The sequence below is a fragment of the Spirillospora sp. CA-108201 genome, from assembly GCF_050936235.1.
GTDB lineage: Bacteria > Actinomycetota > Actinomycetes > Streptosporangiales > Streptosporangiaceae > Spirillospora.
In genome coordinates, this window is sequence record NZ_JBNJNE010000001.1 from 1,788,989 (window position 1) to 1,843,724 (window position 54,736).

Sequence of the window (54,736 nt, forward strand, 5' to 3'; positions counted from 1 at the left end):
GCCAGGTTCAGGTCCGGCAGCGGCACCGTCGGGTTGGCCTCCAGCCAGTCCAGGAGGAGGCGGGCGTCGCGGATCTGCTGGGTGCGAGGCGTGGGCTCCATCAGATGCCTTCCAGGATGGTGAGGGTCGGGGTGGAGGCGGCCCGCAGCGAGTCGGCGTCGCGGCGGACGGTGTCGGCCCACCACGCGGCGCCGGTGTAGGTACCGGCGAGCGCGGCGGTGAAGTCGCGGTGCAGGCCGGTGAGGGTCTGGATGTTCTCGGGAGTGAGGTCGCGGACCTCCGAGCCGCAGCCGGCGGAGTTCCAGCCGGTGAACACCACCGGCCCGGCCAGCGGCCGGAACACCCCTCCGAGCCGGATCGCAACGAGCGCGCCGAGGGTGTTGCGGGGGCACCGGTCCGGCAGCGAGAACCCGCAGTCGTTGACGAACGCGGCCATGCGGACCCCTGGATGGAGCCTCACCAGGTCGGCGCCCTCGGGGCCGAGGGCGGGCATGTAGTCGCCGTCGCGGATGTGCAGCTGCTGCTCGTTGTCGATCAGCGCGTAGAGGGGCATACCAGTCCTGTCTTGTCGCGGGTCAGGGGTGCGCCCGGCCGGGGTCCCGCCCCTGCGCCGGAAGGCGCTGGGGCGGGTGGTGCCGGGCATCGGGGGGCGCTTCACGGCGCTTCCCTGGGCTCGTCACGCGGCGAGGTCTGGGCCTTCTTGGCGGCCCGGAAGGCGGCGTGGTGGGCATCGGCGGCCAGGTCGTCGGCGGTGGTGGCGGCCCATGCCTCCCGGGGGAGGTTCACGACGCTGGACGGCACACGGTTGCCGTGCTCGGCTTGGTCTTCGTGGTCCATGAGCTGCCGCATCTCCGGCGAGGTGGGCAGGCCCCTGGCGGCCTGGCGAACTGCCGTCTTCAGCCACATGTCCGCGAACCGGGTGTGCCACAGCGAGTCGAAGGTCCCGGCCTCCTCTGCGCGCCGGTAGTGCCGGGACCAGTCATCCCGGATCGCCTCCGCGCGCTCCCGCGTGCAGAAGTGGATCTGTGAGCGGGCCCCGTTGCCCAGCCAGGCGAAGCAGTACGCGACCAGCGGCGGGCCAGGGTTCACGACGTTCTTCACGTGGGTGAAGTCGTCAGGCGCGGGCTTGCCCTGGTCGATCCGCCAGGTGTCGCCGTGCCGGATGTGGTCGAACGTGACGGACTTGACCAGGCCAGAGCGGTACATCAACTCCAGATAGCCCTGGTACATCGGAACGAAGTCGGCGTGGCGGCCGTCCGCGATGATCACCGCGTGCTTGCCGTCCGGGAGGAGCCCGAAGTACGCGCTCTGGACGAGCGCCATCAGCACGGACTGGGGGTCGCAGCGCTGGAGCCGGGTGTCGTTGTAGAGAGCGGTGAGGGCGGCGGCGGCGAACGCGCCGGGCCGCACGCAGTCCGGGAGGGCCTCGGCCCAGAACGGGGCGTGCGCGTCGAGCCAACTCCGGAGAACGTCACGGGTGGCCAGGTTGACCAGGCCACCGCCGGCGTGCTGGTCGGAGTGCCCGAGCAGCCCTTCCGGCCGCCCGCTCCCCCGGCCGGAGGGTCCGGTGGGGTTGAACGGGTTCACGGTCGGGGCGGGGCCCGCCCCCTCGCGGGGGCGGTCGCCGTGCGCGTCGTGGCCCTGGCCGGGGATGACCAGGCGGCGGACCCTGTCCTTGAGCGCGCTCACTGCGCCTCCCCCGCACCAGCAGAGGCCTTCGCCGAAGTCCTGGCCTTCGCCTTCGCGGTCTTGGCGGCCTTCGTCTTGGGCGGCTTGTGGGTGCGGAGCACCCGGGCGCGGTACTGGCCGTACAGGTCGGGCTGCTCGGCCTTGAACCGGTCAAGGTCGAACACCTCGGCGAGGGTGACGTACTCGGCGACCAACTCGGGGTGGTCCTCGGCGAACTTCGACCTGCTGAAGGTTCCGTTGGCGCACCAGGACACGGCCTTGTGCCCGTCGACCATCCCGAACTCGGCGTCCCCCAGGGCGCGCCGCAGGCGGTTCTCGACCTCGCGGAGGTTCTCCTCCTCGGCCTTGATCCGGGCCTTGATCGCCTCCCGGTCACCCTTGAGCCGCTTGGTCTCCTCCGGGTCGAGGATCGTCACCGTGCCGGGCTTGACCCGCCACAGGTGATTGAGGAGCTCGGTGGTCGCGGCGGAGCCGTCCACGTTGGGCTCGACGCCACCCACGATGTGGGTGGCGTACCAGCCCTTGGCCCACTCCACGAGCTGGGCGAGGAACTCCTCGTCCCGCTCGATCCGGTACCAGCGCATCTGGTTGCCGCCGAGCAGGACGGCGACGTACCCGGCGTCGAATCCGGACACGGCCAGGCCCCAGTGGACCTGGATCGCGACCGAGTCCGGGATGTCGTCCTCGTCGTCACCCCATTCGTGGTCCTGGTAGGCGGACCTCTGTTTGCATTCCAAGAACGCGGTGGCCTGCGGCGGGGTGGCCTGATGGCGGCGGAGCTTAGAGCGTCGGCGGCGGCCGCGGGCCAGGCTGGGGCAGGTTGGGCAGTGCTCGCAGCACGCCTCGCAGGTCTCGGGGTCGCAGCACGGTGCGGTGTCGCCGGGCCCGGCGGGCATCCCCGGCTGGTGGGTGCCGCATTCGCAGCTCTCCACCACCAAGAAGTCCAGGTTCGCGCCCATCCAGTCCGCTTGAGCGTGCACGAGCATCCCGGGATTGGGACGGATGCCGTGCGGGGACTCCTCGGCGAACGCCTCGGCGATCACCGGTTCCATCCGCAGCCCCCAGCGGGCGGCTTCACGGACTCGGGCCGCCTTGGTGTTGGGCCTGGTGCCGCGCATCTCGTGCCAGACGGCCAGGGGGGAGGAGTACTCCCCTTTCTCCAGACCCATGCACGCGGCGAGCCGGGAGGCGGTCATGCGCTGTGCGCGGGCGGCGTCCCAGTCGGCTTTCCTGGCTCGGGGCGGCAGAAGCAGCATCCCGGTCGGAGTGGCCATCACCGTCTGCCGGGGCCGGTGGGCGCGGCCGGCCAGGTGGCGGCGGGCCAGTTCCTGGACGGCGGTCCCCCGGTTGCTGGAGTTCAGCACGGGCGGGTGGGACAAGGTTGCTACCTCAGTTCCAAAGGGCGGAGACATGCCTTGAAATGCATATCTGTGGGTGTGGCCACAACCATAGTGGGAGCACCCACAGACCACAAGAGGAAATTGTGGCTACGCCCACAATCGGGCCCGAGGAGCCCGCCGACCTGCCTGTGGGTGTGGCCATACACTGAGCGCCATGGACGACAGGACGTGGTGGAAATACGTGGTCGAACACGCCGGCACCGAGAACCAATCGGAGATCGCCGCCCGGATCGGCCGCCACCCCTCGTCCCTCAACAAGTGGCCCCAGGGCGCAACACCCCGCGTCGAATCGGTCCGCGCCTTCGCCGAGGCATATGACCGCCCTGTCCTGGAGGCATTCGTCGCGGCCGGCCTGCTCAGCGAAGCGGAGGCGCGACGGGGTCTGTGAGCCCCGCCGCGCGTTCACTCGCCACCGACCAGCGCCTGAACATCGACCCAACGCCGCGACACAGCGTCGAGGATGGCCTTCTCCTGCTCCATACGGCTGGTAGCCGCGTCCCACAGCAGGTCGTCGCGCCACGCGCTGATCTCGTCCTCGATCAGCGCCGAGAGCGTCGCCGGGTCGAGCGCGTCCAGCTCCCAACTCGACGAGCCGTGCTTGCGGATGTAGCCGCGGGCTCGCGAGTCGGTCAACTTCGCTGGATTCGGCGGCGGCCGGTACTGGTCGACCTGGTCGCGGTTCAGCGCGATCCGGCGGACCCGGGATGCGTGGGCGCCGAAGAGTGCCAGGCGGTCACCGATGTCGCGTGACATGTCGATCCCGCTCGGGTCGTGGTCGCCGAGGTGGATCACCGCGGTTCCCTGTCCGACCTCGGCATAACGGGCCAGCCGTTGAGCCGCGGCCCACAGTTCCGATTGGCTGGTGTAGCCGCGGCAGGAGAAGTACGGGACGTCGTTGCGGTTGCAGACTCGTTGGATCACACCGACAAGGGCGTCTTTCTCGATCCAGACCTCGACCCTGAAGGGCTGGTCGGCCCATCGGTCTGTGAGGTACTGCGCGGCGACTGCGTCGATGATCTGGCGGGGGTTGTCCCAGTGGGACAGGCCACGCAGGTTGCGGGTGCGGTCGACGATGTAGCGCCAGTCGATCAACCCGGCCAACCGCGCGTCGGAGACGATCTGCCCGAGCCTCTTGTACTCGGACTGCTGGTTGGGGATCCAGTCGCGGGAGACGAATTGGTAGTAGAGCTGCCGCAGGGTCAAGTCGTAGCCCTGGGCGGCGTAGTCCGCGCAGATCTCGTTCGCTCGACGGATGATCGCCATCCGCTCCGCAGAGAATTGGCGAGGCACGTACTCGATGCGCGGCATCACTGCGTCCGGAAGCCGTGCGAGGAGTCGGTGTCGGCGCATCGTGCGACGACGTCCTCGGGCAGCGGCAGGCGATGGTCGGCCAGGCGCTTGTAGGCGGGGTCATTCACGGCCGCGCGGGCCCCCTTCGGGGTGGCGGCTGACTGCTGCATACTTTTCTTCACGACCCGTATCTCCTGTCTGCGGGTCACGGCTTGAGCACGGCCCTCGGATTCACGGTCCGGGGGCCGTTCGCCGTTACGCCGCGGTGGTGTGCTGCCGCCCGGCTACATGCCGGGCAAGGATGTGGTCGACTTCGCCCGCGAACAGCGGTGCGAGCCGAGCGATGTGCTGCGGGGTCGGCGCGGGCGCACGGTCGGCGACTTCGCGTCGGGCGGCCTGCTGGATCGCGGCGCGGGTTACGGCGGGGACCGACGCACGCAGCTCGGCGAGGGTGTTCACCCGGCCGCCTGCGCGGCCTGGCGGCGGGCGCGGCGAGCCTTGGCGGACTGCCGGCCGAGCTCCGCGTAGTACTCGCTCTTGGCTTCCTCAGCCCGCTGCATGCGCTCGCTGGCCGGAAGGGTCCCGTCGGGGTCGACCTCGGTCTCGAAGCGCCGGAGCGCCGCCATGCGGGCGGGCCGGGTGCGGGCAGCCGGGTCTTCGGTCTTCTCCCACGAGACCCGCACGGCCCGTTTCGCGCGCTCCTGCCTCTGCTCGGGCGTCATCGCCACCAGCCCCCATCTCTCTGCGTGTGCCCAGAGGCTAGAACAGCGCTCCGCTTCTGCGCAAGCACCGAGATATGGAGCGGTCCTTTCTCTGCGCCGAAGCGGAACGAAGGTGTGGCAGGTAGGCAACACGTGCCGTATCGACCTGCCGAAAGGTGTCGCGAAGGGGCGTCGTGCTAGCGTCCTGCGGCATCGCAACGCTGTACTAAGCGATACCGTCTGCATCGGCGCGGACTCAGACCTCAGAGGTGGAGCGATGTCCGATCAAGAGCGCATGCACGAGGCCCGAAGACGCCGGGAGGACGCGAAGTCCGAGGCCGCCCGGCAGTTCGGCCAGTGGCTCGAAGCCGAGATGACCGAGCGGGGCATGTCCAACGTCGAGCTCCAGGACCGCATCGGCATCAACAACAGCACGATCGGGTTCTGGCGCCGAGGGGTGCGGATGCCCGACGACTGGGCCACGCTGCGGATGATCGCCGACGTCATGGAAACACCGGCCCCCAGGCTCGCTGTCCTCATTGGCCTGTTCCGCTCCGAAGAGCTGGACGGCGTGGAGGCTCCTGTCCGCACCGAGGAGATTGCGCGCGCCTGGGTCCGCAGCCATCCCGAGCGGGCCCTGGAGGAGCTGTACGACTGGATTCAGCGCGAGCCCCAGAAGGCCATGGCGGCGGTGATGGCTCCGATCGCCGCGTCCGATGCGGCTCGACGGAAGCTTGGCATCCCCGACAGCCCGTCTTAACGCAGAGCGACCGAACTTCTCACTTACGCTCCCGTAACGTCACGATCAAATTACGGCACGTCCACAGGTAGCCAAGCGAACACACCTAAACGTCTAATGGGTGAACGGCCGGGGGTATGGCGATTGTCGGAGGCGTTATTGCAGGGAGTCGGGGTTGCGAAAACTGATCCTCCTCAGCACTGGGACTGCCACAGCGATCCTTTGGATCGCTCTACCAGAGCTGAGTGAGCGGGTGCGGGTCCCACTGCTCTTGTGGTCAGCGATTACCGTCACGGTGGCGCTGCTCGACGAGCGCCGTCCCACCCGCACTTATGCAGAAGCGGCCTACCAGGGCGCAGAGCCCGCCTACCAGGCCGGCTTCATCGCCGGGTTCGACGCGGCGAACGCGAACAGGGAGCCCGTCCGGGCTCACGCAGGACAGCAGGGGCGCAAGACCTAGCGTCGGCAAGAGCAGCAAGGCCCCGGCAGCCACGAGCGAGCCGGGGCCTTCAGCATTCGGTCAGCTGGCCAGCGCGAACTCTCGCCACGTCACATCGATCGTCTCGTCGATCGGCACGCCCTTGCGGCCACGGCCGACCTTCTTCATCTCCAACCGAACGAACAGCGTCTTGATGACCTCGCGTTGCCTGAAGAGAGTGAGGCGGTCCCACGCCGCCTCCACGTCAGTGCGGTCGGGCTTTACCAGTCCACGCAACACGGGGTACCGCTGGGTGGCGTCGATGTCAGCGTCCACCTCAGCGATCAGCTCCACCAGGTTCTTCTCGGTCGCGGCAGCCAACCGGTCGGACATGCCGTTCCGGCCGGCGGTTTCGTACAGGCCATCCAGTCTCTGCTGTAGCTCGCCGCGCTGGTCCATCAAGGCACGCAGATTCGACGCTGATCGCTCGTCCGCGAGGAGCGCCTCAGCAGCCTCCGGCGAGCTCAACCATTCGAGGACGAGCTCGACGATGTACAGCTCGGTCGGCCGCCGCGGGCGTGCCGTGCAGGCTCGGCGGCCGGGGAGCCGCCCCCGCCCCACGCATATGTAGTGCTGATGAGGGCGGGTCGTCTTCGCTCCCTCAGCTCCGTCGCCGTCGTCGCCGTCCTCACCCTGCACGCTCGTGGTCCCTCCGCATATCGCGCAGGACAAGAGCCCGCTGAGCAGGTACTTCAGCGAGTGGTCGCGGTTGGGTCGCCCCTGTGAACGCCGCGCGAACTTCGCTACGAGGGCCAGGTGGTCCTCAACGCTTATGTACGCGGGCCATACGGCCACGTGCAGACTCTCATGGTGCCTGCGCAGTCCGGCGTAGGAGGGGTTGGTGACTATGGTCCTGATCGAAGATGTCGTGAACTGGCTATTGGTGCCCGTCAGGATTCCCGCGACCCCGAGTTCGCGGGCCATGACGAACTCCTTGTCGCCTTCAATGCTGCGTTGCAACAACATGTGGACCACACGTTCGCGGGTGAACCACAGCAGGCCCTTGTCGGTCCGGATCGCTGGATCGAGCGCCCACCACGGCGGCTGCCTGCGCGAATCCTCGTCCAGCAGATCCTGAAGGCGCGGGTCCAGGGGACGCCATCCCATGGCGAAGCGCCCCAGCGGAGTCGGCCACAGCTCCGGCAGCGCGGCGACCGCGATGAACAAGGCCGCGTTGACGGCCCAGAGATTGATCCGCCGCCGTTCGTCCTTCACCTGTCGCAGGAGGGCGCCGTTCGTCGAGCTATGCAGGCGGTAGTAGCCGAACAGCAGGCGGCCGTGCGGCTTGCCCGCCCTGGCCTCGTGGGACTTGTCGCGCATCACCCGCTTCCGCGTGACGCCGACCTCGCGGATGCCGAGCGCGAAGTACAGGTCGAGCTGGAAAGCGTCTTCCGGGTCGGCCAGGTCGTAGACACGGCCGCTCGCAGCGATCTTGACGTCACGTTCTTCGCAGTGGTGCGCCAAGCTGGCCCACACCAGCCGGTCCCGGGTCAGCCGCGAGGGTTCCCACACCACGAGGACATCGATCTTGCCGGCGGCGATCAACTCCAGGAGCGCCTGCCACTCCTCTCGCACGCCACGCGAGTACTTCGAGGCCCCCTTGGAGTTATCCACCCACACGCCGACCAGGTCCCACTGCTCCTTGGCGACGTGGGCCCGGCCCTCGGTCTCCTGCTGCGCTACCGAGCGCCCCGTGTCCTTCAGGTCATGGGAGACACGCGCATAGATCGCCGCACGCAGTGGCCGGACTCCAGCAGGGGCAGCTGCGATAGCGCCTGCGCTGCTGCTCGATGACGCAGGCAACTCGCGCGGAGGTCTGGGGGGCATGAACGAACCGTACCGGCATAATTATTGACAGACGAGGTTCTACCCGTCCATCGCGACCTTGCGGTGGCCGTGCACGAACACGTTGTTGTGCGGCGCCACCTGCCGGTAGTCCAGGATCGACATGTAGTAGAAGCCGTTGGAGTCGGTCCGGACGTCGGCCCACGCGCACTCGGGCCGCGCGTAGTCGCCGCCCGACGCCCAGGGGAAGTTGGTCTTGCAGCCCTCCGGCGAGTAGCCGTTGACCCGGCCGTCCGGATAGTCCCAGGACCCGTCCCGCCGGCCGCCGAAGTCCAGGCCCCGCAGGGTCATCTCCACCCGGTACTCGGCGGGCAGGTCGCGGGTCGAGCGGATGACGACGCCCGCCTGGTGGCCCGGCTCGTCCAGCCGGGCCACGCCGCCGCGGGAGGTGAGCGTGGGCGGCGCGTCCGGCCGGCCGTCCCCGTCGGCGTCGCGGGAGGCCAGTTCGGCGGTGAGCCAGCCGCGCTTCCCGAACGCGAACGACTTGCGGTAGGTCTTCATCTTCGCGAGCTGCTGCCGGAACGCCGGGCCGCCCATGGTGTCGAAGTAGGCGCCGTCGTTGTCGTAGACGTCGACGTTGTACGGACTGGACGGACCGTCGCCGTCGGGCTTCCAGGGTGCCTTCGCGTCGTCGATGCGCCGGTCGAAGGGTTCGGCGGCGACCAGCCTCCAGCCGTCCCGGGCTCCGGGCCGGCCGGTGTCCGCCTGGGCCGGCGCGGCGAGCGCCGCCGGCATGAGCATCGGGAGGGCGAGCGCCACGGCGCCGCGCACGAGCTTCCTCATCTGGCCGCCTTCCTGGCCGCGGTGGACGCGGCGTCGACACGGTCGGATCGGCGTCGTCCGGCCGATCTTCCGCGACGGTAGTTCCGGCCTTCCGGTCATGACCACGGCAAACATCGACAAAGTGGTATTGACCAGTCACCATAATGGGACATACCGTGTGCGACGACAGGAACCGTCGCAAAGGAGGTGACAGGCGTGCCATCCGCCGGTGAGCCCCGATCCGCGAGCACGAAACGGCAGGCGGTGCGCCGCGAACTGCTCGCCATGCTGGACGGCCTGGACGTCGGCGACGCCCTGCCCTCCGAGCGCCGGCTGGCCGAGGATCTCGGCGTCTCGCGGCCGACGCTGCGCCAGGCGATCGACGGGCTCGTGGCCGAGGGCCTGCTCGACCGGCGGCACGGCAGCGGGACCTACGTGGCGGAACCCCGGATCGCCGTGTCGCTGACCATGACCTCGTTCACCGAGGACATGATCAGGCGCGGGATGAAGCCGGGCGGCAGGGTCCTGTCGTTCCGCACCGAGACCGCGGGGGCGCGGATCGGCCGCCGGCTGGCCCTGTCGCCCGTCGAAGAGGTATTTACCATTCGTCGGCTCCGGATGGCCGACGAGGCGCCCATGGCCATCGAGACCCTCTACCTTCCGCGGGCGCTGCTTCCGGACCTGCGGCGCGGCGACCTGGAAGGGCGGTCGTTCTACGACCTGCTCCGGGGCAACGGCGTCGAGATCGCCTCGGGCACCGAGACCATCGAGCCGACCGTCACCACCGCCGAGGAGGCCGCAGAACTCGGCGTCCCGGTGCACATGCCGGCGTTCCTGTTCGAGCGGATCACCAGGGACGCGGGCGGCCGGCCGCTGGAGTACGTCCGGTCCCTCTACCGCGGCGACCGGTACCGGCTGGAACTGGACCTGCGACCACCGAACCACTGACCGCCCGCCCGGGCGCCGAGTCCCGGGCGCATGATCGTCCGTCCGCGCTGACGGGGGCGACAGCGCACCACCCATCCCCCGAGATGTGAGGCGAGTTCACCATGGACGTCATCAAGGACATCCTCACCTTCCTGGCCGACAACGTGTTCGGCCAGGTGCCCATCCTCATCGGGCTCATCACGCTGGCGGGCCTGCTGCTGCAGCGCAAGCGGTTCGAGGACGTCTTCGCCGGGGCGCTGCGCGCCACGATCGGCGTGGTCATCCTGTTCATCGGCGTGGAGGTCTTCACCGGCGGGCTGACGAGCTTCCAGACGGTGCTCGCCAGCGCGATGGGGACCACGCCGCCGAAGGCCGACAACACCCTCGCCGACTTCCTCGGTGACCAGGGCGGGACGATCGCGCTGGTGATCACGGTCGCGTTCCTCGCGCACGTGCTGATCGTGCGGCTCTTCCCCGCGGCCCGGTACCTGTACCTGACCGGGCACCTGATGTTCTGGGTCAGCACGGTCACCGTCGCGTCCCTGGTGACGATCGCGCCCGGCGCCGACCAGCTCACGCTCGTGCTCTGCGGGGCCGGGTTCGTCGCCGCGTACTGGACGCTCCAGCCGCTGTGGATGCGGCCGCTGATGCGCCGCGTCATGCCGGACGACCGGTTCGGGTTCGCGCACACCAGCTCGCTCGCCTGCCTGATCACCGGATACGCGGCCCGCCCGCTCGGCAGCCGCGAGAAGCACGACACCGAGAAGCTGAAGCTCCCGCGCCAGCTGTCGTTCTTCAAGGACGTCAACGTCAGCACCGCGCTGATCGTCACCGTGATCATGCTGGCCGGGGTCGCGTTCGCCGACCACGGCGTGGTGACCAAGGCCGCGGCCGAGATGGACGACAAGCTGTCGCCGTGGGTGTGGGCGGTCCTGGTGGGCCTGCGCTTCGCGGGCGGGATCGCGATCCTGCTGTTCGGCGTGCGGATGTTCCTCGGCGAGATCGTCCCGGCGTTCAAGGGGTTCAGCGACCGCGTCATCCCGGGCACCCGCCCCGCGCTGGACGCGCCCACCGTGTTCCCGGTCGCCCCGACCGCCGTCATGGTCGGGTTCGTCGCCTCCACGGCGGTGTTCCTGGTCTGCCTCGCGGTGTTCGCCGCCGCCGGCTGGTTCACCCTCGCCCCGCCCATGATCATGCTGTTCTTCGTGGGCGGCGCGGCGGCGCTGTTCGGCAACGTGGTGGCGGGCTGGCGCGGCGCGGTCCTCGGCGGCGTCATCACCGGGCTGATCCTGGCCGTCGGGCAGGCCGTCACCTGGGGCCTGTACGAGCGGACCGCGCCCGAGCTGGCGACGCTCGCCGACCCCGACTGGTACGCGATCGGCTGGTTGCTGAAGGCGGCGGACCCGGTCGTCGGCGGCGGGTCGATCTGGCTCGTCCCCGCGGTCGCGGTCGGCGCGATGATCATCACCCTGGTGCTCCTCGGCCGCGCCGAGAAGCACCGGGCGGTGCGGGACGAGGAGGCGGCGCCCGAGACCCCGGCCCCCGCGGAGGCCTGACGGACCGCGGAGGCCCGACGGACGTCGGAGGCCCGGCGGGCACCCGCCGGGCCGACCGACCCTACGAGGAGAGAAGGACGACATGGCACTGGACCGGCAACTGGAGATCCTCGCGGTCTGCGGCGTCGGCATGGGCTCCAGCCTGATGCTCAAGATGACCGCCGAGGACGCGCTGCGCTCGCTCGGCGTGGAGGCCCGGGTGGAGAACACCGACGTGTCCACGGCGCGCGGGATGTCGCCCGACGTGGTGATCGGCCAGGGCATGCACACCGGCGAGATCGCCGACCTGGCGCCCGTGGTGATCACCATCAGCGACTTCCTGGACAAGGAGGGCCTGGAGGCCCAGCTCAGGGAGCGCTTCACCGAGCAGGGCTGGCTCTCGTGACGGCCCGTGCCGAGGGCGCGGCCGGCGGGCCCGCCGCACCGGGCCCGGTCGTCGCCGCGGACGACGAGGCGACCGCGGGCGACTGGCGGGAGGCCGTCCGCGCGGCGGCCGGCGCGCTGGTCGCCGCGGGCGCGGCGGGCGAGGGCTACCCGGAGGCGTGCGTCCGGGTCGTGGAGGAGAACGGCCCGTACATCGTGCTGACCAAGGGCCTCGCCCTCGTCCACGCCCGCCCCGAGGAGGGCGGCCTGGCCGTCGGCGTCGGCGTGACCCGGCTGGCCGCGCCGGTCGGGTTCGGCCATCCCGACAACGACCCGGTCGACCTGCTGCTGGCGTTCTGCACGCCCGACCCCGACGCGCACGTCGGCACCCTGTCCGGGCTGGCGCGCGCGTTGTCGGGCGGCCTCGCCGACCGGCTGCGCGCCGCGTCCGGCGAGGACGACCTGGCCCGCATCCTGAAGGAGGCTCTGCCGAATGCCTGACGCGGCGTCCTCCGGGTTCCCCGCCAGAGTGCGGACCCTGCTCGACGACCTCGACGCGGCCTCGGGCGGGGCGGCCGGCGACGCGGCCGCCCTGCTCCTCGACGCGATCGAGGCCGGCGGGATCGTGCACGTCGCCGGCGCCGGGCATTCCCTGGCGATGGTCTGCGAGACGTTCTACCGGGCCGGCGGCCTCGCCGCCGTCCGCCCGATCTGGGACCCCGCCGTGTTCCCCCTCGACCACGCGCTGCGCAGCACCCGCGCCGAGCGGCGGGACGGGGTGGGGCGCGCGGTGGTCGAGAGGGCCGCGCCCGCGCCGCCCGACGTCGCGGTCGTGTTCTCCACCAGCGGCCGCAACCCCTATCCGGTGGAGGTCGCGCGGGAGTGCGCGGCGCGGGGCGTGCCGGTCGTCGCGGTGACGTCGGCGCGGGCGGCGCGGGCGCGGCGGCGCGGGCCGACACGACCCTCGCCGACCACGCGGCCATCGTGCTCGACACGTGCGTCCCACCCGGGGACGTGCTGCATCCGGCGGGCGCGCCGCGCACCGCGGCGGTCTCCACCGTCCTCGCCGCCTACGCGTGGGCGCGGGTGCTCGCCGACCTCGACGACCTCGCGGCGGCGCGCGGGGTGGAGCCGCCGCGCTGGACGAGCGCGAACGTCGCCGGCGGCGACGAGGTGAACGCCGCGCTGCTGGAGCGCTACCGCCACCGCGTCCCCGAGCTGACGGGCGGGGGCTGAAGGGGAACCCGGCGTCGTCCCCCGGCGTTTCTCATATGGCCGAACCGGCCCCTGTGACAGGATGCGGGGCTAAATTCGGACCGGAACGAGGAGCGAGATGACGACGAGACCGACCGGGGACGACCTTCCTGCCGTGTTCACACGCGCGGACCTCGGCGGCGACGAGAAGCTCGACCTGATGGAGTTCACGCTCGCGCTGGAGGAGCTCGGACTGTCCTGGACGAGGGCCGAGACGCAGGACAGGTTCGAGAGGGCGGACAGCAACCTCGACGGGTTCATCTCCTATGGAGAGTTCCGCGCCGTCCTGGAGACCCAGGGCTGGGTCGAGGGGCCCCTGCCCGGCGCGCGCGCCTGACGGCGGAGCGAGCAGGAACAGGAAAGGGCCCGCCGGACGACCGGCGGGCCCTTGCGCGCCTCTGGGGCCGCGACGACGTCAGACGCTGCGTCCGCGCAGCCCGCGGTACCTGCGCACGAGCGCGCCGGTGGACGGGTCGGGCACCTCGGACGGCGGCTCCTGCGAGGTGAGGGCGGGGGCGAGGTCCATCGCCATGACCTTGCCGAGCTCGACGCCCCACTGGTCGAAGGAGTCGATGCCCCAGATCGTCCCCTCGACGAACACGATGTGCTCGTAGAGCGCGACGAGCGAGCCGAGGGTCTTCGGGGTGAGCTTCGGCGCGAGGAGCGTGCTGGTCGGCCGGTTGCCCGGCATGACCTTGTGCGGGACGACCGCCGCGGGCGCGCCCTCGGCGGCGATCTCCTCGGCGGTCTTGCCGAACGCCAGCGCCGAGGTCTGCGCGAGCATGTTCGCGGTGAGCAGGTCGTGCATCCCCTCGCGGTCCTCGAACGGCTCGGCGAAGCCGATGAAGTCCGCGGGCACGAGCCGGGTGCCCTGGTGCAGCAGCTGGTAGAAGGCGTGCTGGCCGTTGGTGCCCGGCTCGCCCCAGAAGATCGCGCCGGTCTGCGCGATGACGGGCGCGCCGTCGGCCCGCACCGACTTGCCGTTGGACTCCATCGTCAGCTGCTGGAGGTAGGCGGGGAACCGCGACAGCCGCTGGCTGTAGGGCAGGACCGCCCGGGTCTGCGCGCCGAAGAAGTCGGTGTACCAGACGCCGAGCAGCCCCATCAGCACCGGCATGTTCGCCTCGAACGGCGCGGTCCGGAAGTGCTCGTCGACCTCCCGGAACCCGGCGAGCATCTCGCGGAACGCCTCGCCGCCGATCGCGATCATCAGTGACAGGCCGATGGCGCCGTCGAAGGAGTAGCGCCCGCCCACCCAGTCCCAGAAGCCGAACATGTTGGCGGTGTCGATGCCGAACTCGGCGACGCGCTCGGCGTTGGTCGACACGGCGACGAAGTGGCGGGAGACGGCGTCGTCGCCGAGCCGCTCGGTCAGCCACCGCCGCGCGACCTTGGCGTTGGTGAGGGTCTCCAGCGTCCCGAACGTCTTGGAGCTGATGACGAACAGCGTCTGCTCCGGGTCGAGGCCGGCGAGCCTGCCGAGGATGTCGGCCGGATCGATGTTGGAGACGAACCGGCAGGAGACGCCAGCGTCGGCGAAGTCGTGCAGCGCCTCGTAGGCCATGGCGGGGCCGAGGTCGGAGCCGCCGATGCCGATGTTGACCACGGTCGTGATGCGCTTGCCGGTGGAGCCCGTCCACTCCCCCGACCGGACGCGGCCGGCGAAGTCGGCCATCCGGTCCAGCACGGCGTGCACGTCGGCCGCGACGTCCTGCCCGTCCACGGTCAGGGCCTCGCCGGGAGGCAGTCGCAGCGCGGTGTGGAGGACGGCGCGGTCCTCGCTGACGTTGATGTGCTCCCCGCCGAACATCGCCTCGATCCTGGCGCGCAGCCCGGCCCGCTCGGCGAGCGCCGCGAGCAGCGTCAGGGTCTCGCCGGTGACGCGGTGCTTGGAGTAGTCCAGGTACAGGTCCCCCGCGGTCACGGTCATCCGGTCGGCGCGGCCCGGGTCCTGCGCGAAGAGCTCGCGCAGGTGCCGCCCGGCGATCGCCGCGTGGTGCTCAGCGAGCGCGGTCCATTCGGGCGACTCGGTGATATCAGCCATTGCCTCTCTCATCTCCTCGTGGGGGCGGGGGCGTACCCCCGCGGGCGGGCGCCGAACGTCCCCCGGGCGCCGCGCCGCTCCCCACCGGTGATCATAGGTTCGACCGCGCGTGACCGTATCAGGGTCGCCCCCGCACGCGCAGCGATCCGCCCCGCCCGCCGCCCCCGAGCATGATCGGGACTAGGCTCGCCCCGGCCGCCGAGGGCGGGCGGGCCGCGACTGGAGGGGAGTGCCGGGTGGGCGAGCGGGCGTTCTGGGTGGGCACGTACACCGGCGCGGCCGGCGGCGGCGCCGGGATCTACCGGGTCGTGCGCGGGGCCGACGGGACGCTGCGGGCCGGCGGGCTCGCGGCGGAGGCGGTCTGCCCGTCGTACCTGGCCGTCCACCCCTCGAAGGACGTCCTGTACGCGGTCCGGGAGGAGGACCGCGGCGCGGTCGCGGCCTACGCGGTGGACGGAGCGCGGCTGGAGGAGATCGGGGCGCGGGAGGCCGGCGCGCTGCCCTGCCACCTGTCCGTCTCGCCGGACGGCGGGCGCCTCCTCGTCGCCGACTACGGGTCCGGGACGGTGCGGGCCTACCCGCTGGGCCCGGACGGCGCCCTCGCCGGGGATCCGGACGTGGCGGAGGGCCACGGCGAAGGGCCGAGGGCCGACCGCCAGGAGGGCCCGCACGCCCACATGGCCGTCCACGCCCCCGACGGGACGGTCCTGACGACCGACCTCGGGGCGGACCTCGTGCGGTCCTTCCGGATCGAGGGCGGCGCCCTGCGGCTCGCCGGGGAGACGGCCCTCCCGGCCGGGTGCGGGCCGCGGCACCTGGTCGTCCATCCGAGCGGGCACGTGCACGTGCTGGCGGAACTGGCCGCGTCCGTCCTCGTCCTGAGGCCGTCCGGCGGGTACGCCGGCCTGGAGGTCGTGGCGGACTCCCCCGCGACCGCCGGGGCGGCGGGCGGCGAGGCCCAGGGCGCGGCGATCAAGCTCGGCGACGGCGGCCGGTTCGTCTACACCTCCATGCGCGGCACGGACGTGGTGACGGCGCACCGGGTGCTGGACGGCGGGGCGGCGCTGGCGCCGGTGGCGGACGTCCCCTCCGGCGGGCACTGGCCGCGCGACCTGCACGTGGACGGCGAGTGGATGCACGTGGCGAACGAGCGCGCCGGCGCGGTCGCGACCTTCCGGATCGGGCCGGACGGCGTACCGGCGCCTTCGGGCCCGCCCCTGGACATCCCTTCGCCGGTGTGCGTGATCCCCGGCTGACCGCCGGTCCGGGCGGGCGTTTCCTGCGGACCGCCTCGGGCACGTCCCGGGTGGACGAGCCCGACACCCAGGGAGCATCCCGACATGACGACGATCGCCACGACCAACCCCGCGACGGGCGAGGTCGAGAAGACCTTCGACGCGCTGACCGACGAGGAGGTCGACCGGCGCGTCGCGCGGGCGGCGGACGCGTTCGCCTCCTACCGCACGGTCCCCCTGGAGCGGCGGGCGGAGTGGATGAACGCCGCGGCGGACGTCCTCGACCGGGAGGCCGACCAGATCGGCGCCGTGCTCACCACCGAGATGGGCAAGACGCTCAAGGCGGCCGTGGCCGAGGCGGGCAAGTGCGCGAAGGCGTGCCGGTACTACGCCGAGCACGCGGCGGAGTTCCTCGCCGACCGGCGCCCCGCCGACCCGGCGGCCGTGAACGCGCGGGACGCCTACGTCCGCTACCAGCCGCTCGGCCCCGTGCTGGCGGTCATGCCGTGGAACTTCCCGCTCTGGCAGGTGATCCGCTTCGCGGCGCCCGGCCTGATGGCGGGGAACGTGGGGCTGCTGAAGCACTCCTCGAACGTCCCGCAGACGGCGCTGTTCCTGGAGGACCTGTTCCGCCGCGCCGGGTTCCCCGAGGGCGCGTTCCAGACCCTGCTGATCGGCTCGGCGAAGGTCGAGCGGGTGCTGCGCGACCCGCGGGTGATGGCCGCGACCCTCACCGGCAGCGAGCCCGCGGGCCGGTCCGTCGCCGCCATCGCCGGGGACGAGGTCAAGCCGGCCGTGCTGGAGCTCGGCGGCAGCGACCCGTTCGTGGTGATGCCGTCCGCCGACCTCGAGGCCGCGGCCCGCACGGCCGCGGAGTCCCGGTGCCTCAACAACGGGCAGAGCTGCATCTCGGCGAAGCGGTTCATCGTCGACACCGGCTGCGCCGAGGAGTTCGAGCGGCTGTTCGTCGAGCGGATGCGCGCGAAGAGGGTCGGGGACCCGATGGACGAGGCGACCGACGTCGGCCCCCTCGTCAACGAGCAGGGCCGCGCCGAGGCCGAGGAGCTCGTGGCCGACGCGGTCGGCAAGGGCGCGAGCGTGCTGTGCGGCGGCGAGCGCCCGGACGGCCCCGGCTGGTACTACCCGCCGACGGTGGTCTCCGGGGTGACGCCCGAGATGCGGATGTACCACGAGGAGGTCTTCGCGCCGGTCGCGACGCTGCTGCGCGTGCGCGGGGCGTCGGAGGCCGTCGAGGTCGCGAACGCGACGGGCTTCGGGCTCGGCTCGAACGCCTGGACGCGCGACGACGGCGAGCGGGAGCGGTTCGTGCGGGAGCTCGACGCCGGGCAGGTCTTCGTCAACGGGATGACGACGTCGTTCCCCGAGCTGCCGTTCGGCGGGGTGAAGCGCTCCGGGTACGGGCGGGAGCTGTCGGCGGACGGCATGCGCGCGTTCTGCAACGCCAAGACCGTGTGGGTGGGCTGAGCCCGCCGCGGGTCCTCGGTCCGCCGCGCGCGGCGGACCGAGGACGGTCTCAGCGGACGGCCTGCGGGACCTTCCACGGGTTGTCGTCGCGGAGCGGCGGCGGGAGCAGGGCCTGCGGCCAGCCCTGGTAGGCGACGGGCCGCAGGAACCTCTCCATCGCGGCCGTGCCGACCGAGGTGGTGGACGGCGCCGTCGTGGCCGGGTACGGCCCGCCGTGCTGCATCGCGTGCGTCACGGACACGCCGGTGGGCCACTGGTTCCACAGGACGCGGCCGCTGCGGCCGGCGAGCACCGCGGCGAGCGCCGCGAGGTCGCCGGTCTCCTCCGGCTCGGCGTGCAGCGACGCGGTGAGCTGGCCGGGGAGGGCCGCCAGGACGCCGGCGAGGTCGGCGACCCGCTCGTAGGTGACGACGAGGCCGAGGGGTCCGAAGCACTCCTCCGACGCGGCGCCGAGGTCGGCCTGGAACGCCGCCAGGTCCATGGTGAGCAGGCGCGGGGTCAGCGCGTCCGCCGCGGCCGGCCAGACGAGGCGCCGCACGCCGGGCCGGGCGCCCAGCGCGCCCGCGGCGGCCAGGTACCCGGAGCTGATCCGCTCGTTGAGCATCGGCGCGCCGGCGATCTCGCGGAGGCGCCCCGCGATGGCGTCCGCCAGCCCGGCGGGCGCGAACAGCAGGCCCGGGTTCGTGCAGAACTGGCCGGCCCCCTGCGTGAGGGACGCCGCGTACCCCTCGGCGATCTCCTCGGCGCGGTTCCCCGCCGCGCGGGGCGTCACCACGGCCGGGTTCACGCTGCCCATCTCGGCGTAGAACGGGATCGGCTCCGGCCGCTCCCCCGCGATCCTCGCCAGGGCGAGCCCGCCCCGCTGGGAGCCGGTGAACGCGGCGGCGGCGACGCCGGGATGCCGCAGCGCCTCGACTCCGGCGTCCTCGCCCTCGATCAGGGCGAACACGCCGTCCGGGAGCCCCGCGCCGCCGACGACCTCGGCCGTCCGGCGCGACAGCCGGGGGTGGCCGGGGTGCGCCTTCACCACGACGGGGCAGCCGGCCGCCCACGCCGACGCGGTGTCGCCGCCGGCGACGCTGAAGGCGAACGGGAAGTTGCTCGCCGCGAACACCAGCACCGGACCGGCGGCCGTCCGGCAGCGGCGCAGGTCCGGGCGCGGACCGGTGGGCCAGTCCGGGTCGGGCCGGTCGATGCGGGCGTCGTGGAAGGCGCCCTCCAGGACCTCCTCGGCGAACAGCTTCAGCTGGAAGGCGGTCCGGGTCAGCTCGCCGTTCAGGCGCGCCTCGCCGAGGCGGCTCTCCTCGTCGGCGAGGGCGACGAGTTCGCCGCGGGCGGCCTCCAGCGCGTCCGCGACGGCGGTGAGGCGGGCGGCGCGTTCGGCCGGCGGCGACGCGGCCCAGCCTGGCGCGGCGGCGGCCGCCGCGGACACGGCCTGGTCCGGTGTCATGGGGTGCTCCCTTCGTCCTCGGTGTTCGGGTCGGTGCGGGCGGTCCGCGTCGTCCGGTTCTCCACCGAGTTGCGGTACCCGTACAGCGCGTAGACGACCAGGCCGATCACCATCCACACCGCGAAGCGGACCCAGGTGATCCAGTCGAGGTTGGCGATCAGCCAGATCGAGAAGGCGATGCCGACGAGCGGCACCACCGGCACCCAGGGGGTGCGGAACGAGCGTGGCAGGTCGGGGCGGGTGCGGCGCATCACCATGACCGCGACCGCGACGACGATGAAGGCCATCAGGATGCCGATGTTGGTGAGGTCGGCCGCCTCCTTGATGGGCAGCAGGCCCGCGATGACCGCCGAGCCGATCCCGACGAGCCAGATGACGCGGGTCGGCACCTGCCGCCGCGGGTGGTTGCGGGCGAAGTAGGCGGGCAGCAGGCCGTCCCGGCTCATCGAGAACCAGACGCGGGTGACCGCCAGCATGTTCGCGAGCGCGGAGGTCGTGATGCCGATGACGGCGCCGACCGCGACGACGGTGCCGAGGCCGGTCAGGCCGACCGCGGCGAGCGCGCTGGAGAACGGGCTCTTGACGTCGATCTGCCGGTAGTCCTGCATGCCGAGCAGCACGACGCAGACCAGCAGGTAGATGACCGCGGCGATGGCCAGCGAGATGACGATCGCCTTGGGGAGCACCTTCTTGGCCTCGGCGCTCTCCTCCGCCGCCGCGCTCATGGCGTCGTAGCCGTACACGGCGAAGAAGGTGGTGGCGGCCCCGGCGACGGCCCCGCCGATGCCGAACGGCAGGAAGGGGCTGAAGTTGCCGGCCGAGATGTGGAACGCTCCCGCGACGATGACCAGCGCGACGATGGCGAGCTTGACCACGACGAGGATCGTCTCGAACCGCGCGGACTCCTTCGTCCCGCGCGACAGCACGAACGCCAGCAGCAGGCACAGCAGCGCCGCGAAGAGGTCGACCTTGTGGCCGGCCCCGGTGCCGGGCGCGCCGAGGGCCCAGTCCGGGACGTCCAGGCCGATCTGCTCCAGGATGTAGGACAGGTAGCCGGAGATGGCGATCGCGACGACGGCGACGATCGCGGTGTACTCCAGCAGCAGGTCCCATCCGATCGCCCACCCGATCGCCTCGCCGAGCGCGGCGTAGGAGTAGGTGTAGGCGGAGCCGGCCTTCGGGATGGTGCCGGCGAACTCGGCGTAGCAGAGCGCGGCGGCGGCGCTGGCGATGATCGCGATCAGGAAGGAGATCATCACGCCGGGCCCGGCGTCGTCGTGGGCGACGACGCCGGCGAGCGAGAACACGCCCGCGCCGACGAGCCCGCCGAGGCTGAGCGCGACGAGCTGCCACAGCCCCATGGTGCGGCGGAGACCGCCCGGGGCCTCCTCCTCCGAGGAGTCGACGGGTTTCAGGCGGAAGACGCCGGCGCGGGTGAACAGCGCGGACCCGGACGGGCGCGGTGGCCGTGTTTTCGGCATGGCTTGGGACATGGAGGTCCCTCCCGACTGGTGCAGGGGAATACCAATGTGGGCGTGGTGCGGCGGTCAGGGCCGCTGTGAAGGGCTCGGGAAGAGCCGGCCGGCCCTCCTAGAGGACGAAGCCCTCGGGGAAGGGGTCGGCGGGGTCGAGCAGGTAGGTGGCGGTCCCGGTGATCCAGGCCCGCCCGGTGAACTCGGGGATCACCGCGGGCAGGCCGCCGGCCTCGGCGGTGCCGACCAGGCGCCCGGTGAAGCGGGTGCCGATGAACGACTCGTTGACGAACTCGGTGTCCAGCGGCAGCTCGCCCCGGGCGTGCAGCTGCGCCATCCGGGCCGACGTTCCGGTGCCGCACGGCGACCGGTCGAACCAGCCCGGATGGATGGCCATGGCGTTCCGGGAGCGCTTGGCGTCCGACCCGGGCGCGAGGAACTGGACGTGCTTGCAGCCTCCGATCAGCGGGTCGGCCGGGTGGACGGGGCGGTCGGTCGCGTCGATCGCCTCCATGATCGCCAGCCCGGCCCGGAGGATGTCCTCCTTGCGGGCCCGGTCGAACGGCAGCCCGAGCGGTTCGAGGTCGGTGATGGCGTAGAAGTTGCCGCCGTAGGCCATGTCGTAGCGGACGTCCCCGAGCCCGGGCACCGTCACCACCGCGTCCCGCCGGAGCGCGAACGAGGCGACGTTGCGGAGCGTGACGTGCTCGGCGGCGCCGTCGCGGACCGCGACGCGGGCCTCGACGAGGCCGGCCGGGGTGTCCAGCCGCACGATCGTCTCCGGCTCGGTCACCTCCACCATCCCGGTCTCGACCAGGACGGTCGCGACGCCGATCGTGCCGTGCCCGCACATCGGCAGGAACCCGCTGACCTCGACGTAGACGACGCCCCAGTCGGCGTCCGGCCGGGTGGGCGGCTGGAGCAGGGCGCCGCTCATCGCGGGGTGGCCGCGCGGCTCGTCCACCAGGAAGCGGCGCAGCCCGTCCAGGTGCCGCACGGCGTGGCGGCGCCGCTCGGCCATCGTGGCGCCCGGGATGGGCGCGAGGCCGCCGGTGACGACGCGGGTCGGCATCCCCTCGGTGTGGGAGTCGACCGCGGTGATCGACCGGGCCGAGCGCATCAGGCGGCCCGCCGCCGCGCGAGCGCCGCGATCGCGCGGTCCATGTCGGCGGTGACGGCGGCGCGGTGCTCGGGCACGAGCGGGCCGCGCGGCGGACGGCAGGGGCCGCCGTACCGGCCGACCTGCTCCATGCCGAGCTTGATCGCCTGGACGAACTCGGTGCGCGAGTCCCAGCGGAAGGCGGCGACGAGCGGCTCGTACAGGGCGCGGGCCTCCTCCAGCTTCCCGGCGGTGGCCAGCTCGTACAGCAGCGCCGACTCGGCGGGGAAGACGTTGGGGAAGCCGGCGAACCAGCCGGTCGCGCCCATCAGCAGCGCTTCGAGGGTGACGTCGTCGGCGCCGGCGACGACCTCCAGGCCCGGGGCCCTCTCCCGGATCTCCAGGACGCGGCGGACGTCGCCGGAGAACTCCTTGACGGCGACGACGCCGTCGATCTGGGCGATCTCGGCGAGCAGGTCCGGGGTGAGGTCGACCTTGGTGTCGATCGGGTTGTTGTAGACCATGACCGGCAGGCCGGCGGACGCGACGGCCTCGAAGTGGGAGATGATCTCGCCGCGGTTGGCCCGGTACATGGTCGGCGGCAAGCACAGCACGCCGTCGGCGCCGTCCTCGGCCGCGATCTGCGCCCAGTGCCGGGCCTGGTGGGAGCCGGGGCCGTGCACGCCGACCACGACGACGCCGTCCCGGCCGACCGCCTCGACGGCGGTGCGGGCGACGCGGCGGCGCTCGTCGTCGGTCAGCGAGGAGTACTCGCCGAGGGACCCGTTCGGGCCGACGCCGCGGCAGCCGTTGTCGACGAGCCAGCGGCAGTGCTCGGCGTACCGGTCGTGGTCGACGGCGAGCCCGGCGGGGGCGGCGGCGTCCTCGCGGTAGGGCAGGGCCGTCGCCACGATGACGCCGCCGAGGCTCAGGGGCTTGCTGTCGCTCATCGGGCGCTCTCTTTCTTGTCGGGTGTGTCAACCGGAGGGTTCGCGAGCTCGCCGAGCCGGATGGGCTGGGCGACGGGCCTGCGGTGGGGATCGCCCCCGCCCGCCCGGTCGCCGAGCAGTTCGGCGACCGTGGGGCCGCAGACGCGGGCCTGGCAGGGGCCGAGGCCCGCGCGGGTGCCGAGCCTGACCGCGGGGGCGGAGCCGGCGGCCGCGCCTTCCGCGGCGCGCAGGAGGGTCCCGTAGTCGGTCTCCTCGCAGCGGCAGACGATCGTGTCGGGGCGCAGCCAGCCGGGCCACGCCGCGCCGACGGGGTGCGCGGCGGCGAGGCGGCCGGCGAACGCGCGCCCCGGTCGCGGCGCCGGCGCAGGGCGGCGGCCGCGCGGTCGCCGGGATCCCCTCCCCGGCGGCCCAGCCGGCGAGCAGCCCCTCGGTGCGGGCGGCGGGCGCCCCGGCGATGCCGGTGATCTCCCCGGCCGCGTAGACGCCGGGGACGCTGGTGCCCTGGTCGTCGCCGACCTCGGTGAAGGCGCCGCCGCGCAGCCGGCAGCCCGCCGCGACGGGGAGTTCGAGCTGCGGGACGAACCCGTGGGCGACGCACAGCGCGTCGACCGCGACGGTGCGCTCGGTGCCGGGCACGACCGACCAGTCGCGGTGGAGCCGCGCCGTGACCGCCTCTTCGACGCGCCCGTCGCCCCGGGCCTCGATCACGGCGCGGCCCGTCCGGTACGGGACGCGGCGCCGGGCCAGCAGCCCCGCGTACCCGGCCAGCTCCCCCGCCTTGCCCGCCTGCGGCGCCAGCTCCCACGGGCGGGCGGCCCAGCCGCGCGCCACGGTGGCGGCGGCGTTGGCCTCCAGCACCTCCAGGACGGTGGCGCCGGCCTCGATCAGCGACGCGGCGACCGGGAGCAGGAACGGTCCAGAGCCGGCGATCAGCACGGGGTCGCCGATGACCAGGCGCTCCCCCTTCGCCAGCGCCTGCGCCGCCCCGGCGGTGTAGACGCCGGGCAGCTCCCAGCCCGGGAACGGCAGGACGCGGTCGAGGGCGCCCGGCGCGAGCACCAGCGCGTCCGGGCGCAGCACGCGCCGCTCCCGCCCGGCGCCGTCGGCCTCACCTCGCAGCACGTGGACGTGCGGCGGCCCCTGCCCGGTGCGCTCGACGGACCAGACGGCGCTCTCGGGCCACCAGTCGCAGCGCGGATGCCCGAGCACGCGGTCGCGCAGCCGCTCGAAGCCGCGCCACCCGTGGTGCAGGCGGCCGGGGCGGGCGGCGCCGAACGCGGCGGGGGGCATCCGGTGGTACTGGCCGCCGGGGTCCTCGGCCGCGTCGAGCAGCGTGACCCGCGCCCCGGCGCGCAGCGCGCCCGCCGCCGCGCCGAGCCCCGCGGGCCCGGCGCCGACGACCACGACGTGCCGGCTCACCGGTCGTCCCGGGACTGGGTCGCGACGGCGTCGCCGTCGCGGGCGCGGCGGCGGCAGGCCCGCACGTCGCGGACGCCGTTGACGGTGACGAGGCAGTCGAAGCAGGCGCCGATCCCGCAGAACACGCCGCGCGGGGCGCCGGAGGGGCCCCGCCGCCAGGTGCGGCGGCCCGCCGCCAGCAGCACTCCGGCGAGGGTCTGGCCGGCGACGCCGTCCACGGGTTCGCCGTCCACGGTGATCCGCAGGGGGACGTCGGGGCGGCGCCCGGTGCGGTCGCCGGCGGCGGGGACGAGTCGCGCGCTCATCGGGTCTCTCCTTCGCACTGGGCGGCGGGACGGTCCGCGCGGAACGGCGCCGCGTCGATCGCGGGGGCGCGGCCGAGCATGAGGTCGCGCAGGAGCGCGGCGGTCCCGGTGGACAGGCCGATCCCGGCGCCCTCGTGACCGGTGGCGTGCCAGAGGCCCTCCAGGCGCGGGTCGGCGCCGATGACGGGCAGGTGGTCGTCGACGTACGGGCGGAACCCGCCGTAGGCGCGCATCACCGGCACTCCGGCCAGGGACGGGAAAAGCCGCAGCGCCTTGGCCGCGATGACCGACAGCACCTCGGGGCGGACGCGGTCGTCGAACCCGACCCGGCGCCGCGAGGAACCGACCAGGATCGTCCCGGCCCGGGTGGACTCGACGACGGCGGACGCCTGCAGATCCCCGGCGCCGCTGCCGACCGCGCCCACGTAGTCGGCGTCGTAGACCTTGTGGAAGACGGTCGGCGGCATCGGCGCGGTCACCAGGACCTCTCCGCGGCGGGGCCGGACGCCGAGCCGGACGCCGAGCCGCGCGGCGACCTCCCCCGACCAGGGCCCGGCCGCGTTCACGACCGCGTCGGCCCCGATCGTCCCGCCGGAGGTGCGGACGCCGGTGATGCGGCCGCCGCTGCGGACCGCGCCGAGGACCTCGCACCCGGTGCGCAGGACGGCGCCGGCGCGCACGGCGGCGGCCAGCAGGGCGACGGCGGCCCCGGCGGGCTGGACCTGCGCGTCCTCGGGGTAGTGGACGGCCTTGGCGAAGTCGCGCGTCAGGTGGGGTTCCGCGGCGGCGAGGGCGGCGGCGTCCAGGTCCTCGACGGCGACCCCGGCCCCGCGCTGGGCGCCGGCGAACTCCGCCAGCGCCTCGGCGCCCGCCGGAGTGGTGGCGACGACGATGCCGCCCTTGGCGTCCCATTCGACGCCGCCGGCGTTCGGGTCGCCGTCCAGGATCGAGGGCCACAGCTCGCGCGACAGCCGCGCCAGTTCGAGCTCCGGGCCCGGCCCCTTGTCGGAGACCAGGACGTTGCCCTCGCCGTGGGAGGTGGTGCCGGCGGCGGGGCCGCCCCGGTCGGCGACGGTGACCGCGCAGCCCGCCAGGGCCAGCTCGCGGGCGCAGGCCGCGCCGATGATCCCGGCGCCCAGCACCACGACCCGCGTCATCGACCCTCCCGTTTGCCGTTCGTTAAACCGAACGATTCCGAGAGTAGGCGCGTCCCGCGCGCGATGTCAACGCGCGGACGGAACCGGATTCAGGGGGTTTCGACCAGATGGGCCGGGGTCCCGGGCGATGCGTGAAGCCGCTGGTCAGCGCTGTACTGCAGCAGCAGGACGGACCGGACGGGCCCCTCGACGGCGGCGTAGCTGTGCGGCAGGCGCGCGTCGAAGCCGACGTAGTCGCCCGGCCCGAGCTCGACGTCCCGGTCGTCCACCCGAACGGCGAGCCGCCCGGACTGGACGATCGTGTGCTCCATCCCCACGTGGCCGAGCGAGTCCTGCCTGCGCCCGGCCCTGACCTGCTGGTCGTACACCTCGAACATGGCGCCGCCGGACTCGATGCCGCGCAGCGGCCGCAGGTCCACGCCCTCCCCGCTCAGCACCTCCACCTCCGCCGCCCGCACCACCGTGAGCCCGGAGGGCTCCTGGTGGTCGAGCAGGTCGGAGATGGGGACCTCCAGCGCGCGCGACAGGCTGAACACGGTCTCGATCGTGGGGTTCCCGGCGCCCGCCTCCAGCTGGGACAGCGTCGCCTTGCCGATCTTGGATCGGCGGGACAGCTCCGACAGCGACAGGCCGAGCTCCAGCCGCGCGCGGCGCAGGTTGCCGGCCAGCACGTCCCGCACCGATTCCCCTGACGCGCCCACGCTCCCGCCCCTCGTCCGCTCACTACGCCCACGTTCGCTCTATCGAACGGCCAGTGTACTCGGCGGGCCGGAGGGTCAGAGCTCGACCAGCGTCCCGGCGCCGGCCTCGCGGGCGCGGTCGACGATGACGGACGCCGCCGCCGCGTCCTGCGCGCCGAGGCCGACGCTGTTGTAGAAGACGATCTCGGCGCCGGAGCGGCGCCCGGCGGCGAGGCCGGCGACGACCGGGCCCAGCGGGCGCACCCGGCCGGGGTCCAGCTCCCCCGCGCGCACGGCGGCCACGACGGGGCCGGCGTGCGCGAGGGCGGTCGCCACGTCGTCCACCACGACCGAGGCCGCGCGGGCGAGGACCTCCCCGTCGACCTCCGCCCGGTCCGGGGCGAACGACCCGACGCTCACGACCAGGCACCCGGGGTCGAGCCAGGCGCCGAGGACGACCGGCTCGGCGCTGGTGGTGGCGGTGACGACGATCTGCGCGCCCCGGACCGCCTCGCGGGCGGACGCCGCCGCCCCGACCGGCAGCCCCAGGTCCCGCGCGAGTTCGGAGGCGGCCGTGCAGGTGTCCGGATGGCGGCAGGTCATCGTCACCCCGGCGAGGGGCCGCACCAGGGACATCGCCCGTACGTGCGCGCGGCCCTGGACGCCGCAGCCGACGACCGCGAGGCGGGAGGCCCCCGGCACCGCGAGATGGTCGGCCGCCACCGCGCTCGCCGCCGACGTCCGCAGCGTCGTCACGGCCTCGCCCTCGATGATCGCGACGGGCCGCCCGTCCACCGGGTCCTGGACGGTCACGAGGGCCGCCACGGTCGGCAGGCCGCGCGCCGCGTTGCCCGGGACGACGCTCCCGAACTTGGCGACGGCGCCGGCGCCGGGCAGGCGGGACACGTAGCCGAAGGCGACGTCGCCGTCCGGCCCGTCCAGCAGCACCCGCGGCGCGAGCCGCGCCCGCCCGCGGCCGAGCGCGGCGAACGCCTCCCGCTGCGAGGCGATCGCGGCGGGCAGGTCGAACACCGCGCGCACGTCGGCCGCGGAGAGCAGCAGGACACCGGCCATGGGGAGATCCTTTCCAGGCCGCCGCCGCGCTGTCGAGTGGCGAAAGGGCAAGCGGTGCTTACCGATCAGTGCATGAGATCGCATGCTTGCCCGTCTCGACGGCCGTGCCCCGACGTTCCACGCTTTCACCATCCCCGACCACCTCGCCACCCCGACCACCCCGACCACCCCGACCACCCCGACCACCCCGACCACCCCGACCACCCCGGACCCACGAGGACCTGCCGGCCACGAGCGACGGAGAGCCCCGATGACTCCACTGACCCCGCGGGACCGCGGACGCCGGTTCCGGACGCTCACCGCGGCGGGCGCCGGCCTGCTGCTCGTCCCGCTCGCCGCGGCCTGCGGGTCGGGCGGCTCCGGCGGCTCGGGCGCCATCAAGATCGGCGTCCCGGCGCCGCTGAGCGGCGACTCGGCCTCGGCGGGGCAGGACATCCTCGCCGCGGCCAAGGTCGCCGCCGACGAGATCAACAAGGCCGGCGGGGTGGACGGCCGCAAGATCCAGATCGTGGAGGCCGACGACCAGTGCAGCGCCCAGCAGGGCGCGCAGGCCGCGCAGAAGCTGCTCAACAGCGGGGTCGTGGCGGTCGCCGGCGGATACTGCTCGGGCGCGGCGGTGCCCGCGATCCCGATCTACGGAAGGCGCGGCGTCCCGTTCGTGATGGACGCCTCCACCAACCCGTCGCTCACCGACACCGGCAAGGGCAAGGTGTTCCGCACCTGCGGGCGCGACGACAACCAGGGGCTCGTCGCGGCCGAGTTCATGACGGGGCCGCTCGGCGCCAGGCGGATCGCGCTGCTGCACGACAACACCACCTACGCCAAGGGGCTCGCGGACGCGGCGGCGAACTCGGCGCGGCAGGCGGGCGGCCAGGTCGTCTACGAGAACGCGCTGCAGCCCGGCCAGTCCGACTACGGCCCCGTCCTCACCAAGATCGCCTCGACCCGGCCGGACGTGCTGTACTTCACCGGCTACTTCGCCGAGGCGGGCCTGCTGATGAAGCAGCGCCAGCGGCTCGGGCTGAAGTTCACGCTGATGGGCGGGGACGCCACGACCGACTCCACCGTGCTCAGGACCGCGGGCTCGGCTGCCGGCGGCTACATCGCCACGACCGCGCCGCTGGCCAAGGACCTGCCCGCCGCCGCGGCGTTCGTCTCGGCGTACAAGGCCGCGAACAACGCCGACCCGGGGCCGTTCTCGGTGTACGAGTACGACGCGGTGAAGGTCGTCGCCAAGGCCGTCGACGACGCCGGGTCCACCCGGGGCGCCGCGATCACCGAGGCCCTCCACAAGATCAAGGACTTCCCGGGCATCACCGGGCCCATCACCTTCGACGCCAAGGGCGACCGGACCGACCCGCTCTACATCACCGTCCAGGTCCGGAACGGCGCGTTCACCGCCTACAAGAAGCTCGACGAGAGCGGCGCCACCTGGGTGGACGCCAAGACCTCCTGATCAGGGGCCCGATGAGCGCATTCGTCCAGTACCTCGTGAACGGCCTGACGATCGGGGCGTTCCTCGCGCTGATCGCCCTGGGCTACTCGATGATCTACGGGGTGGTCCGGCTGATCAACTTCGCGCACGGGGACGTGTTCATGATCGGCGCGTTCGCCGGGTTCGGGACGCTGACCGCGCTCGGCGCCAGCGGCGGGATGGCGCTGCCCGCCATCCTCGCCGCCGTCGCGGTCGGCGCGCTGACCACCGGCGTCGTCGGCACCGGCATCGCCAGGGCCGCCTACGTGCCGCTGCTGTCGTCGCCGCGCCTGGCGCTGCTGATCGCCGCGATCGGGGTGTCGCTGGCGCTGGAGGAGGGGGTCAAGGTCCTCACCGACGCCCGGTTCAAGTCCTACCCGCACGCGCTGGACGGCGGCCGGATCCTCAGCGGCGCGGTCCACGTCACCTGGGGGCAGCTCGTCCTGGTCGTGCTGTCGGTCGCGCTGATGGCGGCGCTGTGGCTGTTCGTCACCCGCACCGTGGCGGGGACCGCGATGCGCGCGCTGGCGATGGACCGCGACGCGGCCCGGCTCCAGGGGATCAACGTGGAGCGGCTGATCCTGACGACGTTCTTCATCGGGTCGCTGCTCGCGGGCGCGGCCGGTGTCATGTACGGGCTGTACTACGTGCAGATCAGCTTCGGCATGGGCTTCCTCATCGGCCTGCGCGCGTTCACCGCCGCGGTGCTCGGCGGCATCGGCAACCTGCCGGGGACGATGGTCGCGGGCGTGTGCATCGGCCTCGTCCAGTCGTTCTCCGCCGGGTACGTCTCGTCCCGCTGGACGGACGTCATCATCTTCGGACTGCTGATCGCGGTGCTCGCGCTCAGACCCACCGGCCTGTTCGGCGAGCGCGTCGTGGAGCGCGCGTGAGGGCGCGGGCGCCGCTGCCCGCGGGCGGGGAGGCGGTCCTGCGGTACGGCGGCTGGCCGCTGCTCGTCGCGCTGGCGCTGGTCGCCGGGCAGACCCTCGACGACTACGCGCTGACCGTCGCCGGGACGATCCTGGTCTACGCGATCCTCGGGCTCGGGATCAACATCGTCGTCGGGTACGCGGGCCTGCTCGACCTCGGGTTCGCCGCGTTCTTCGCGATCGGCGCCTACACCTCCGGGCTGCTGACGCTGAAGCTCCACTGGGGCTTCTGGGCGACGCTTCCGGTCGCGGTCGCCGCCGCCGCGGTCGCCGGGGTGGTCATCGGGTACCCGACGCTGCGGCTGCGCAGCGACTACCTCGCGATCGTCACGCTCGGCTTCGGGGAGATCATCCGCATCACGGTGATCAACCTGGAGGTCACCGGGGGCCCGAACGGGCTGACCGGGATCCCCCCGGTGACGGTCGGCGGACGGGAGATCGTCACGCCGGGGGACTTCTTCCACCTCGCGCTCGCGTTCTTCGCCGTCGCGCTGGCCGCGACGGCGCTGCTGGCGAGGACGCGGCTCGCCTACGCCTGGCGCGCCGTCCGGGCCGACGACACCGCCGCCGAGGCGGTCGGCGTCCCGGCGCGGCGGGTGAAGCTGCTGGCGTACGTGCTCGGCGCGATGACCGGGGCCGTCGCGGGCCCGCTCAACGCCGCGCAGCTCGGCACGGTGGACCCCTCCAGCTTCACCTTCCTCACCTCGCTGATGATCCTCCTCGTGGTGATCATCGGCGGGATGGGCAGCCGGCCCGGCGTCATGGTCGGCGCCGTGGTCATCGTCGCGCTGCCGGAGGTGCTGCGGACCGTCCAGGAGTACCGGGGACTGTTCTTCGCCCTCCTGCTCATCGCGATCGTGCTCCTGCGGCCGCAGGGCGTGTGGCCCCACCGGCCGCGCCGCCTGCGGCTCCCGGTGCGGGCGGGGCCCGCGCCCGAGCCCCCGGCCGCCCGGGGCACGGTCCTGGAGGTGGACGGCCTGACCCGGCGCTTCGGCGGCGTCACGGCCGTGGAGGGGCTCGGCCTGCGCGCGGACGCGGGCCAGGTCGTCAGCGTGATCGGCCCGAACGGCGCGGGGAAGACCACGGCGTTCAACTGCGTCACCGGCATGATCGTCCCGTCGGCCGGGACGGTCGTGCTCGCCGGGCGGAACGTGCGCGGCCTCGCCCCGCACCGGGTGGCGTCCGCCGGGCTCGCCCGCACGTTCCAGAGCATCCGGCTGTTCGAGGAGATGACCGTCGCCGAGAACGTGCTGATCGGCCGGTTCGCCCGCGACCGGGCCCTGCTGCGGCCGCCGTCGCGCGCCGACCTCGACGCGGTGCGCCGCTGCCTGGACTTCGTCGGGCTGCTGGAGGCGGCCGACCGCCCGGCCGGCGGGCTCGCCTACGGCGACCGGCGCCGGCTGGAGATCGCGCGGGCGCTCGCGGGCGACCCGCGCGTCCTGCTGCTGGACGAGCCCGCGGCGGGCGCGAACCCGACCGAGAAGCGGGCGCTGATGGAACTGATCTCCGGCATCGGCGCGCTCGGCGCCGCCGTGGTGCTGATCGAGCACGACGTCGCGCTGGTCATGTCGATCTCCGACCGGGTGACGGTGCTGGAGCACGGGCGGACGATCGCCGAGGGGCCGCCGGCCGAGATCCAGCAGGACCCGCGGGTCATCGCCGCCTACCTCGGCGTGCCGGACGACCCGGAGACCGACCTCGTCACGGAGGTGCTGGGGTGACGCTCCTGCGGGTGAGCGACCTGCGCAGCCGGTACGGCCAGGTCGAGGCGCTGTCCGGGATCTCCTTCGAGGTCGGCGAGGGCGAGATCGTCGCGCTGCTCGGCAGCAACGGCGCGGGCAAGACCACCGCGCTGCGGACCGTCACGGGCCTGCACCGCGCCCGGTCCGGGCGGGTCGAGTTCGACGGCCGCGACATCACCCGGCTCACCGCGCACAAGGTCGTCGCGGCCGGGCTCGGGCACGTCCCGGAGGGGCGGCGCGTGTTCCCCGCGCTGACCGTCGCCGAGAACCTGCTGCTCGGCGGGTACCTGCGGCGCCGCGACCGGGCCCTCGTCGCGTCCCGCCAGGACGAGGTCTACGGCATGTTCCCGCGCCTCGGCGAGCGGCGCGGGCAGCCCGCGGGGCTGCTGTCGGGCGGCGAGCAGCAGATGCTCGCGATCGGCCGGGCGCTGATGCTGCGGCCGCGCCTGCTCGCCCTGGACGAGCCCACGATGGGGCTGGCGCCGCGGACGGCGCAGCAGGTGCTGAGGGTCGTGCGGGAGATCCGCGACCAGGGCGCCACCGTCCTGATCGTCGAGCAGAACGCCCACCAGACGCTCCGCCTCGCCGACCGCGCCTACGTCCTGGAGACCGGACGGATCGTGCTGGACGGCCCGGCGTCCGCGCTCGCCCGCGACGTCCGGGTGAAGGCCGCCTACCTGGGCGGCGACCCGGTCATCGAGGGGAGGTGAGGAGCCTGAGCGCCGCCTCCTCGATCGCGGCCTCCGACAGCAGGACGTGGTGGGCGGCGTCTCCCAGCGGGATGAAGCTGTCCTCGCTGGCGACCCTGGCCGCCCGCCCCCGGAAGCCGGCGTCGGCGAGCGCGGTCAGGACGCCCTCGGAGACTCCCCCGGTGCGGCGCGTCTCGTCCGCGACCAGGACGGCGCCGGTGGCGCGGGCCTCGCGCAGCAGGTCCTCGGCGGGGAGCGGCGCCAGCCATCGCAGGTCGAGCACCCGGCACCGGACGCCCGCGGCCTCCAGCCGGCGGGCCGCCCGCAGGCTCATCCGCAGGCCGTTGGCGAAGGAGACGACCGTGAGGTCGCCGCCGTCCCCGTAGGTGCGGGCGCGGCCGATCGGGACCGTCCCGCCGGCCGGGGCCAGCCACCCGCCGTCGCCCTCCTCGTGCAGGTCGCGGGCGTGGTAGAGCGCGATCGGCTCCAGCATCGCGCACACGCGCCCGTCGCGCTCGGCGGCGTCCAGGCACGCCCGCAGCATCCCCGCGGCGTCGTCGGGGCGGGACGGCGACGCGATGACGAGGCCCGGGACGTCGCGGAGGGCGGCGACGGCGTTGTCGTTGTGGAAGTGGCCGCCGAACCCCTTCTGATAGGCGTAGCCCGCGATCCGCACGACCATCGGGTTGCGGTACCGCCCGGAGGAGAAGAACGGCAGCGTCGCCGCCTCCCCCCGGATCTGGTCGGCGGCGTTGTGCAGGTAGGCGAGGTACTGGATCTCCGGGACCGGCAGCATCCCGGCCGTCCCGAGGCCGAGCGCGAGGCCGAGGACCGACTGCTCGTCCAGGATCGTGTCGAACACCCGCGCCGGCCCGGCCCGCCTCACCAGCCCGCGCGTGACGCCGTAGACGCCGCCCTTGCGCGCCACGTCCTCCCCGAAGACGAGCATGCCGGGCCGCTCGTCCAGCAGGTCGCCGAGCGTCCGGTTGATCGCCTGCGCCACCGTGACCGGCTCCCCCTCCGCGGGGTCCGCCCTCCCGTCGGGACGGGGGTACCGGAGCGGCGCCATGACCTCCGCGGCAGACGCCAGGCGCGGGGCCCCCGCGGCCTTCCCGGCCAGCGCCATGACCTCCGCGCGCTTGGCCTCGTAGAGGCCGACGACGTCCTCGGCGGTCGCGGCGCCGAGGTCGACGAGGAGGCGCGCGGTCCGCAGGAGCGGATCGCGCTCCAGGTCGGACGCCATCTCGGCGGCGGTCCGGTACGCCGACTCGACGTCGGAGCCGGCGTGGCCCATCAGCCGGACGGTCCGCAGGTGCAGGAACGCGGGACGGCGGCGTTCGCGGACCCACCCGGCCGCCCGCGCCGCCGCGGCGCAGGCGTCGGCGAGATCGCAGCCGTCCGCGTGGAAGTAGGCGAGGCCGGGCCGCGAGCCGTAGGCGGCGTGGATCCAGCCGGGCGCCGTGCGGACGCTGATGCCGATCCCGTTGTCCTCGCAGACGAGCAGGAGCGGCAGGGGCAGGCCCTGGTACCCGCAGTTGACGGCCGCGTTGACGGCGCCCGCGGCGGTGGAGTGGTTGGCGGAGGCGTCCCCGAAGCTGCACACGGTGACGGCGTCGCGCGGCCACGGCGAGTCCAGGCCGAGCCGGGCGGCGCGTTCGATCGCGAAGGCCACGCCAAGCGCGCGCGGCAGGTGCGAGGCGATGGTGGAGGTCTGCGGGATGACGTTGAGCTCCCGGCTGCCGAACACCTTGTGCCGTCCGCCCGCGATCGGCTCCTCGGCTGCGGCGACCAGCCCGAGGAGGACGTCGCGGAGCGGGTTCCGGCCGGGGACCTGGCGGGCCCGCTCCAGGAAGAACGCGCCCGACCGGTAGTGCGGGAGCGCCGGGTCGTCCGGGCGCAGGACGCCGGCGACGGCCGCGTTCCCCTCGTGGCCGGACGAGCCGATGGTGTAGAAGCCGTGGCCCATCGCCTGGAGGCGGCGGGCGGCGAGGTCCAGGTGCCGGCTGCCGAGCTGCGCGTCGAACAGCTCCAGGCAGCGTTCGCCGGTGAGCGCGCCCGGCGGGGCGGGCGCGCCGGACGGCACCAGCGTCGCGGCCGTCTCGAGGAAGTGGGCGTCGACGGGCTCGGGCATGCGGGCTCCTGCGTGCGGATCGGAACGCGTGTCGAGCATCGGACGCCGCCCCGGCCCCGGCCAAGCCGGGCAAGGCCGCGAACCGGTTGGGAGTTGGCCAAGGATCGCTTAACGACGCCCTGGGAAGAGCCTCAGCCCGGCTTGGCCTCGCGGTAAGGAAGCCGCGCTCTGCCCGACCTTGGCGCGGGCGGGCGGCCCGTTCAGGCTGGGATCGTGCTCACCTCCGTCATCGGCGGCTCCCGGATCCCGGCGGGGCCCCGCTCGTACCGGTCCACCGACCCCTCCCGCACGTCCGAGACGGTCGCCGAGGTGGCCCTCGCGGAGGCCGGCGACCTCGTGCGCGCCTGCCGGGCCGCCCGCGAGGCGCAGGACGCGTGGCGGGACGTGCCGGCGCCCGTCCGCGGGCAGGTCGTCGCCGCGATCGGCCGGCTCGTCGAGGCCAACAAGGCGGCCCTCGCGGCGGTCGTCACCCGGGAGGTCGGCAAGCCCCGCGCCGAGGCCCTCGGCGAGGTCCAGGAGATCGCCGACACCTGCGCGTTCTTCCTCGGGGAGGGGCGGCGGCTGTACGGGCAGACCGTCCCGTCCGAGATGCCCGACAAGCAGCTGTTCACCTTCCGGGACCCGGTCGGCGTCGTCACGGTCATCACGGCGGGGAACTTCCCGGTCGCGGTGCCGTCCTGGTACATCGTCCCCGCGCTGCTGTGCGGGAACGCGGTGGTGTGGAAGCCCGCCGAGTACGCGGCGGCCTGCGCCGAGGCGTTCTACGAGCTGTTCGCGCACGCGGGGCTGCCGGACGGCGTCCTCAACGTCGTCCACGCCGACGGCGCCGAGACGTTCCGCGGCCTTGAGCGGGCCCTGGACGAGGGGCTGGTCGACAAGGTCGGCTTCACCGGCTCCACGGAGGCCGGGTCGCGGATCGGGGAGCTGTGCGGCCGCCACCTCCAGACGCCGTGCCTGGAGCTCGGCGGCAAGAACCCGATGGTCGTCGCCGAGGACGCCGACCTGCCGCTCGCCGTCGAGGGCGCCCTGTTCTCGGGGTTCGGGACGGCCGGGCAGCGCTGCACCTCCCTCGGGACCGCGATCGTCCACGAGTCGGTGCACGGCGAGTTCGTGCGGCTGCTGGACGCGGCGACGCGGGCCGCGCCCGTCGGCGACCCGGCGGGCGACGTGCTGTTCGGGCCGCTGATCAGCGAGCGGTTCGCGGACGGCTTCGAGAAGGTCCTCGGCTGGATCGGGCCCGGCCACACCGTGCACGGGTCGTCCGCCACCGGGCGGATCACGGCGGCCGCGCCGCGGGAGGGCTTCGCCGGGGACCCCGAGGCGGGGCTGTTCTACCACCCGGTGATCGTCGACGGGGTGGGGCCCGGCGACGAGCTGTTCATGAACGAGGCGTTCGGCCCGATCATCGGCGTCGCCTCCTACCGGACCCCGGACGAGGCGATCGCCCTCGCCAACGCCCCCGGCTACGGCCTGTCCGCGTCGATCTACACCGCCGACCCGGCGAAGGTCTTCGCGTTCCGGCGGCGGATCTCCGCCGGGATGGTGAGCGTCAACAACTCCACCTCCGGGGCGGAGGCGCATCTGCCGTTCGGCGGGAACGGGCGCTCGGGCAACGGCAGCCGGCAGTCGGGCATGTGGGTGCTGGACCAGTTCACCCGCTGGCAGTCGCTGAACTGGGACACCTCGGGACGGCTGCAGAAGGCGCAGATGGACGTCCTGGAGATCGCCCCCGACCTCGGCTTCCGGCTGTAGGGGCGGGCGTGGGGACCGGGGCGTCGACCGGGCCGGACACCGAGGCCGACGTCGTCGTCATCGGCGGCGGCGTGATGGGGACGAGCATCGCGTTCCACCTCGCCGAGGCGGGCGTGCGGCGCGTGGTCCTCGCCGAGCGCGACGCGCTCGGGTCGGGCTCGACGAGCAAGGCTGCGGGCGGCGTGCGCGCCCAGTTCTCCGACGAGGTCAACATCCGGCTCGGCGCCCGCAGCCTGAAGGCGTTCACCCGGTTCTCCCGCCGTCCCGGCCAGGAGATCGACCTGCACCGGGTGGGGTACCTGTTCCTGCTGTCGCGGCCCGAGGACGTCGCGGCGTTCGAGGCGGGCGTCGCCCTGCAGAACGAGCTGGGCGTCCCGAGCCGGATGGTCTCGGTCGAGGAGGCCCGCCGCCTGTCGCCGCTGATCGTCGCCGACGGGCTGCTGGCCGCCGCGTTCTCCCCCGACGACGGGCACTGCACGCCCGAGTCGGTCGTCCTCGGGTACGCGACGGGCGCGCGGCGGCACGGCGCGCGGATCCGCACCGGCTGCGAGGTCGTCGGCCTGGAGACCGGAGGCGGCGAGATCAGGGCCGTGCTGACCTCGCGGGGGCGCATCCGCACGCCCGCCGTGGTCTGCGCGGCCGGGGCCTGGTCGGCGGCGGTGGGGCGGATGGCGGGCGTCGACCTCCCGGTCGAGCCGCTGCGCCGCCAGATCGTCTTCACCGGGCCGCTTCCGGACCTGCCGCGCCCCGTCCCGATGACGATCGACTTCGCGACGTCCTTCTACTTCCACGCCGAGGGCGAGGGCCTGATGCTCGGCATGTCCGACCCCGACGAGCGCCCCGGCTTCCTGCTCGACCGGTCCGACGCGTGGCTCCCCCGGCTCACCGAGGCGATCGGCGCCCGCGCGCCGGGCCTGCTCGACGCGGGCCTGGCCGGCGGCTGGGCCGGCCTCTACGAGGTGACGCCCGACCACAACGCGCTCATCGGGGAGGACGCCTCGGTGTCGCGGTTCCTCTACGCGACCGGCTTCTCCGGTCACGGCTTCCTCCAGGGCCCCGCCGTCGGCGAGGTCGTCCGCGACCTGTACCTTCGCCGCGCGCCCTTCGCCGACGTCGCCCCCCTCAGCGCCGCCCGGTTCGCCGGTGACGCCCTCCGCCCGGAGACCAACCGTGTCTGACGTGCTCGCGCTGATGGACGAGTGGGGCCCCGAGCGGGTCGTGTGCGTGTCCGACGCCCGGACCGGGATGCGGGGCGTGCTCGTCATCGACAACACCGCCCGCGGCATGGGCAAGGGCGGCATGCGGATGAGCCCGTCGGTGACGGTCGCGGAGGTGGCGCGGCTCGCCCGGGTCATGACCTACAAGTGGGCGGGCGTCGACCTGTTCTTCGGCGGCGCCAAGGCCGGGATCGCGGCGGACCCCGGGGCGCCGGACCGGGAGGCGGTCCTGCGCGCGTTCGTCCGGGCGCTGTCGCAGGAGATCCCCCGCCGCTACGTGGCGGGCCTGGACATGGGGCTGTCGGAGCGGGACGCGGCGATCGTCCAGGACGAGCTGGACGACCGGGGCGCGGCCGTCGGCACCCCGCACGTCCTCGGCGGCATGCCCTACGACGAGCTGGGCGTGACCGGCTTCGGCGTCGCGGAGGCCGCCGACGCCGCGGCCCAGCACGCCGGGACGTCCCTGCGGGGCGCGCGGGTCGCGGTGCAGGGGTTCGGGGCGGTCGGCCATGCGGCGGCGCGGCGCCTGCACGAACTGGGCGCGGCCGTCGTGGCGGTCTCGACCGTGCGCGGCGCGCTGCACGACCCGGACGGCCTGGACGTCGCGCGGCTCCTCGCCCTGCGCGCGGAGGCGGGCGACGCGGCGGTGGAGGAGTACGGCGGGCGGCTCCTGGCGCCCGGCGCCGAGCTGTCGCTCCCGGCCGACGTCCTCGTCCCAGCCGCGACGCAGGACGTCATCGACGAGGAGGCGGCGGCGAACGTCCGGGCGGCGATCGTGGTGGAGGGCGCGAACCTTCCCACCGGGCCGGCGGCGCAGCGCGTCCTCGCCGCACGCGGCGTGACCGTCGTTCCGGACTTCGTCGCGAACGCGGGCGGCGTGGTCGCGGCGGGGTTCGCGATGGACGCCCGCTACTCGGCGTTCCGCCCCGACCCGGACGCGGTGTTCGCGGCGGTCTCGGCGAAGATGCGCGACAACACCGGCCGGGTCCTGGACGCCGCCCGCGCGGGGGGCGCCACGACGCACGAGGCGGCCGTCGCGCTGGCGCAGCAGCGCGTCCGCGCCGCGATGGAGCTCAAGGGCCGGTGGCGCCGCTGACCTCGCTCTGGACGCCCCGGGCGACCTCGATGAGGCCGCGCATGGCGTCCTTGACGAGCGGGTTGGTGTTGGTGGCGCGGCGCAGCACGGTCACGTGCCGCCGCGGGCTGCGGCGGCTGAGCCGCAGGGTCCTCAGTCCCGGCGCCGGGACGCAGCCGAGCGCGGGGACGAGCGCGATGCCGAGGCCGCACCCGACCAGCCCGCAGACCACGGCGTAGTCGTTGCTGCGGAACGCGATGTCGGGGACGAACCCGGCGGTCCCGCACAGCCGCAGCAGCGCCTGCGCGCCCGAGCTGTCGGGGCGGCTCGCGATCCACGTCTCCGACCGCAGGTCCCGCAGCCGGACGGTGCGCCCGCCGGCGAGCGGGTGGTCCCGCGGGACGCACAGCACCAGGTTCTCGTCCATCACCGGCGTCTCCACGATCTGGTCGGGCCAGGTGCGCGGGAACAGGTCGTACCGGTAGGCGAGCTGGAGGTCGAGGTCGCCGTCGAGCAGTTCGGGGAGCAGCTCGTCCGGTTCGCCCTCCGCGAGCGTGATGTCGATGCCGGGCCGGACCCGCGACAGCTCCGCCAGCACCCGCGGCAGGATGCGGGCGCTGGCGGTCGGGAAGCTGCCGAGCTGCAGGGCGCCGCGCTCGCCGCTGGCGACCGTGCGCAGCTCCCGCTCCAGGGTGTCGAGGGCCGACAGCACGTCGTTGCCCTTGCTGACCATCAGGAACGCGGCGCTCGTCGGGCGCACGCTGCGCGCCCGGCGCTCGAACAGCACCAGGCCGCAGGCGCGCTCCAGCGCGGCGATCTGCTGGGAGACGGCGGACGCTGTGTAGCCGAGGTTGCGGGCCGCGTCCGCGAACGAGCCGGTGCGGACGACCTCGCGCACGGTCTGGATGTGCAGGGGACTGATCATGGGCGCACCCCGTTCAGCGCTGAACGCCACCGTCTCCCCGCAGACGCCTCCCCTCATGCGTATCATCCCGTGGCCCGGCCCCCCAGGCCCGAAGATCAGTCGTCCCGCGGGCGCTTGGCCACCAGCGTCAGGACGTCGTACCTGGCGACCGAGGCTCCCTCCTGGTTCGTGACGTCGGTGTCCCAGCGGACCTCGCCGTACTCGGCGCCCTCGCGCGGCGTGATCTGCTTGGCCGTCAGGGTGACGGTCAGCTCGTCGCCCGGCTTGACGGGCGTGAGGAACCGGAGGTTCTCCAGGCCGTAGTTCGCCAGGACGGGCCCCGGGGACGGCTCGACGAACAGCCCGGCCGCGAACGACACGACCAGGTAGCCGTGCGCGACGCGCCCGCCGAAGAACGGGTTCGCCCTCGCGGCCTCCTCGTCGGTGTGGGCGTAGAAGGTGTCGCCGGTGAACTCGGCGAAGTGCTCCACGTCGTCGAGGGCGACGACGCGCGGGCCGCCGGCGGCGGTGTCGCCGACGCGCAGGTCCTCCAGGTGCTTGCGGAACGGGTGCACGTCGGTGACCGTCCGGTCGGTGCCGGGGACCCAGCGACCGGTGATGGAGGTGAGCATCGCCGGCCCGGCCTGGACGGCGGTGCGCCGCATGTGGTGCACGACGCCGCGGATCCCGCCCATCTCCTCGCCGCCGCCGGCGCGGCCGGGGCCGCCGTGGACGAGCGCGGGCAGCGGCGAGCCGTGCCCGGTCGACTCCTTGGCGTCCTCGGCGTTCAGCACGAGCAGCCGGCCGTGCCACGGCGCGGCGCCGAGCACCACCGCGCGGGCGAACTCCGCGTCGCCGGTCACGATCGATCCGGCGAGGCTGCCGCGCCCGCGCGCGGCCAGCTCGACCGCCTGTTCGGCGCCCTCGTAGGGGATCAGGGTGCTGACCGGGCCGAACGCCTCGACCTCGTGCGGCTCCGCGCGGCCGGCGTCGTCGGCGCGCAGCAGCACCGGGGAGATGAACGCGCCGCGCTCGGCGTCCGCGCCCACGACCTCCACCCGCTCGGGGTCTCCGAACACGGCGCGGCCGGCGTCCATGAGCGCCTTCAGGGAGCGCCGCACCTCCTCGCGCTGGTCGAGCGTGGCGAGGGCGCCCATCCGCACGGACGGGTCGGACGGGTTCCCGACCGCGACCTTCGCGAGCCGCTCCCGGACGGCCTCGGCGACGTCGTCCATGAGCCCGGCGGGGACGAGCGCCCGGCGGATCGCCGTGCACTTCTGGCCCGCCTTCACGGTCATCTCCGTGACGAGCTGCCGGACGTACAGGTCGAACTCCTGCGTGCCGGGCGCCGCGTCCGGCCCGAGGACGGAGCAGTTCAGCGAGTCGGCCTCGGCGTTGAACCGCACCGCGTTCCCCACGACGACGGGGTGGGTGCGCAGCAGCCGGGCCGTGGACGCCGACCCGGTGAACCCGACGATGTCCTGCTCGGTGAGGTGGTCGAGGAGGTCGCGCGGCTCGCCGCAGACCATCTGCACCGACCCCTCGGGCAGGATCCCCGCCTCGACGATCAGCTCGACCAGCCGGGCGGTCAGGTAGGCGGTCTGGCTCGCCGGCTTGATCAGGCTCGGCACCCCGGCGATGAACGCGGGCGCCAGCTTCTCCAGCGGACCCCAGACCGGGAAGTTGAACGCGTTGATCTGCACCGCGACGCCGTGCGACGGCGTGCACAGGTGCTGCCCGACGAACGTCCCGCCCCGGCCGAGCGGCTCCACGTCGCCCTCGACCAGCACCGTGTCGTTCGGCAGCTCCCGCTTGCCCTTGCTCGCGTAGGCGAAGAGGACGCCGATGCCGCCGTCCACGTCGAACTTCGAATCGTTCAGCGTCGCGCCCGTCCTGGCCGACAGGGCGTACAACTCCTCGCGGTGCTCCCGCAGATGGGACGCGAGCGCCTTCAGCAGGGCCGCGCGCTGGTGGAACGTCAGCTCCCTCAGTACCGGGCCGCCGACCGACCGCCCGTACTCCAGGGCGGCGCCCATGTCGACCCCCGCCGAGGAGATCCGGGCGATCTCCTCCCCGGTGACGGCGTCGTGCAACGGCGCCCCCTCGTCATCCGGGGCACGCCAGGAACCCGACACATAACTGCGCAGCACGACCACTGGGACCTCCTTGTCCAGACCTCAGACCATTCTTGCCACTTCGCAGCTCCCTTCACCCTCGCAGACATGACAGCCGGGGCCCCGTTCCTTTGTGTACTCCCGCGCCGCCGCCGCACACCGGCGCCGCGTGTGACGCAGGTCACCTAGAGAACGAAGAACTTCCACGCGTCCTGGCAGACCCCCACGTGGGGGGAGCGGCGCAGCCCTTCCAGGAGGTCCTGCCATTCGCCGGTCCATCCGGCGGCCAGGCCGCCTCCGCCACCGAGCCCGCCCGCAACAGGCCGGGGCCGTCCCACGCGCGCAGCAGGGCCTCCGCCGCGCCGCGAGCCCGCATCCGTTCGAGCAGCCGGGCCGCCTGCTTGCGGGAAGGCGCGCACGGCAGGCAGGGCGTTCGCACGGCCCGCGCGCCGACAGGACGCCGAGGGTCTCGCGGAGTTCGGGGGTCCTGGAGGCGCGGCGGGCCCGCAGGGCGAGCTCCCGCATGCGGTCCGGGTACGGCAGGGTGTCGAGAGCCGGTTCCCAGACGGGCTCGGCGGGGCTCAGCGGCCCGGGCGGCGGACGCCCTTCCTGAAGATCATGGTGCCGATCATGGCGGAGCGGCGGCGCGTCCGGCGAGCCGCCTGCCCTGAAATACTGCTGACCATGACCTTTGTGGCAGACAGTGAGCGATACGAGCGCCTCCCCTACCGGCGGTGCGGGCGGAGCGGCCTGCGGCTCCCGGCGATCTCGCTGGGGCTGTGGCACAACTTCGGCGACGACCGGCCGCTGGACGTCCAGCGGGCCATCCTGCGGCGCGCGTTCGACCTCGGTGTCACCCACTTCGACCTCGCCAACAACTACGGCCCGCCGTACGGGTCCGCGGAGACCAACTTCGGCCGGATCCTGCGCGAGGACCTCGCCCCGTACCGCGACGAGATCATCATCTCGACCAAGGCGGGCTACGACATGTGGCCGGGCCCGTACGGCGAGTGGGGGTCGCGCAAGTACCTGCTCGCGAGCCTCGACCAGTCGCTGCGCCGGATGGGCGTCGACTACGTCGACGTCTTCTACAGCCACCGCTTCGATCCGGAGACGCCGCTGGAGGAGACGATGGGGGCGCTGGACCGGGCCGTCCGGTCGGGCAGGGCCCTGTACGCGGGGATCTCGTCCTACTCTCCCGAGCGCACCGCCGAGGCGGCGGCGATCCTGCGGGAGATGGGGACCCCGCTCCTGATCCACCAGCCCTCCTACTCGATGCTCAACCGCTGGATCGAGGGCGGGCTGCTCGACACGCTCGAACGGGAGGGCGCGGGCTGCATCGCGTTCTCGCCGCTGGCGCAGGGGATGCTGACCGGCAAGTACCTCGGCGGCGTGCCGGAGGGGTCCCGGGCGAGCAAGGGCACGTCGCTGTCCACGAGCCTGCTCACCGAGGACAACCTGCGGCACGTCCGGACGCTGCACGAGATCGCCGAGCGGCGCGGGCAGTCGCTCGCCCAGATGGCGCTGGCCTGGTCGCTGCGGGACGGCCGGGTCACCTCGGCGCTGATCGGCGCGAGCAGCGTCGCGCAGCTGGAGGAGAACCTCGCCGCCCTCGACCGGCTCGACTTCGCCCCGGACGAGCTCGCCGCGATCGACCGGGACGCCGTCGAGGCGGGGATCAACATCTGGGCGGCCTCCAGCGCGGGCTGACCAGGCCGCCGACCGGGACGGCGCGTGCATCGACCGGGCGTGACGGGGCACGAGCGGGCTATGGAAGAGATGACGCTGAGGAGCGCCGCGTTCGGCGACCACACGCTCATGCCGTCGGACTACTCCCACGACAGCGGGGACCTCTCGCCGCCGCTGGAGTGGTCGCCCGTCCCCGAGGAGGTGGTGGAGCTGGTGCTGGCGTGCGAGGACCCCGACGCCCCGTCCGGCACGTTCGCGCACTGGCTGCTCGCCGGCATCGACCCGTCGACGACCGGCCTGGACGCCGGGGAGCTGCCGACCGGCGCCGTCCTCGGGCGCAACGACTACGGCTCCGGGGGCTACGGCGGGCCGAAGCCCCCGGCGGGCGACGACCCGCACCGGTACTTCTTCCGGCTGTACGGGCTGGAGGAGCCGTCCGGGCTGCGCGACGGCTTCACCGCCGAGGACCTGCGGACCGCCGTCGAGGACAGGACGGTCGCGTCGGGGACGCTCGTCGGCACCTACGCCAGGTGAGTCGTGGGCGGCCACGAGCCTGACCGGAACGAGCCCGAGCGGCCCGACCGGAACGAGCCCGACCGGAACGAGCCCGAGCGGCCCGGCATCGGCCGGGACGATCCCGGCTGGCACGGCCCCGGGTCGCACGGGCCGTACCCGCACGAGCAGCCGCGCGGGGACGAGCCGCTGACCGCCCGCAGCCCGCTGCTGCTGCGGGCGGTCCTGTCCGCGGTCGCGCTGGTCGGCGCGGTGGCCGCCGCGATCGCCTTCACGGTGAGCGCCTCGGGCGGCGGTTCCCTGACCGCGGCGGGCATCTGCGCCGCCGTCGCCGTCATCGCCGCCGTCGACCTGGTGGTGATCGCCCGGCGGGCCCGCCACTGAGCCCGGCGCTCGGCGCCGGTGCTCAGTGCCGGTGGTCGCGGGCCGCGGCGGCGGGGTCGGCGAGCAGCCGGCCGATCCGCTCCCGGCTCTCCTCGTCGGTCGGCGTGTAGACGACGAGGCGCGCGTTCGGGGACGCGGTGATGTCCATGCTCGTGCTGCGGGTGCGGATCTCCCCGGCGGCGTGGTGCCGGAACACCTTCAGGCTGGGCCCGGGCAGCGCCACGTCGTGCGACGCCCACAGGCGGGCGAACAGGGGGCTGGCCGCCTGCAGCCGCCGGACCAGTTCCTTCCAGCCCGGCTCGTCCAGGTGCCGGCTGTAGCGGTGCCGGAAGACGGCGACGTGGCCCGGCGCCGCCTCCTCCGCGTTCACGAAAGGGTTGCAGCAGGGCGGCAGCGTGAACAGCATCCACAGCGTGTTGCGCTCGCAGGGCCGGGCCGTCAGGAACTGCGGGAAGACCGCCGAGAAGGCGGCGTTCCAGGCCACGAGGTCCGAGCGGGCGTTGACCACCGCCGCCGGCATCGGCACCAGGGCGTCCAGGATGCCCTGGACGTCCTCGGGCAGGCTCTGGGCCTCCGCCTCGACCGCCGCGTCCGGGACGTCGGCCAGCCGGTACAGGTGCTCGCGCTCGGCGCCGTCCAGCCGCAGGGTGCGCGCCACCGCGTCGAGCACCTGCGTGCTGGCGTTGATCGGGCGGCCCTGCTCCAGCCACGTGTACCAGGTGACGCCGACCCCGGCGAGCTGGGCGACCTCCTCGCGGCGCAGGCCGGGGGTGCGGCGCCGCAGGCCCGGCGGCATCCCCACGTCCTCGGGGGTGATCCGGGCGCGGCGGCTGCGCAGGAACGCCGCCAGTTCCGTGCGGCGGCGCGGCCCCGTCCCGCTCCGGTCGCGGCGCTCCGCGGATGCCCCGGGCGCACTCGTCATCGTCACTCCCCCAGCCTGCCCCTGCCCGGCGCCTTCTTCCAGGTGCCGTCGGTACCAGTATCCGCAGGCTCTCGTTACCGGTACCGTTCCGCCCGCACGCTCGTCCCCATGACACAGACAACCGATCTGCGCGGGACCGTGCCCGAACGGGGGTCGCGGAACGGGACCGGCGGGCTCGCGCTCGCCGTCATCCTGCTCGGCCAGTTCATGGCCGTCCTCGACGTGAACATCGTCAACGTGGCCCTGCCGACGATGCGCGCCGACCTGCGCGCCTCGGGCGCGGGGCTCCAGCTCGTCGCGGCGGGCTACGTCGTCTCCTACGCGGTGCTGCTGATCACGGGCGCGCGCCTCGGCGGCGTCGCGGGCCACCGCCGCCTGTACCACCTCGGCCTCGCGTCGTTCACCGCGGCGTCGCTGGCGTGCGGGCTGGCGCCCTCCACTGGCACGCTGGTGCTGTTCCGCTTCCTCCAGGGGGCGGGCGCGGCGCTGCTGACCCCGCAGGTGATGTCGATGATCCAGCGGGACTTCGCCGGCGCGGCCCGGGCGCGGGCGCTCGGCTTCTACTCGGCCGTCATCGCGGGCGGCGTCGTCGTCGGGCAGGCGGCCGGGGGCCTGCTCGTCGGCGCGGACCTGTTCGGCGCCGGCTGGCGGACGGTCTTCCTCGTCAACGTGCCGATCGGCGCCGCGCTGCTGCTCGCCGGGCCGCGCGCGCTGCCCCGCGACCGGACCGCGCGCCGGACGCGGCCGCTGCAGGCCGAGCTGGACCTTCCGGGGCTGCTCACGCTGGCCCCCGCGGTGCTGCTGCTCGTCGTCCCGCTGATCATGGGGCACGAGCTCGGATGGCCGCGGTGGGGATGGGCGGCGCTGGCCGCCGGTGCGGCGTTCGCGGCCGCGTTCGCCGTCGTCGAGCGGCGCGCGGCGTCCGCCGGCGGACGGCCGCTGATCTCGCCGCGGGTGCTGCGCGCCCCGCTGCTGCTCCCGGCCTGCGCGGCGATCATGATCGCGCCGGCGAGCTGGGGGACGTTCCTGTTCACCACCACCCTGCACCTGCAGGGCGACCTGCGGATGTCCCCGCTGGAGTCGGGGCTGGCGTTCGTGCCGTGCGTCACCGCGTTCGGGCTGGTCGGGCTGAACTGGCAGCGGCTGCCGGCCCGCTGGCACGGGCGCGCCGTCCCGGCCGGGTTCGCCGTGGCCGGGGCGGGCTACCTGTTCGTCGGGCCCCTCGCCGACGGCGGCCTCGCCTACGAGGCGCTCACCGTGGTCATCGGGTTCGGCCTCGGGGTGATGCCGATCGTCATGACGACCGCGCTGCGGCACGTCCCGCCCGGCGACGCGGCCGACGCCAGCGGGCTGCTGCTCACGCTGATGCAGCTCGCGCAGGTGATCGGGATCGCCACCGTGGGGACGCTGTTCCTCGCGCTGACCGAGTCCGGCGGTTCGACCCGGCACGCCGAGTACGGAACCGGCTGGGCGCTCGCCGGGACGGTGCTCCTCGGCGCCCTGTGCGCGCTGTCCCTGGCCCGCGACCGGACCACCGATCGCCCCTGACGGTCGGGAGGGACGGGCGCGGGGACCGACGAGCGCCCCGCGTTTTCTCCTCTTTGCTCGCAAATGTCGCACCACCTGCCCCTTTTATTACCTGCGACTCTCCTGGCATCAGCGTTTAGCAGCACCGTTCTGGGCAATGTCCGGAATTACGTACAGGGGATTCCGCTCCCGGTCGGTCCCGGGGCCCGGTGCCTGGAACGCAGGCACTCTTCTTCTCCCTTACCGGACGCCGCGCCGAAACGGGGTGCCCATGCGCGTGCTCGGAACCAACGCGATCCTCCATGACCCGACCGCCGCGCGCGCGGCCCTGCACAGCGCGCGGTCGCGCGGCGATCCGCCGGCCGCCGCCGGCCCGGCCTCCGGCGGAAGGCGGCGCCGATGAGAGTGCTGGTCGCGCGGCAGGACGACATCGGCGACGTCCTGCTCGCCGGCCCCGCCGTGCGGGCGGTCGCCGAACACGCCGGCGAGGTCGTGCTGCTCTGCGGGCCGCGCGGGCGCGCCGCGGCCGACTTGCTGCCCGGCGTCGACGGCGTCATCGAGTGGCGCGCCCCCTGGATCGACCCGGACCGCGTGCCCGTCGAGCGGGCCGAGGTCGACCGCCTCGTCCGCGAGCTGGAGGGGTTCGACCGGGCGCTGATCCTGACCTCGTCCCACCAGTCGCCGCTGCCGCTCGCGCTGCTCCTGCGGCTCGCCGGGACGCCCTGGATCGGCGGCATCAGCGAGGACGACCCGGGGTCGCTGCTGGACCTGTGGCACCGCCCCGGCATCGACGTCCCCGAGCCGCTGCGGATGCTCGCCCTGGTGGAGGACGCCGGATTCCCCTCCCCCGCCGACACCCGGCTGCGGGTCCGCGGCCCGCTGCCGGACGTCGACCACCTCACCGGCGGGCCCGGCTACGTGGTGGTGCACCCGGGGACGTCCGTCCCCGCGCGCGCCTGGCCGCCCGGGCACTGCGCCCGGGCGGTGCGGCTCCTCGTCGCGGCGGGCCGCCGGGTGGTCGTGACCGGCCACCCGGACGAGAAGGAGCTGACGGCGCTGGTCGCCGGGGAGGACGGCCTCGACCTCGGCGGGCGCACCGGCCTGCCCGAGCTGGCGTCGGTGCTGCGCGGCGCCTGCGCCGTCGTCGCCGGCAACACCGGCCCCGCGCACCTGGCGGCGGCCGTCGGGACGCCGGTCGTGTCGCTGTTCGCGCCGACGGTCCCGGCCGCCCGGTGGGCGCCCTTCGGGGTGCCGCTGGCGCTGCTCGGCGACCAGGGGGCGCCGTGCAGGGACAGCCGCGCCCGCGACTGCCCCGTGGACGGCCACCCCTGCCTGTCGTCGGTCGGCCCCGACGAGGTCGCCGCCGCCGTGGAGATCGTGGCGTCGGACGAGTTCGCGGCGCCGGACGAGGAGGTGCCCGCCCGATGAGAGTGCTCATGCGGCACGTGCGACTCTCCAGGAGGTAACGCGATGAAGATAGCCATGGTCTCCGAGCACGCCAGTCCTCTCGCCGCCGGACGCGGCCCCGCCGGAAAAGGGCCGGGCGGAGCGGACGGGGGCGGGCAGAACGTGTTCGTCGCGGAACTGGCCGCCGGACTCGGCGGGCAGGGGCACCGCGTCACCGTCTACACGCGGCGGGACGCCGCGACTCTGCCCGAGCGGGTGCGGTTCGCGCCCGGCGTGACCGTGGAGCACGTGCCGGCGGGCCCGGCCGAGCCCATCGCCAAGGACGACCTGCTGCCGTGGATGCACGACTTCGGGAGATATCTGGAGCGGCGCTGGGCCGCGGACCCTCCCGACGTCGCGCACGCCCACTTCTGGATGAGCGGCCTCGCGGCCGTCCAGGCCGCGCAGGCGGCGGGCGCGGCCCGGCGCATCCCTGTCGTGCAGACCTACCACTCGCTCGGCGCCGTGAAGCGGCGCCACCAGGGCGACGGCGACACCAGCCCCGCCTCCCGCGTCCGGCTGGAGCGGGCGCTCGGGCGGGCCGCCGACGCCGTCGTCGCCACCTGCTCGGACGAGGCCGCCGAGCTGATCGCGATGGGCGTCCCCCGCGACCGCGTCCGGGTGGTGCCGGGCGGCGTGGACCTGGACCTCTTCTCGCCCGAGGGCCCCGTCCACGGCGGGCGCGGGCGGCACCGGCTCGTGGTGCTGTCGCGGCTCGTCGAGCGCAAGGGCGTCGACACCGCCATCGGCGCGCTGGCGTACCTGCCCGACGCCGAGCTCCTGGTCGCGGGCGGGCCGCCCCGCGGCGGCCTCGACGGCGACCGCGAGGTGCGCAGGCTGCGGCGGGCGGCGGCGGACGCGGGCGTGGCCGGGCGGGTGGAGTTCCTCGGCCGGCTCCGCCGCGACGAGGTCCCGCCGCTGCTGCGCTCGGCGAGCCTCGCCGTCACCCTGCCCTGGTACGAGCCGTTCGGCATGGTGCCGCTCGAAGCCATGGCCTGCGGTGTCCCGGTGGTGGCGACCGCCGTCGGAGGGCACCTCGACACCGTCGTGCACGGCGTGACCGGCGTGGTCGTCCCGCCGCGCGACCCGGACACGGCCGCACAGGCGATCCGGCGGATGCTGGACGACCCGGCCAGGCGAGCCGCGATGGGACGCGCGGGCGGGGGGCGGGCGCGCGGACGCTACTCGTGGGCCCGGGTCACCGCCGACACCGCCGAGGTCTACCGGCGCGCCGCCGCGCTGAGCGAGGTGGCGGCCTGATGACCGGAGACGGCGACCGCGGCGGCGGGGGGACCGCCGCCTCTTCTGGAAGGGCGCTCCACCACGCGCCCGCTGCCGACGAAGGGAAACGCGTCATGAACGTCCTCATCACCGGCGGCGCCTCCGGACTCGGCGCCGCCGTCGCGCGGAGGGTCGCCGACGACGGCGGGCGGCCCCTGATCCTCGACCGGCATCCCCCGAAGGAGGACTTCGAGCACATGCAGGCCGACCTCGCCGACCGCCGCTGCGCCGAGCGCGCCGTGCACTGCCTGGCGCGCGCCGCGGGCGGGCTCGACGCCGTCGTCGCCGCCGCCGGCATCGACGCCTGCGGCCCCCTGTGCGAGGTCCCCGCCGAGGACTGGGAGCGGGTCGTCCAGGTGAACCTGATCGGCACCGCCGCCGTCGCGCGCGCCGCGCTCCCGTACCTGGAGAACGAGCCCCACGGGCGGATCGTCACCGTCGCCTCCACCCTGGGGTTCCACGCGCAGAGCGACGCGACCGCGTACTGCGCGTCCGAGTTCGGCCTCGTCGGGTTCACCCGGGCGCTCGCCGCCGAGACGGCAGGGAAGGTCGCCGTCACCATGGTCGTGCCCGGCGGGATGGACACCGCGTTCTTCGACGACCGCCCGGACCGGTACAAGCCCGGCGCCGACGCCAAGCTGAACCGGCCCGAGAACGTGGCGGCGACCATCGCGTTCGCGCTCGCCCAGCCGCCCGGCTGCGAGGTGCGCGAGCTGGTCGTGTGCGCCTCCGAGGAGCCGTCGTGGCCGTGACGGCCGCCCGCCGTGGAGCGGTCCCCAGGCGAACACCGGAGCGCGGGGTGTACCCGTCGCGGAAGGAGGCGGTTTCCAGACGGTGACAGTCCAGACACCCTCCGGTTTACCGAGATGCCCCCTGGGGCAGAGTCCTCTCGCGGCCCACTCGCGAGCTCGGAGCCAAGTGCCCCGAGCTGCGAGCATGGGCCGCGCCAGGTTCCTCACCCGGTGACGGCCTGGGCGATCGCCATCCCGCAGTAGGCAGCGCCGAGACCCGCGGCGATGCTGGCCCCCGCGTTGGCCACGGCGTAGAAGCGCGTCCCGTCCTCGGCGAGGCGCAGGGTCTCGTAGCCGAAGGTGGAGTACGTGCTCAGGGCGCCGCAGAAGCCCGTCCCGGCGAACGCCATCACGCCCTCGTGCGCGGGCATCGCCGCCAGCAGGCCCAGAACGAACGACCCCGCGACGTTGACGGTGAACGTCCCCCACGGGAACACCGAGTCGTGCCGGGACTGGACGGCGCGGTCGGTGAGGTAGCGCAGCGGAGCGCCGAGAGCGGCGCCCAGCACGATCAGCACGATGGTCACTCGCCGCCCGCCTCGCCCTGCTCGGTGCACCGGATCCGCGCGGCCGCCTCCCGCTCGCGCGGCCGGGCCAGCAGCCTGGTCACGCGGACACCCGTGTAGACGGCCGCGAGCGCGGCCGCGAGCGTTCCGGCGAGGTAGGCCAGCCCGACGAGCGGCGCGCCGTGGTTCACCAGCTCCTGGATGTCGACGACGTACGTCGAGAACGTGGTGTAGCCGCCGAGCACCCCCACCCCGAGGAACGGGCGCACGAGCCGGTGCGCCCGCCACGTCTCGGTGATGAGGACCATCAGCACCCCGATCAGGAGGCACCCCGAGACGTTCACCCAGAAGACGGCCCACGGGAACTCCCCCGCCCGGTGGGGGAACGCGTTGCCGAGCCCGTGCCGCGCCAGGGCTCCGACGGCCCCGCCGGCCGCGATCGCCGCCAGGACGCCCCACGGGCCTTCGCGCAGCTCGGAACGCTGCCTCGGAACATGCAGATCGACATCGGAGTCGACAGGACGGCCGGTCACGGGCGCACACTCCTACCAGTAGCCACGACGCACTCACCGGTAGGGACCGTTGGCGGAACGTTCCGCGGTTCGCCGTCCTGGCACGGCGGGCCCCACCGCCGTTTCCCGTCTCCGGGTCGTTCCGAGCCTACCGCCGCCGTGTGATCGGAACTTCCCCGGGTAGTGGGACGGGACCAAGCGAACCTACCCTCACCGGCCCCGCTGGAAGGGAGCGCGTATGCCGTGGGCGGAGTCCACCGGCCGGTTCGGCGACGGACAGACCGAGAGGCTTCTCAAGGAGATGAACCGGCTCCAGGTGACCGACCCGCGGCGGGAGCGGCTGCGCGAGCGCATCGTCGACATCCACGAGCCCCTGGTCCGCGGCGTGGCGCGCCGCTACGCCAACCGGGGGGAATCGCAGGACGATCTGCAGCAGGTCGCCTACCTGGGCCTGGTCAAGGCCATCAACCGGTTCGACCCCGCGGTCGGGGACCGGTTCGTCACCTATGCCTACCCGGTGGTCACCGGCGAGGTGAAGCGGCACTTCCGCGACAAGACGTGGGGCGTCCGCGTGTCGCGCCGCATCCAGGAGCTGCGGCCGATCCTGCACCGCACCGTCCAGGAGTTCACCCGCGAGCACGGCCGCTCCCCCACCACCGCGGAGACCGCGGCGCTCATGGGCATCACCGAGGACGAGACGGTCGAGGTCATCATCGCCTGCGACGCCTACCGCCCGCTGTCGCTGGAGGCTCCGGCCGACGGGTCGCCGGACGGCGACGCCGGCACCGTCGGCGAGCACCTCGGCGCCGACGACCCGGCGCTGGAGGCCTTCATCGACGGCCACGCCCTGAGGCCCCTCATCGACGGCCTGCCCGAACGCGAGCGCACCATCCTGCTGCTGCGGTTCTTCGGCAACAAGACGCAGACGCAGATCGCCGAGCAGATCGGCCTGTCCCAGATGCACGTCTCCCGGCTGATCCGCGTGACCCTCGACCGGCTCCGCTCCGGGCTGATGGCGGAGCGGTGACCTCCCGCCGCCGGCCCGTCAGGGCCTGGGCAGCGCGCACGCCTTGCCCAGCACGACGTCGTTGCCCTTGCCCAGGCATCGGGCGAGCAGGTACGTCTGCTGCCCGTAGTGGGTGCCCTGCCGGACGGTGACGTCGCCGGCGCGGTCGATCTCGCACGGGTTGTTGAGCGTGCAGCGCTCGCCGTCGTCGTTGCCGGTGTTGTTGATGCCGACGACCTGGTGCGTCCGGACGTCGATGACCGGTGACCCGGACGTCCCGTGGATGGTCTGGCACTCCGGCTTGTAGCGGATGGAGTCCTTCCACGTCCAGTCGGCCTCGCGCAGCCGGTAGACGGTCGCGTCCGTGTTGCAGCCGTAGATCTTCCGCCAGTACCCGGACACGACCCGGATCGGCGTCCCGTCATGCGGCTTCGCCGTCGAAAGGCGCAGCGCGGGGATCCCGTAGCGCTTCTGGATCGCCGCGTAGGTCGTGTCGAGCCGGTACACCGTCACGTCGGTGTCGGTCATCGTGGCGTACTCGACCCGTGTGGCCTGGAGGGTGCCGAGGTTCCGGCCGCCGCTCCGGTCGAGAAGCGTGAAGGTCCGGGACGACCCCTGATTCACGATCACCTCGCCGGCGTCCGGCATGCCCGACTCCAGGCAGTGGCCGTTGGTCAGCACCAGCGCGGCGTCGGCGTCCCGCGACCGCGGCCCCCGCACCAGGGAGCCCGAGCAGTTGCTCAGCGCGACGATCCCGGTGAAGTCGACCGCCGCCCGCTGGGCCCGCGGCGCCTGCGGCAGGGCGGGTGCGGCCTGCGCGGGACCGGCGGCGAGCGCCGCGGCGCCCGCGAGGGCGAGCGTCCCGGCGGCGGTGAGGGCGGCTGCGGCGATGCGGCTGGGCATGCGGATCCTCTCGGGCGGGCCGGCGGCGGAAGACCGCCCCGGCCGGGACGGCGCTGTCTCGGCGGATGCTAGATCATTTGATTCCCGCGGAGAAGCACCGCCGCCCTTCCCCGCGGGGCACCTTTCTCAGTCGACCTCCACCCACCCGTAGGTGCGCTCGACGGCCTTCTTCCAGCCTGCGTAGCCGTGTTGGCGTTGGTCGTTGTTCCAGGTGGGCTGCCAGCGTTTGTCTTCGTTCCAGTTCTGGCGGAGTTCGTCGGTGGTGTTCCAGAATCCGACGGCGAGGCCGGCGGCGTAGGCGGCGCCCAGGGCGGTGGTCTCGGCGACGACGGGCCGGGAGACCGGGACGCCGAGGATGTCGGCCTGCAGTTGCATGCACAGTTCGTTGGCGGTGACGCCGCCGTCGACCTTGAGGACGTCCAGGGAGACGCCGGAGTCCTCGCGCATGGCTTCGACGACGTCGCGGGACTGGTAGCAGATGGATTCCAGGGTGGCGCGGGCCAGGTGGGCGTTGGTGTTGTAGCGGGACAGGCCGACGATGGCGCCGCGGGCGTCGGATCGCCAGTAGGGGGCGAACAGGCCGGAGAAGGCCGGGACGAAGTAGACGCCGCCGTTGTCGTCGACCTGGCGGGCCAGGGCCTCGCTCTGCGCCGCGCCGGAGATGATGCCGAGCTGGTCGCGCAGCCATTGCACCGCCGACCCCGTCACCGCGATCGAACCCTCCAGCGCGTAGACGGGCGCCGCGTCGCCGAACTGGTAGCAGACGGTGGTGAGCATCCCGGCCTTGGACCGGACGAGTTCCTCACCCGTGTTGAGCAGGAGGAAGTTGCCGGTGCCGTAGGTGTTCTTGGCCTCGCCGGGCGAGAAGCACACCTGCCCGACCGTGGCGGCCTGCTGGTCCCCGAGGATCCCGGTGAGCGGCACCTCGCCGCCGAGCGGGCCGCCCGGGCGGGTCGTGCCGTAGGCGTCGGGCGCGGAGGACGGTTCGATCTCCGGCAGCATGGAGCGCGGGATCCCGAAGAACGACAGCAGCTGGTCGTCCCAGGCGAGGGTCTCCAGGTCCATGAGCATGGTGCGGCTGGCGTTGGTCGGGTCGGTGACGTGCACGCCGCCGTCCGTCCCGCCGGTGAGGTTCCACAGCACCCACGTGTCGATGTTGCCGAAGATCGCCTCGCCGTTCTCGGCGGCCTCGCGGACGCCGTCGACGTTCTCCAGGATCCACTGGATCTTGCCGCCGGAGAAGTACGTCGCGGGCGGCAGCCCGGCGCGGTGCCGGATCGTCTCGCCCCGGCCGTCGCGCTCGAGCGCGGACGCGATGCGGTCGGTGCGGGTGTCCTGCCAGACGATCGCGTTGTAGTAGGGGCGCCCGGTGCGCCGGTTCCACACCACGGTCGTCTCGCGCTGGTTGGTGATCCCGAACGCGGCCAGGTCGCCGTGGGACAGGTTCGCCTTGTTCAGGGCGGACTGGATGACCGAGCGCGTCCGCTCCCAGATCTCGGTGGGATCGTGCTCGACCCAGCCGGCCCGGGGCAGGATCTGCTCGTGTTCGAGCTGGTGGCGGGCGATCTCGTTGCCGCCGTGGTCGAAGATCATGAATCGGGTGCTGGTCGTGCCCTGGTCGAGGGCCCCGACGAAGTCGGCCATGGACTCTTCCTTTCCGCCCGCGGGAGCGGGCCCGTCAGCGGACGTCGTACTCCGGCTCCGGCCCCGCGGGCAGCCCGCCCTCCTCGTCCGGGAGATGGCGCCCGACGAACACCAGGTACAGGCCGGCGCCGAGCACGCCGCCGATCAGCGGACCGCCGATCGGCACCCAGAAGTACAGGTCGCCGTACTGGTCCCGCCAGGCGGTGTC

55 protein-coding genes and 2 pseudogenes (2 of these 57 cut by a window edge) are annotated in these 54,736 nt (G+C 73.7%); 27 read left to right on the plus strand and 30 right to left on the minus strand.

The window, feature by feature from the left end; translation table 11 throughout:
* The 4 genes from ACQEU6_RS08930 to ACQEU6_RS08945 form a co-directional block, all read right to left on the minus strand.
* Nucleotides 1–101, minus strand: the 5' end (the start) of a protein-coding gene (locus tag ACQEU6_RS08930; protein WP_499330519.1) for a hypothetical protein. 274 nt of this gene lie to the left of the window's left edge; the window shows 101 of its 375 coding nt (coding positions 1–101); the start codon lies at nt 99–101; the stop codon falls past the left edge of the window.
* Nucleotides 101–553, minus strand: a complete 453-nt coding sequence (locus tag ACQEU6_RS08935; RefSeq protein ID WP_499330521.1) for a hypothetical protein — start codon at nt 551–553, stop codon at nt 101–103. Before ACQEU6_RS08935 ends, ACQEU6_RS08930 begins: the two co-directional genes overlap by 1 nt.
* A gap of 101 nt (nt 554–654) precedes the next feature.
* Nucleotides 655–1,689 carry a recombinase RecT gene (locus ACQEU6_RS08940; protein WP_499330523.1) on the minus strand — a complete coding sequence of 345 codons (1,035 nt, stop codon included), beginning with the start codon at nt 1,687–1,689 and terminating at the stop codon, nt 655–657.
* Nucleotides 1,686–3,068, minus strand: a complete 1,383-nt coding sequence (locus tag ACQEU6_RS08945) for a YqaJ viral recombinase family nuclease (RefSeq protein ID WP_499330525.1) — start codon at nt 3,066–3,068, stop codon at nt 1,686–1,688. The genes ACQEU6_RS08940 and ACQEU6_RS08945 overlap by 4 nt, the downstream gene beginning before the upstream one ends.
* 175 nt (nt 3,069–3,243) lie before the next feature.
* Between ACQEU6_RS08945 and ACQEU6_RS08950 the strand changes: the two genes are divergently transcribed.
* A complete protein-coding gene (locus tag ACQEU6_RS08950) occupies nt 3,244–3,477 on the plus strand; it encodes a hypothetical protein (RefSeq protein WP_499330526.1) in 234 nt (77 codons plus the stop codon).
* Nucleotides 3,478–3,491: 14 nt separating this feature from the next.
* On the opposite strand, the gene ACQEU6_RS08955 is transcribed toward ACQEU6_RS08950, so the two are convergent.
* The 4 genes from ACQEU6_RS08955 to ACQEU6_RS08970 form a co-directional block, all read right to left on the minus strand.
* The gene (locus ACQEU6_RS08955) at nt 3,492–4,397 is read right to left on the minus strand and encodes a hypothetical protein (protein ID WP_499330528.1); all 906 of its coding nucleotides are present in this window, start codon (nt 4,395–4,397) and stop codon (nt 3,492–3,494) included.
* Entirely contained in the window at nt 4,397–4,549 is a 153-nt protein-coding gene (locus tag ACQEU6_RS08960) for a hypothetical protein (protein ID WP_499330529.1), read from the minus strand. Before ACQEU6_RS08960 ends, ACQEU6_RS08955 begins: the two co-directional genes overlap by 1 nt.
* Before the next feature lie 85 nt (nt 4,550–4,634).
* Nucleotides 4,635–4,838 (minus strand): hypothetical protein, encoded by a 204-nt coding sequence (locus ACQEU6_RS08965; RefSeq protein WP_499330532.1) that lies wholly within the window; start codon nt 4,836–4,838, stop codon nt 4,635–4,637.
* Complete coding sequence (locus ACQEU6_RS08970) at nt 4,835–5,107, minus strand: hypothetical protein (protein WP_499330533.1); 273 nt, start codon at nt 5,105–5,107, stop codon at nt 4,835–4,837. Before ACQEU6_RS08970 ends, ACQEU6_RS08965 begins: the two co-directional genes overlap by 4 nt.
* A 250-nt stretch (nt 5,108–5,357) precedes the next feature.
* Between ACQEU6_RS08970 and ACQEU6_RS08975 the strand changes: the two genes are divergently transcribed.
* Both ACQEU6_RS08975 and ACQEU6_RS08980 read left to right on the plus strand, forming a co-directional pair.
* A complete protein-coding gene (locus tag ACQEU6_RS08975; RefSeq protein WP_499330534.1) occupies nt 5,358–5,840 on the plus strand; it encodes a helix-turn-helix domain-containing protein in 483 nt (160 codons plus the stop codon).
* A gap of 250 nt (nt 5,841–6,090) precedes the next feature.
* A complete protein-coding gene (locus ACQEU6_RS08980; protein ID WP_499330536.1) occupies nt 6,091–6,279 on the plus strand; it encodes a hypothetical protein in 189 nt (62 codons plus the stop codon).
* A 60-nt stretch (nt 6,280–6,339) separates the two neighbouring features.
* Here the strand turns inward: ACQEU6_RS08980 and ACQEU6_RS08985 are convergent, their stop codons facing one another.
* Nucleotides 6,340–8,124, minus strand: a complete 1,785-nt coding sequence (locus tag ACQEU6_RS08985) for a recombinase family protein (protein ID WP_499330537.1) — start codon at nt 8,122–8,124, stop codon at nt 6,340–6,342.
* A 39-nt stretch (nt 8,125–8,163) separates the two neighbouring features.
* Nucleotides 8,164–8,925, minus strand: a complete 762-nt coding sequence (locus ACQEU6_RS08990) for a hypothetical protein (RefSeq protein WP_499330539.1) — start codon at nt 8,923–8,925, stop codon at nt 8,164–8,166.
* Nucleotides 8,926–9,120: 195 nt separating this feature from the next.
* Between ACQEU6_RS08990 and ACQEU6_RS08995 the strand changes: the two genes are divergently transcribed.
* The 7 genes and pseudogenes from ACQEU6_RS08995 to ACQEU6_RS09025 all read left to right on the plus strand — a co-directional run bounded on the left by ACQEU6_RS08995 (nt 9,121) and on the right by ACQEU6_RS09025 (nt 13,341).
* Complete coding sequence (locus ACQEU6_RS08995; RefSeq protein WP_499330540.1) at nt 9,121–9,852, plus strand: GntR family transcriptional regulator; 732 nt, start codon at nt 9,121–9,123, stop codon at nt 9,850–9,852.
* Between the two features lie 101 nt (nt 9,853–9,953).
* Nucleotides 9,954–11,387 carry a PTS ascorbate transporter subunit IIC gene (gene ulaA / locus ACQEU6_RS09000; RefSeq protein ID WP_499330541.1) on the plus strand — a complete coding sequence of 478 codons (1,434 nt, stop codon included), beginning with the start codon at nt 9,954–9,956 and terminating at the stop codon, nt 11,385–11,387.
* 82 nt (nt 11,388–11,469) lie between these two features.
* On the plus strand, nt 11,470–11,772 hold the full coding sequence (locus ACQEU6_RS09005) for a PTS sugar transporter subunit IIB (RefSeq protein WP_499330543.1): 303 nt from the start codon (nt 11,470–11,472) through the stop codon (nt 11,770–11,772).
* Nucleotides 11,769–12,251: a PTS sugar transporter subunit IIA gene (locus ACQEU6_RS09010; RefSeq protein WP_499330544.1), complete on the plus strand. Its 483-nt coding sequence runs from the start codon at nt 11,769–11,771 to the stop codon at nt 12,249–12,251. The genes ACQEU6_RS09005 and ACQEU6_RS09010 overlap by 4 nt, the downstream gene beginning before the upstream one ends.
* Nucleotides 12,244–12,630 (plus strand): annotated as a pseudogene (locus tag ACQEU6_RS09015) (SIS domain-containing protein); the annotation flags it as partial. The gene ACQEU6_RS09010 and the pseudogene ACQEU6_RS09015, both read left to right, overlap by 8 nt.
* Before the next feature lie 2 nt (nt 12,631–12,632).
* Nucleotides 12,633–12,986: a phosphoheptose isomerase family protein gene (locus tag ACQEU6_RS09020; RefSeq protein ID WP_499340589.1), complete on the plus strand. Its 354-nt coding sequence runs from the start codon at nt 12,633–12,635 to the stop codon at nt 12,984–12,986.
* Nucleotides 12,987–13,083: 97 nt separating this feature from the next.
* Nucleotides 13,084–13,341, plus strand: a complete 258-nt coding sequence (locus ACQEU6_RS09025) for an EF-hand domain-containing protein (protein WP_499330546.1) — start codon at nt 13,084–13,086, stop codon at nt 13,339–13,341.
* A gap of 78 nt (nt 13,342–13,419) precedes the next feature.
* Here ACQEU6_RS09025 and pgi read toward each other — a convergent pair whose 3' ends face one another.
* Nucleotides 13,420–15,048, minus strand: a complete 1,629-nt coding sequence (gene pgi / locus ACQEU6_RS09030; protein ID WP_499330548.1) for a glucose-6-phosphate isomerase — start codon at nt 15,046–15,048, stop codon at nt 13,420–13,422.
* A 170-nt stretch (nt 15,049–15,218) separates the two neighbouring features.
* Here pgi and ACQEU6_RS09035 point away from each other — a divergent pair, with 170 nt between their 5' ends.
* Nucleotides 15,219–16,304: a lactonase family protein gene (locus ACQEU6_RS09035; protein ID WP_499330550.1), complete on the plus strand. Its 1,086-nt coding sequence runs from the start codon at nt 15,219–15,221 to the stop codon at nt 16,302–16,304.
* An 84-nt stretch (nt 16,305–16,388) separates the two neighbouring features.
* Complete coding sequence (locus ACQEU6_RS09040) at nt 16,389–17,768, plus strand: NADP-dependent succinic semialdehyde dehydrogenase (protein ID WP_499330553.1); 1,380 nt, start codon at nt 16,389–16,391, stop codon at nt 17,766–17,768.
* Nucleotides 17,769–17,817: 49 nt separating this feature from the next.
* Here the strand turns inward: ACQEU6_RS09040 and ACQEU6_RS09045 are convergent, their stop codons facing one another.
* The 10 genes and pseudogenes from ACQEU6_RS09045 to ACQEU6_RS09090 all read right to left on the minus strand — a co-directional run bounded on the left by ACQEU6_RS09045 (nt 17,818) and on the right by ACQEU6_RS09090 (nt 27,374).
* Nucleotides 17,818–19,218, minus strand: coding sequence for an aldehyde dehydrogenase (NADP(+)) (locus ACQEU6_RS09045; RefSeq protein ID WP_499330555.1), 1,401 nt, complete (start codon nt 19,216–19,218; stop codon nt 17,818–17,820).
* A complete protein-coding gene (locus tag ACQEU6_RS09050; protein ID WP_499330558.1) occupies nt 19,215–20,699 on the minus strand; it encodes an amino acid permease in 1,485 nt (494 codons plus the stop codon). The genes ACQEU6_RS09045 and ACQEU6_RS09050 overlap by 4 nt, the downstream gene beginning before the upstream one ends.
* 109 nt (nt 20,700–20,808) lie before the next feature.
* The gene (locus ACQEU6_RS09055; protein WP_499330560.1) at nt 20,809–21,810 is read right to left on the minus strand and encodes a proline racemase family protein; all 1,002 of its coding nucleotides are present in this window, start codon (nt 21,808–21,810) and stop codon (nt 20,809–20,811) included.
* On the minus strand, nt 21,810–22,739 hold the full coding sequence (locus ACQEU6_RS09060; protein ID WP_499330562.1) for a dihydrodipicolinate synthase family protein: 930 nt from the start codon (nt 22,737–22,739) through the stop codon (nt 21,810–21,812). The genes ACQEU6_RS09055 and ACQEU6_RS09060 overlap by 1 nt, the downstream gene beginning before the upstream one ends.
* Nucleotides 22,736–23,023: a (2Fe-2S)-binding protein gene (locus ACQEU6_RS09065; RefSeq protein WP_499340117.1), complete on the minus strand. Its 288-nt coding sequence runs from the start codon at nt 23,021–23,023 to the stop codon at nt 22,736–22,738. Before ACQEU6_RS09065 ends, ACQEU6_RS09060 begins: the two co-directional genes overlap by 4 nt.
* A 199-nt stretch (nt 23,024–23,222) precedes the next feature.
* Nucleotides 23,223–24,158: pseudogene (locus ACQEU6_RS09070) on the minus strand (NAD(P)/FAD-dependent oxidoreductase); the annotation flags it as partial.
* Nucleotides 24,155–24,463: a (2Fe-2S)-binding protein gene (locus ACQEU6_RS09075; RefSeq protein ID WP_499330564.1), complete on the minus strand. Its 309-nt coding sequence runs from the start codon at nt 24,461–24,463 to the stop codon at nt 24,155–24,157. The pseudogene ACQEU6_RS09070 and the gene ACQEU6_RS09075, both read right to left, overlap by 4 nt.
* A complete protein-coding gene (locus tag ACQEU6_RS09080) occupies nt 24,460–25,620 on the minus strand; it encodes an NAD(P)/FAD-dependent oxidoreductase (RefSeq protein WP_499330565.1) in 1,161 nt (386 codons plus the stop codon). Before ACQEU6_RS09080 ends, ACQEU6_RS09075 begins: the two co-directional genes overlap by 4 nt.
* A gap of 89 nt (nt 25,621–25,709) precedes the next feature.
* Nucleotides 25,710–26,321: a helix-turn-helix domain-containing protein gene (locus ACQEU6_RS09085; protein ID WP_499330566.1), complete on the minus strand. Its 612-nt coding sequence runs from the start codon at nt 26,319–26,321 to the stop codon at nt 25,710–25,712.
* Nucleotides 26,322–26,396: 75 nt separating this feature from the next.
* Nucleotides 26,397–27,374, minus strand: coding sequence for an ornithine cyclodeaminase family protein (locus tag ACQEU6_RS09090; protein WP_499330568.1), 978 nt, complete (start codon nt 27,372–27,374; stop codon nt 26,397–26,399).
* A gap of 250 nt (nt 27,375–27,624) precedes the next feature.
* Here ACQEU6_RS09090 and ACQEU6_RS09095 point away from each other — a divergent pair, with 250 nt between their 5' ends.
* Genes ACQEU6_RS09095 through ACQEU6_RS09110 form a run of 4 tightly spaced genes read left to right on the plus strand, consistent with a single transcriptional unit; the run spans nt 27,625 to nt 32,232 of the window.
* Nucleotides 27,625–28,830 (plus strand): branched-chain amino acid ABC transporter substrate-binding protein, encoded by a 1,206-nt coding sequence (locus ACQEU6_RS09095; protein ID WP_499330569.1) that lies wholly within the window; start codon nt 27,625–27,627, stop codon nt 28,828–28,830.
* Between the two features lie 11 nt (nt 28,831–28,841).
* Nucleotides 28,842–29,741 (plus strand): branched-chain amino acid ABC transporter permease, encoded by a 900-nt coding sequence (locus tag ACQEU6_RS09100; protein WP_499330570.1) that lies wholly within the window; start codon nt 28,842–28,844, stop codon nt 29,739–29,741.
* Nucleotides 29,738–31,501 carry a branched-chain amino acid ABC transporter ATP-binding protein/permease gene (locus ACQEU6_RS09105; protein WP_499330572.1) on the plus strand — a complete coding sequence of 588 codons (1,764 nt, stop codon included), beginning with the start codon at nt 29,738–29,740 and terminating at the stop codon, nt 31,499–31,501. Before ACQEU6_RS09100 ends, ACQEU6_RS09105 begins: the two co-directional genes overlap by 4 nt.
* The gene (locus tag ACQEU6_RS09110) at nt 31,498–32,232 is read left to right on the plus strand and encodes an ABC transporter ATP-binding protein (RefSeq protein WP_499330574.1); all 735 of its coding nucleotides are present in this window, start codon (nt 31,498–31,500) and stop codon (nt 32,230–32,232) included. The genes ACQEU6_RS09105 and ACQEU6_RS09110 overlap by 4 nt, the downstream gene beginning before the upstream one ends.
* Here the strand turns inward: ACQEU6_RS09110 and ACQEU6_RS09115 are convergent.
* On the minus strand, nt 32,216–34,342 hold the full coding sequence (locus ACQEU6_RS09115; protein ID WP_499330576.1) for a thiamine pyrophosphate-dependent enzyme: 2,127 nt from the start codon (nt 34,340–34,342) through the stop codon (nt 32,216–32,218). The two genes, ACQEU6_RS09110 and ACQEU6_RS09115, sit on opposite strands and share 17 nt — an antisense overlap.
* A gap of 213 nt (nt 34,343–34,555) precedes the next feature.
* Between ACQEU6_RS09115 and ACQEU6_RS09120 the strand changes: the two genes are divergently transcribed.
* The 3 genes from ACQEU6_RS09120 to ACQEU6_RS09130 are packed head-to-tail and all read left to right on the plus strand — an operon-like array spanning nt 34,556 to nt 38,407.
* The gene (locus ACQEU6_RS09120) at nt 34,556–36,094 is read left to right on the plus strand and encodes an aldehyde dehydrogenase family protein (protein WP_499330578.1); all 1,539 of its coding nucleotides are present in this window, start codon (nt 34,556–34,558) and stop codon (nt 36,092–36,094) included.
* 8 nt (nt 36,095–36,102) lie between these two features.
* Nucleotides 36,103–37,272 (plus strand): NAD(P)/FAD-dependent oxidoreductase, encoded by a 1,170-nt coding sequence (locus tag ACQEU6_RS09125; RefSeq protein ID WP_499330580.1) that lies wholly within the window; start codon nt 36,103–36,105, stop codon nt 37,270–37,272.
* Nucleotides 37,265–38,407, plus strand: a complete 1,143-nt coding sequence (locus ACQEU6_RS09130; protein WP_499330581.1) for a Glu/Leu/Phe/Val family dehydrogenase — start codon at nt 37,265–37,267, stop codon at nt 38,405–38,407. Before ACQEU6_RS09125 ends, ACQEU6_RS09130 begins: the two co-directional genes overlap by 8 nt.
* On the opposite strand, the gene ACQEU6_RS09135 is transcribed toward ACQEU6_RS09130, so the two are convergent.
* Nucleotides 38,385–39,311: a LysR family transcriptional regulator gene (locus tag ACQEU6_RS09135; RefSeq protein ID WP_499330583.1), complete on the minus strand. Its 927-nt coding sequence runs from the start codon at nt 39,309–39,311 to the stop codon at nt 38,385–38,387. The two genes, ACQEU6_RS09130 and ACQEU6_RS09135, sit on opposite strands and share 23 nt — an antisense overlap.
* 95 nt (nt 39,312–39,406) lie before the next feature.
* A complete protein-coding gene (gene paaZ / locus ACQEU6_RS09140) occupies nt 39,407–41,440 on the minus strand; it encodes a phenylacetic acid degradation bifunctional protein PaaZ (protein WP_499330584.1) in 2,034 nt (677 codons plus the stop codon).
* Nucleotides 41,441–42,088: 648 nt separating this feature from the next.
* Here paaZ and mgrA point away from each other — a divergent pair.
* The 3 genes from mgrA (at nt 42,089) to ACQEU6_RS09155 (ending at nt 43,990) form a co-directional block, all read left to right on the plus strand.
* Nucleotides 42,089–43,114 carry an L-glyceraldehyde 3-phosphate reductase gene (gene mgrA, locus ACQEU6_RS09145; protein WP_499330586.1) on the plus strand — a complete coding sequence of 342 codons (1,026 nt, stop codon included), beginning with the start codon at nt 42,089–42,091 and terminating at the stop codon, nt 43,112–43,114.
* A gap of 69 nt (nt 43,115–43,183) precedes the next feature.
* Nucleotides 43,184–43,627 (plus strand): YbhB/YbcL family Raf kinase inhibitor-like protein, encoded by a 444-nt coding sequence (locus ACQEU6_RS09150; protein ID WP_499330587.1) that lies wholly within the window; start codon nt 43,184–43,186, stop codon nt 43,625–43,627.
* Nucleotides 43,628–43,630: 3 nt separating this feature from the next.
* Entirely contained in the window at nt 43,631–43,990 is a 360-nt protein-coding gene (locus tag ACQEU6_RS09155; RefSeq protein ID WP_499330590.1) for a DUF6343 family protein, read from the plus strand.
* Between the two features lie 22 nt (nt 43,991–44,012).
* Here the strand turns inward: ACQEU6_RS09155 and ACQEU6_RS09160 are convergent, their stop codons facing one another.
* On the minus strand, nt 44,013–44,912 hold the full coding sequence (locus ACQEU6_RS09160) for a helix-turn-helix transcriptional regulator (protein WP_499330592.1): 900 nt from the start codon (nt 44,910–44,912) through the stop codon (nt 44,013–44,015).
* Nucleotides 44,913–45,020: 108 nt separating this feature from the next.
* Here ACQEU6_RS09160 and ACQEU6_RS09165 point away from each other — a divergent pair, with 108 nt between their 5' ends.
* The 4 genes from ACQEU6_RS09165 (at nt 45,021) to ACQEU6_RS09180 (ending at nt 49,918) form a co-directional block, all read left to right on the plus strand.
* Nucleotides 45,021–46,460 carry an MFS transporter gene (locus ACQEU6_RS09165; protein ID WP_499330593.1) on the plus strand — a complete coding sequence of 480 codons (1,440 nt, stop codon included), beginning with the start codon at nt 45,021–45,023 and terminating at the stop codon, nt 46,458–46,460.
* A gap of 378 nt (nt 46,461–46,838) precedes the next feature.
* Nucleotides 46,839–47,867 (plus strand): glycosyltransferase family 9 protein, encoded by a 1,029-nt coding sequence (locus ACQEU6_RS09170; RefSeq protein WP_499330594.1) that lies wholly within the window; start codon nt 46,839–46,841, stop codon nt 47,865–47,867.
* A gap of 42 nt (nt 47,868–47,909) precedes the next feature.
* A complete protein-coding gene (locus tag ACQEU6_RS09175) occupies nt 47,910–49,145 on the plus strand; it encodes a glycosyltransferase (RefSeq protein ID WP_499330596.1) in 1,236 nt (411 codons plus the stop codon).
* 95 nt (nt 49,146–49,240) lie between these two features.
* Nucleotides 49,241–49,918, plus strand: a complete 678-nt coding sequence (locus tag ACQEU6_RS09180; protein ID WP_499330599.1) for an SDR family oxidoreductase — start codon at nt 49,241–49,243, stop codon at nt 49,916–49,918.
* 203 nt (nt 49,919–50,121) lie between these two features.
* Here the strand turns inward: ACQEU6_RS09180 and ACQEU6_RS09185 are convergent, their stop codons facing one another.
* Together ACQEU6_RS09185 and ACQEU6_RS09190 are read right to left on the minus strand one after the other, a co-directional pair.
* Nucleotides 50,122–50,484 (minus strand): fluoride efflux transporter FluC, encoded by a 363-nt coding sequence (locus ACQEU6_RS09185; protein WP_499330601.1) that lies wholly within the window; start codon nt 50,482–50,484, stop codon nt 50,122–50,124.
* Complete coding sequence (locus ACQEU6_RS09190; protein WP_499330603.1) at nt 50,481–50,996, minus strand: fluoride efflux transporter FluC; 516 nt, start codon at nt 50,994–50,996, stop codon at nt 50,481–50,483. Before ACQEU6_RS09190 ends, ACQEU6_RS09185 begins: the two co-directional genes overlap by 4 nt.
* Before the next feature lie 217 nt (nt 50,997–51,213).
* Between ACQEU6_RS09190 and ACQEU6_RS09195 the strand changes: the two genes are divergently transcribed.
* Entirely contained in the window at nt 51,214–52,002 is a 789-nt protein-coding gene (locus ACQEU6_RS09195) for a SigB/SigF/SigG family RNA polymerase sigma factor (RefSeq protein ID WP_499330606.1), read from the plus strand.
* 18 nt (nt 52,003–52,020) lie between these two features.
* On the opposite strand, the gene ACQEU6_RS09200 is transcribed toward ACQEU6_RS09195, so the two are convergent.
* From ACQEU6_RS09200 to ACQEU6_RS09210, 3 genes are all read right to left on the minus strand, one after another.
* Nucleotides 52,021–52,884, minus strand: coding sequence for a S1 family peptidase (locus ACQEU6_RS09200; RefSeq protein ID WP_499330608.1), 864 nt, complete (start codon nt 52,882–52,884; stop codon nt 52,021–52,023).
* Nucleotides 52,885–53,010: 126 nt separating this feature from the next.
* Entirely contained in the window at nt 53,011–54,528 is a 1,518-nt protein-coding gene (glpK, locus tag ACQEU6_RS09205; protein WP_499330610.1) for a glycerol kinase GlpK, read from the minus strand.
* Between the two features lie 34 nt (nt 54,529–54,562).
* On the minus strand, nt 54,563–54,736 hold the final stretch of the coding sequence (locus tag ACQEU6_RS09210) for an MIP/aquaporin family protein (RefSeq protein WP_499330613.1). Its footprint extends 669 nt past the window's final position; the window shows 174 of its 843 coding nt (coding positions 670–843); its start codon lies beyond the right edge, outside the window; its stop codon occupies nt 54,563–54,565.

Excerpts from the sequence above, each read along its gene's own strand:
- ACQEU6_RS09060 (WP_499330562.1), bottom strand. The coding sequence starts at position 22,739 with ATGAGCGACAGCAAGCCCCTGAGCCTCGGCGGCGTCATCGTGGCGACG.
- ACQEU6_RS09115 (WP_499330576.1), bottom strand. The coding sequence starts at position 34,342 with ATGCCCGAGCCCGTCGACGCCCACTTCCTCGAGACGGCCGCGACGCTG.
- ACQEU6_RS09025 (WP_499330546.1), top strand. The coding sequence starts at position 13,084 with ATGACGACGAGACCGACCGGGGACGACCTTCCTGCCGTGTTCACACGC.
- ACQEU6_RS09195 (WP_499330606.1), top strand. The coding sequence starts at position 51,214 with ATGCCGTGGGCGGAGTCCACCGGCCGGTTCGGCGACGGACAGACCGAG.
- ACQEU6_RS09160 (WP_499330592.1), bottom strand. The coding sequence starts at position 44,912 with ATGACGAGTGCGCCCGGGGCATCCGCGGAGCGCCGCGACCGGAGCGGG.
- ACQEU6_RS09095 (WP_499330569.1), top strand. The coding sequence starts at position 27,625 with ATGACTCCACTGACCCCGCGGGACCGCGGACGCCGGTTCCGGACGCTC.
- ACQEU6_RS09100 (WP_499330570.1), top strand. The coding sequence starts at position 28,842 with ATGAGCGCATTCGTCCAGTACCTCGTGAACGGCCTGACGATCGGGGCG.
- ACQEU6_RS09175 (WP_499330596.1), top strand. The coding sequence starts at position 47,910 with ATGAAGATAGCCATGGTCTCCGAGCACGCCAGTCCTCTCGCCGCCGGA.
- ACQEU6_RS09200 (WP_499330608.1), bottom strand. The coding sequence starts at position 52,884 with ATGCCCAGCCGCATCGCCGCAGCCGCCCTCACCGCCGCCGGGACGCTC.
- pgi (WP_499330548.1), bottom strand. The coding sequence starts at position 15,048 with ATGGCTGATATCACCGAGTCGCCCGAATGGACCGCGCTCGCTGAGCAC.
- ACQEU6_RS09035 (WP_499330550.1), top strand. The coding sequence starts at position 15,219 with ATGATCGGGACTAGGCTCGCCCCGGCCGCCGAGGGCGGGCGGGCCGCG.
- ulaA (WP_499330541.1), top strand. The coding sequence starts at position 9,954 with ATGGACGTCATCAAGGACATCCTCACCTTCCTGGCCGACAACGTGTTC.
- ACQEU6_RS08955 (WP_499330528.1), bottom strand. The coding sequence starts at position 4,397 with ATGCCGCGCATCGAGTACGTGCCTCGCCAATTCTCTGCGGAGCGGATG.
- ACQEU6_RS08950 (WP_499330526.1), top strand. The coding sequence starts at position 3,244 with ATGGACGACAGGACGTGGTGGAAATACGTGGTCGAACACGCCGGCACC.
- ACQEU6_RS09050 (WP_499330558.1), bottom strand. The coding sequence starts at position 20,699 with ATGCCGAAAACACGGCCACCGCGCCCGTCCGGGTCCGCGCTGTTCACC.
- ACQEU6_RS08960 (WP_499330529.1), bottom strand. The coding sequence starts at position 4,549 with ATGCAGCAGTCAGCCGCCACCCCGAAGGGGGCCCGCGCGGCCGTGAAT.
- ACQEU6_RS09080 (WP_499330565.1), bottom strand. The coding sequence starts at position 25,620 with ATGACGCGGGTCGTGGTGCTGGGCGCCGGGATCATCGGCGCGGCCTGC.
- ACQEU6_RS09055 (WP_499330560.1), bottom strand. The coding sequence starts at position 21,810 with ATGCGCTCGGCCCGGTCGATCACCGCGGTCGACTCCCACACCGAGGGG.
- ACQEU6_RS08985 (WP_499330537.1), bottom strand. The coding sequence starts at position 8,124 with ATGCCCCCCAGACCTCCGCGCGAGTTGCCTGCGTCATCGAGCAGCAGC.
- glpK (WP_499330610.1), bottom strand. The coding sequence starts at position 54,528 with ATGGCCGACTTCGTCGGGGCCCTCGACCAGGGCACGACCAGCACCCGA.
- ACQEU6_RS09170 (WP_499330594.1), top strand. The coding sequence starts at position 46,839 with ATGAGAGTGCTGGTCGCGCGGCAGGACGACATCGGCGACGTCCTGCTC.
- ACQEU6_RS09150 (WP_499330587.1), top strand. The coding sequence starts at position 43,184 with ATGACGCTGAGGAGCGCCGCGTTCGGCGACCACACGCTCATGCCGTCG.
- ACQEU6_RS08975 (WP_499330534.1), top strand. The coding sequence starts at position 5,358 with ATGTCCGATCAAGAGCGCATGCACGAGGCCCGAAGACGCCGGGAGGAC.
- mgrA (WP_499330586.1), top strand. The coding sequence starts at position 42,089 with ATGACCTTTGTGGCAGACAGTGAGCGATACGAGCGCCTCCCCTACCGG.
- ACQEU6_RS09075 (WP_499330564.1), bottom strand. The coding sequence starts at position 24,463 with ATGAGCGCGCGACTCGTCCCCGCCGCCGGCGACCGCACCGGGCGCCGC.
- ACQEU6_RS09090 (WP_499330568.1), bottom strand. The coding sequence starts at position 27,374 with ATGGCCGGTGTCCTGCTGCTCTCCGCGGCCGACGTGCGCGCGGTGTTC.
- ACQEU6_RS08990 (WP_499330539.1), bottom strand. The coding sequence starts at position 8,925 with ATGAGGAAGCTCGTGCGCGGCGCCGTGGCGCTCGCCCTCCCGATGCTC.
- ACQEU6_RS09165 (WP_499330593.1), top strand. The coding sequence starts at position 45,021 with ATGACACAGACAACCGATCTGCGCGGGACCGTGCCCGAACGGGGGTCG.
- ACQEU6_RS09005 (WP_499330543.1), top strand. The coding sequence starts at position 11,470 with ATGGCACTGGACCGGCAACTGGAGATCCTCGCGGTCTGCGGCGTCGGC.
- ACQEU6_RS09045 (WP_499330555.1), bottom strand. The coding sequence starts at position 19,218 with ATGACACCGGACCAGGCCGTGTCCGCGGCGGCCGCCGCCGCGCCAGGC.
- ACQEU6_RS09135 (WP_499330583.1), bottom strand. The coding sequence starts at position 39,311 with ATGATCAGTCCCCTGCACATCCAGACCGTGCGCGAGGTCGTCCGCACC.
- ACQEU6_RS09040 (WP_499330553.1), top strand. The coding sequence starts at position 16,389 with ATGACGACGATCGCCACGACCAACCCCGCGACGGGCGAGGTCGAGAAG.
- ACQEU6_RS08935 (WP_499330521.1), bottom strand. The coding sequence starts at position 553 with ATGCCCCTCTACGCGCTGATCGACAACGAGCAGCAGCTGCACATCCGC.
- ACQEU6_RS09180 (WP_499330599.1), top strand. The coding sequence starts at position 49,241 with ATGAACGTCCTCATCACCGGCGGCGCCTCCGGACTCGGCGCCGCCGTC.